Origin of the sequence: Nitrosomonas oligotropha, assembly GCF_009833085.1 — a bacterium.
GTDB classification, from domain to species: domain Bacteria; phylum Pseudomonadota; class Gammaproteobacteria; order Burkholderiales; family Nitrosomonadaceae; genus Nitrosomonas; species Nitrosomonas oligotropha.
This window is the reverse complement of the sequence record NZ_QRBZ01000001.1, coordinates 1-50,373: the sequence shown is the minus strand read 5'-3', so window position 1 is coordinate 50,373 and position 50,373 is coordinate 1. Positions and strand designations below refer to the sequence as shown.

The following is a 50,373-nucleotide window of genomic DNA, read 5'->3' as shown; positions in this document are numbered from 1 at the left end:
GATACGGAATATATCATGGGACTGGGGACAGTCGATGAACGCATGCTGATATTGATTGATATCGAAAAATTGATGAGCAGCAGCGACATGGGGCTGATAGAGCAAACAATCAATTAGAGAATGATTGCTTCCGAGCGGAAATATTAAGCAGAAGCGAAGCAGGTAATTGGTAATTGTTAAGTTACCGGTTCACGCATAGTACTGAAGAAAGCTGTAAAAAATTGGGTGCAAAATTCGCTACTGGCTAAAGATTATGCCTTTGAATTATCTGCTCCATGAAAACGATAGATATAACTAATTTTATATCGTTTTTTATTCAATGTATTAATACATTCTGTCTGATAAAAAGTGATGAGGCTCCAGGGTCTGATACTGCAAGGAATGACAGCAAAGCAGTATTTATTGGAATTCAAATGGATATATTATGGAAATGATTTTGGGTGGTGATGAAAGCTCTGATAGCAGGATACGCGAGTATGTTTTTACTCAGGCAGATTTTGAGCGTATCAGAAAACTGATATATAACCATGCAGGCATCTCACTTTCCAAAGGCAAACAAAATATGGTTTATAGCAGACTTGCCCGGCGTCTGCGTGCCAACGGTTTGACGAATTTTAACGAATACCTTAATTTTCTGGAACGTGGCAATCCTGAAGAGTGGGAAGCATTTACAAATGCATTAACAACTAATTTAACAGCTTTTTTTCGCGAACAGCATCATTTTCCGATTCTTGAGAAGCATGTAGAGAAGCGTAAGAATGAGGGCAAGATTCAACTCTGGTGCAGTGCATCGTCAACCGGTGAAGAACCTTACTCAATGGCGATGGCGATGGTGCAGGCATTTAAAACATTTTCACCCCCAGTGCATATTCTGGCAACAGATCTGGATACCAATGTTCTGGCAAAGGCACAGTTGGGTATTTATTCACTGGATAAGCTAGAAAAAATACCCAAAGAAAAACTTAAACAGTTTTTTCTTAAAGGCAAAGGGCATCACGCCGGATCGGCGAGAGTGCGCCCCGAATTGCGGAATATGATTACATTCCGGCAGCTGAATTTGCTGGATGAAAGCTGGCCGATTCGCGGTCCATTCGATGCGATATTTTGTCGTAATGTAATGATTTATTTTGATAAACAGACTCAATATAAAATTTTGAAGAAATTTGTACCGCTACTGGCACCGGATGGATTGTTGTTTGCTGGTCATTCAGAGAGCTTTCAGCATGCAGTTGATTTGTTTAAATTGCGTGAGAAAACCGTTTATGAGTTAGCTAATAAACAGAGGTAATCGTATGGCTGAGATCATCGATGATCAAGTTGCTACCAATTTGTATTTTGATAAGAGTTTTAATAATCAAGCTGTTAAATTGCTGCCGGGCGAGTATTATGTTACGGATAAGGATTTGCTGCTTGTAACTGTGCTTGGCTCGTGTGTTGCGGCTTGTATTCGAGATAGTTATAGCGGTATCGGTGGTATGAATCATTTCATGCTTCCGGATGGCGGAGGGGATGCGGGTAGTCCGTTGAATGCTTCAGCCCGTTACGGTACTTATGCCATGGAAATATTGATCAATCAGTTATTGAAGCTGGGTGCCCGCCGTGGAAACCTCGAGGCAAAAGTATTCGGCGGCGGTAACGTTCTGGATGGATTGACAGTCGCCAATGTCGGACAACGGAACGCGGATTTTGTCTTGAAGTTTTTGCAAACAGAGAAAATAAAAGTCGTAGCACAGGATTTGGTTGATATCTTTCCACGCAAAGTCTATTTCTTTCCAAAAAGCAGCAAAGTAATGGTAAAAAAATTACGCAATATACATAACACGACTATTTCCCAGCGTGAAAAGGATTATAGACAACGCCTGTATAAGGTTGATAGTGGTGGAGATGTGGAATTATTTTCCTAGCTTGAACCTGTTTCATGAAATACGTTGAGTTTTTATTATGAAGAAAATAACAGTTATCGTTGTTGATGATTCAGCGCTGATTCGTAAGCTATTAACCGAGATAATTAATAGCCAGCCTGATATGGAAGTCATTGGGGCGGCGGCTGATCCGCTAGCGGCACGGGAAATGATCCGGGAATTGAATCCGGATGTGCTGACGCTGGATGTTGAAATGCCCAAAATGGACGGGCTTGATTTCTTGGAAAAATTAATGCGACTGAGGCCCATGCCGGTGGTTATGGTTTCAACATTAACCGAGAAAAGTTCCGATGTGACATTCCGTGCGCTTGAATTGGGCGCGGTTGATTTTGTGGCTAAGCCCAAAATTGATATTGCATCGGGATTAAAAGAATACGGTAGTGAAATTGCCAATAAAATCCGTATTGCGAAGTCTGCCAGACTCAAACGAAATGCATCCCCGTTGGTTACCAAAAGTGCAACTGCGGATGCAGTGTTGCCATCCGTTGCGAATCGAATCGCATCGACAGAAAAGTTAATCATCGTGGGTGCCTCTACCGGTGGTACGGAAGCCATCAAGGAATTTCTAATTCGTATGCCACCTGATTCACCGGGGATTCTGGTTACTCAGCATATGCCCGAAGGATTCACAAAATCATTTGCCAATCGTTTAAATAGCCTGTGTAAGATATCTGTGGTTGAAGCCCAGGGTGGGGAGAGAGTATTGCCAGGACATGCGTTTATCGCACCAGGACACTCGCATTTATTGCTCAAACGGAGCGGTGCGAACTATATGACGGAATTGAATCAGGGGGAGCTGGTCAGTCGACATCGGCCATCGGTTGATGTACTATTTCGCTCGGTTGCAAATTGTGCTGGCAAAAATGCGATCGGTGTCATTTTAACGGGCATGGGTAAGGATGGTGCGGTCGGCATGCTGGAAATGCAGAAGTCAGGCGCTTATAATTTCGCCCAAGATGAAGCCAGTTGCGTTGTTTTTGGGATGCCGAAAGAAGCGATCGCAGCAGGTGGCGTCAATGAAGTTGTATCATTAAAAGATATGGCAAGGTCTGTTTTGTCAAAAATCTCAAGTATGGGATCACACGGTAATCGCGTATAATCGCTGTAAGAACTTACTTTTAATTGGTTATAGAGTAAAGCGCCTTATCAATGAAAAGGATTATTTCTCGGCTTATTATATTTATTGGCATCAGCTTCTTGGTGAGTTGTGGATCCCTTCAGGAAAAACCTTCGGTAAAACAGGGTTCGCGCCCGCCAGTCAATAAATCAACAGATTCCGGCCACATTAAGAAAGCACTCTATTCCCAATTTAATGAGTGGCAAGGGGTGCGGTATCAGCGTGGCGGAATGAGTCAACGCGGAATCGATTGTTCGGGTTTCGTGCATCTTACATTCAAATCAAAACTTGGAATGCATCTGCCTAGAACAACCAGAATGCAAATGATGGTTGGGAAAGAAATCAGGAAAAACGATTTAAGAGCAGGTGATCTGATATTCTTCAAAACGGGTCCGAGTTCAAATCATGTTGGAATTTATTTGGAAAAAAATAAATTTCTACATGCCTCCGAAAAGAAAGGTGTCACAATATCCCGGTTAGACCATGTTTACTGGCAATCCAACTACTGGAAATCGGTTCGCATATAAGCGAAAAAATAGCATTATCTGATTCAACTCAAGCAAATCCAGCAAAGTGGTATCCTTGTTTTTCTATATGCAGATCGCGTAATGTGACTGCATCAAATTACGGAAAAATAAAATGAATGAAGAAATTAAACAAAGAATTCAGAAAAGAGAAAACTGGCAGCGTGGACTTTTTATGCTTTTCTTCATGTTCATTTATGGATTTTCTAATTCATTGGTCATTGGTATCTTATTTTTCCAATTTGCCACGTTAATACTAACCGGAAAAACGAATGAATTTTTACTTGGATTCAGTCAGAGTCTAAGCATCTATATCCATCAGATCATGAACTTCCTGACTTTTAACAGCGAGCAACGCCCGTTTCCGTTCAGTACATGGCCAAATGCCAGCGATACTCCCGATATGATTAAAGATAACAGTGATAGTAGTGGAAGCGATTAACTCATTGCTGTTCTGGTGTTTTTCTGATTTTTCCTTTATCTGATTCAAACAAACTCCAATCCGATTCCAGCGTATTCTTTGGTTGCGATCGCATTTTTGCCGGATACCGCACCCAGCGATAGCTCTAACTTATCGCTATAAGTATATTACTAAATATTATTTCAAATTATGTTCAGGTGCGGCTATAGTGCAGCGCATTTTAAAGGTTATATAAAGCTAAGCTCATGAAAATACGCAATCTTGATCTGACATCCAATCCCGTCAATGAGGAACATCAGCAATTAGGATTGCCGCCTGTCGAAGATACTGTTTCCCATTTGGATGCACATCCTTTTTTGCGTGCTGCCGTATGGTTTGCTGTTGTTGTATTGGTTTTGCTGATCGCATTTTTAGTCATTCGCTTTTTCCTTGCGCAGGACTTGGGAGAAAGCTGGCAGATTATTAGTAGCACGCTCGATAGCAGGATTTTCTGGAGCGCTGTTGCCGTTGGCTTTCTTGCGCAAGTGGTCGATGGTGCTTTGGGTATGGCTTACGGTGTTACCGCAACCACTTTTTTATTAGCCTCCGGTGCAAGTCCGGCTGCCGCCAGCGCCAGTGTGCATATCGCTGAGATATTTACCACGGGTGTTTCAGGCATTGCGCATGCCAAATTCGGTAATGTCAATAAACAATTGTTCACTCGCTTGCTGGTGCCGGGTGTGTTGGGTGGTATCTTGGGCGCGTTTTTAGTCACGCATGTCAATAGCGCGTTATTCAAGCCTTTCATTTCCGCTTACTTGGTTCTGCTGGGTGTTTATATTCTCAGTAAAGCTTTCCGGCAACTGAGTACTCGAAAGGATGAGCCTCAGCATGTTGGTAAATTGGCCTGTTTCGGCGGATTCATGGATGCAGCGGGCGGTGGTGGCTGGGGGCCTATTGTGACTTCAACCTTGGTAGGAACAGGCACAGATCCGCGCACAACCATCGGATCGGTGAATTTTGCGGAATTTTTCCTGACATTGGCCAGCGCAGCGACGTTTGCACTCCTGATGGAAACCGATCACTGGCCGTTGATTATCGGATTGGTTTTCGGCGGTTTGTTTGCGGCGCCTTTCGCTGCTTATTTATGCAAGAAGTTTCATGCGCGTACTTTACTAATACTCGTGGGTATTCTGATCATCACGATCAGTTGTTTCAATCTCTATAAAGCGCTCATTGCGTTGTAGCTAAAACAATTTCCCGGAAATAAAGCGATATTCCGGGAGATTTTTTCTGTTCTTCCAGTTAAACTTACCCAAACTGGATTCTTTCCTGGTTTAAGCATGTCTCTCCATCCGGAGTCCGATGGCTAACGTTCTCATTCTTCCCACAATTATTTATGTTTCTTATTGATTTCATTCTTCATATCGACAGGCATTTGCAACAGCTTGCTTCAGAATACGGGTTGTGGATTTATGGCATTCTTTTCCTGATCGTGTTTTGTGAGACCGGGCTCGTTGTGTTGCCGCTTCTGCCGGGCGATTCCCTGTTATTCGCGGCAGGATCTCTGGCGTCGCTGGAGGGTTCTCAGCTTAATCCGCATGTCTTATTTGCTGGCTTAAGTTTGGCCGGTATTCTGGGTGATTCTGTGAATTACTGGATAGGCAAAACGGTGGGAGCAAAAGTATTTGCTTCGCAGAATTCGCGCTTTTTTAAACGGGAATACCTCGAAAAAACCCAAGCCTTTTATCTGAAACATGGCACCAAAACCATCATCATCGCACGCTTCATTCCCATCATCCGGACCTTTGCGCCCTTTGTCGCGGGTATCGGGACGATGCCTTACCGCACCTTTATTGTGTATAACATAGTGGGCGCCGTGCTATGGGTTGCAACGTTTGTTTATGCCGGGTTTTATTTTGGGCAGTTGCCCATGGTGCAGCAAAATTTCAAACTCATCATTCTTGCGATCATCATTCTATCGATAACACCGCCGGTGATTGAGTATCTCAAACACCGCTACAAAAAGCAGTAGGAATCTCCTGAGGATAGTGGTGTGTTTCATCAGACTGAAGAGTGATAATTATCAGAAGGTTAAATTCGTGCTGTGACTAATTGCCGTAAGATCAAGTTTTTAATGTAAAATCAGCATATTTAACCCAACTGAAAGATCATTCAGTGCAATTTGACCACCTATTGTGCGCGAAAAATCAACCGGCGCATCTCAATACCATGACCGCTAGCACCCGTGATTTCGCGCAGGCAATATTCATTACTGATCGTTTCAACTCCTCTTCAGAACAATGACAACACCAGTGGAAACTTCCCATAGCCGTGTTCATGCCATTTTTGCGCGTTGGACCACATTTTCCTATCAGTATGCGTTGTGGGTCCTGCTAGCCGCGCTATTGATCGCAATCGTCAGCGGCATCTATGTCTCGCGCAATTTGGGTATGAATACCGATACTGCCGAGATGCTGTCCGAAGACTTGCCGTTTCGTGTCAATCTGAAGCGCTATAACGAATCATTCCCGCAAGACATCGATACACTGCTCATTGTCTTGGATGCACCCACGCCGGAACAGGTGCGCGTGGCAACCGAGAATCTGGCCGCGCGGTTAAAGCAAGATTCCAGTAATTTTTACGATGTTTATTCTCCGCGAGTGGACGACTTCACCGCGCGCAACGGATTGCTGTATCAAAGCATTCCCGAGCTTGAACGGATTACCGATAGCTTGGCCGCGGCGCAACCCTTGATCACTCGCATCAGCCAGGATCCTTCGCTGGCTGCTTTTGCCGATGTGCTGACCAGCGCGGTGGATGAGTTGAACAAGGGACGGAGCATTGAATTGCGTCCGGTATTGAAGGGCGTCAACGCAACCCTGGAAGCGCGGCTGAATGGTTCTCCCAGAGCATTGTCATGGCAGACCATGTTCAGCGGCGAAGCGCAAAAAAACACTTACCAGGAACTCATCATCATCAAGCCGCGGCTTGATTTTTCTCAGCTGTTTCCAGCCGAACAATCCATTGCCGCGTTGCATGCCGCGGCGGAAAGTGTCGGCATCACGGAGGGTAGTCCAATCCGCTTACGCATTACCGGCGAGGTGGCCCTGGCCGAAGAGGAGCTCAACAGCTCGCTGCGCGGTATGGAATATGCCGGAATTATCACGTTTGTACTGGTCGGCGTCGTGCTTTTCTTCGCCATGCGTAACGGAGGGCTGATCCTCAATGTGCTGGTGTGTCTGTTGATGGGATTGATTTTGACGGCGACATTTGCCACTGCGGTTGTCGGTCATCTGAATCTGATTTCCATCGCTTTTGCCGTACTGTATATCGGCCTGGGAGCAGATTTTGCAATCCATTTTCTGCTGCGCTATCGCGAAGTGCTGGAAAACAATCATTCCCCGGCTGAAGCCATCCATATCTCCGGCGGCGATGCCGGAGCGGCCTTGACTGCGTGTACCGTCACCAATGCGATCGGGTTCTATGCCTTCATGCCGACCGATTACAGCGGAGTGGCCGAACTCGGTATCATTTCCGGAACCGGTATGATCATCAGTTTGCTGGTCACGCTTATCATCGGCCCGGCATTGTTGCGCTATCTGCCGAAAAAAGCGGTGGCAAAACCGGCTAAAAAAAGTTCGGTTGGCAAGGTGCTGGAGTTTTCGTTGAAGTGGCACAAAGCAACCTACGCGGTTACGCTGGTGGCGACGGTGGCAGCGTTGGCAATCTTGCCGCAAGTGCGATTCGACTACAATTTGCTCAATATGCAAGACCCGAAGGGGGGCGCGGTACAGACTTTCCGGGAATTGCTGGCCGAGCCCGATCTTTCGCCTTGGCATATCGCAGTGCTGGCTAACAATCCGCAGGAAACGGAAACGTTGGCGAAACGGCTGGCTGATTTGCCAGAGGTCAATAAAGTTGTCACGGTATTGGATTTTGTACCCGCGCAGCAGGAAGAAAAGTTTTCTCTGATTCAGGAAATGGCGCTGACGGTAGGGCCGATTGCCGCGACACCGCCGCCGCAAATCCGGATCACCAGCGATGCGATTCTGGCCGAGCAATATAAGGCGTTACGGGAATTGGTTGCGGCATTGGAACGATTTGCTGCCAGCCATCCTGAGCATCCATCGGCCGCTACTGTAAGTGCTTTAAAGTCGACGCTGACTCATTTGTTCGCGCAATTGGACAAAGTCAGCAACGATGAAAAAAGTAAACTGTTATATACCATCGAAGACGATTTGCTGGCGATGTTGCCGCTGGCTTTGCAAAGTTTGCGCACGGCGACTGAAGCAACTATTTTCGATGAGGGCGATTTGCCCGTTGCGTTTAAAGACCGTTGGCATAGCGATGCGGGCGGTTACCGGCTAGCGGTTTATCCGGTTGAGGATCTGAACGATAACGATGCCTTGCGGCGCTTTGTCCGTTCCGTGCAACAAGTGGCGCCACATGCCATCGGCGTCCCGGTGATCAGTCTGGAAGCGGGTGAAGCCGTGGTGCAGGCATTCGTTCAGGCATTCTCTTTGGCGCTGATTGGTGTGGTGGTCATTTTGCTGGTGTTGCTGCGCAGTATTAAATATACCTTGCTGGTGCTATTGCCGCTGCTGCTGTCGAGTTTGTTCACTGCGGCGTTCACCATCCTGCTGGATGTGCCGTTTAATTTTGCCAACATCATTGCTTTGCCGCTCCTGCTCGGACTCGGCATCGATAGCAGTCTGCACATGGTGTACCGGAGTATCAATAATGAGCTGGTGAGTGAAGTTCTGATTCATACCAGCACCGCGCGGGCCATTTTCTATAGTGCGCTGACGGCGCTGGTGGATTTTGCCAGTTTAATCTTCTCGTCGCACTTGGGTACGGCGAGTATGGGAATACTGCTGACTGTGGGACTCGCTTTTACCTTGATCTGCACACTCATTATTCTACCGGCTTTGCTTCGCGCTCCGGCTGCCGAGGTTAAAGCGAATACCTAACACGCAAAGCGAATTACTCAGCTTTTTTGTTCGTGCCGTCCGGATCACAATCGGCCAGAGGCCGGACCTGGCTGATGATATCTTCACCACCGGCGGGTGTATCAATGCCCCGGCCAACGTGGCTTTTGCGATAGCCATAGAGAAAATAAAAAATCAATCCAATTCCTGACCAGATCGGGAACACCAGTTTTGCATCGGCTGGTAAAAAGAAAAACAGCGTGATACAACCCAGTACGGCGAGCGGGCCGATCAGCCAAACTGCGGGTGTCCGGAAAGGACGCACGCGGTTCTTGTCTTTGATGCGCAGTATCATCACGGTAAACGCTACGACCATAAAAGCGAACAGCGTTCCGGAATTAGAAATATCCGCCAGTTTTCCAACCGGCAGGAAAGCGGCGGCGGTCATGACACCTAAGCCTGTTACGTAAGTGACAATATGCGGCGTTTTGAAGCGCGGGTGAATGCGGCTTAAAACTTCCGGCAGCAGACCATCGCGCGACATGACGAAAAAGATGCGCGTCTGGCCGAACAACATCATCAGAACCACCGAAGGCAGCGCCAGGAAAGCGGTCAACCCTAGAAAATTGCCAATTTTTTCCCAGCCAATCTCACGTAACACCAACGCCAATGCTTCACGCGAGCAAACCAGCGGCTGCTGTCCGAGAGCGGCCAGCGATTGGCATTGCTCGGCCAATTGCAAAGAGCCGGGCACCAAATTCTTACCGGTTCCATCCAACAGTGGTTGCGCACCGATAGCGCCGATCGCCCCGGCTGAAATGAGCAGGTAAAAGACAGTGCAGATTGCCAACGAACTGATCAGCCCGATGGGCACATTGCGCTGCGGATCCTTGGTTTCCTCCGCGGCGGTGGAAACCGCATCGAATCCGACATAAGCGAAGAATATGGACGATGCTGCGGCAACTACCCCCGCTTCTCCTAGCGGTAAAAAGGGCTGGAAATTTTCCAGATTGGCAACCGGTAGTGTTAACGCAATGAAAAGCGTTAATGCGGCAATCTTGATGGCGACCAGTGTGGCGTTAAATGTCGCGCTTTCGCGTGTGCCAATAACCAGGAGTGCAATGACCAGTATGCAGATGAAAACCGCCGGTAAGTTAATGATTCCGCCAGCAAAAGGTCCATTCGCCAGTGCAAAGGGTATCTCTATCCCAAGCGAATTTTGCATAAGACCGACGAAATAGCCAGACCAGCCGACGGCAACTGCGCTGGCGGCTACGGAGTATTCCAGCATGAGCGCCCATCCGACCAGCCATGCGACCAATTCACCCAGCACCGCGTAGGAATAAGTATAGGCAGATCCGGAAACGGGCACCATGGAAGATAGCTCGGAATAGCACAGTGCTGCGACGGTGCATACGAAACTGGCGATGACAAAGGAAAGCATCATACCTGGCCCGGCTTTCTGTGCAGCCTCGGCCGTCAAAACAAAAATACCGGTACCGATAATCGCGCCAATACCCAGCAGCGTTAACTGCCATGCGCCCAAGGTACGGTGGAGACTTTTCTTTTCTGCAGTTGCCAGGATGGCATCAAGTGATTTTACGCGCCAGAAAATCATGTATGCTACCTTTTATTTAAACAAATAGTTACGATTCAATGGGATTAACTCTCAATCGGGCTCGAATAATATCATAAAATCTTTTCAGTCCGATTGTCCATTGTCAACACCGGAAGCTGTCCCGGCTTACTATGTAAGGGTTTTGCTGAGCGTCAATTCATTCGGCACACGATCGTTTGCTCATCATTGGTACAAGCTAAGTTTTCTTACACATTAACATTGTGTGGTCGGATGGTTGGATTTGGTCAACATTATGGAAATGGGGAAGCGTTCTTACTGTCGTATGCTTCCGATCCAAGACCAGAGAAACCTATCTGATGTTGTTGGGCGGGTTAGGTTAAATTGGATATTTGGCGTGACGTAGAGAGGAAATTGCCACTTAATCCCTATGAATTCAATTTCCCGCCCTTGCGGCGGAGGTGTGTCTGATTGTTTCCGATTTATGCATAAAAAAAGGCCAATGGTTAATTCACATTGGCCTAATTGGCTTACAGAGATTTAAGCGTAAATTTTCTTCAAGGGTAAACGTGTTTTATTTCCGGCTACACTACCGATTACAAGATAGCTTAAAAAGAACACAGCTCCCAGAATTAAATCAATTTCTAACCAGCTTACTTCAGATTGCATTACTGAGAGCGAACGCAAATCGCCAAATGTGATGAGTCCGATCAGCGGTAAAACGCCAAATAAAACGAAAGTGACTTTTACAGCTGTGCTAAAAAGATTTTGACTTGTTTTCATTTTTATCTCCTGAGTGAGAGTTTATTAAAGTCATCAGAACTGACATAAGTAAGATTCATATATTCACAAAAAGTTCACATAATATTTATGAAAAATTCACGATCTGGAATCTTAATTTATAAAATGAGACATTCTATTGATTAGCATGAGAGCTTTCTGTTATGACTAGGTACTTGAGTATAATGATTTATTGCTGTGATTTATTGATCTGGCTGCAAATCAAAAAGAAATTTTAGGATCGCTGAGAAATTGGAGCAACTGGGCCGGAATCCTGATGATAGTTCGCTTGATATCAAGAAACTGGAAGGTGAGTCCTATTTCCGGTTGAGTGTTGGCAGCTGGCGGGTTATTTATGAACGGCATGATATCGTTAGAATTATTACCATTGAGAAAATCAAACCGCGTGGAGATGCTTACAAATGACACTGCAAAAAATCAAATCCATCCAAGGCAAAGACGAATATGTCCTGTTACCAATGGCAGTTTATCGCGTCCTGAAGGATCAGATTGAAAAAGAACTGGCAGCTTGCGAAGCAAGTCAGGATGAAACCTATGAACCTTTTGTTCTCGAGGATTATGTCGATAATCCCGTAGCGCTAGCGCGAATCAAAGCTGGTATCACGCAAGAGCAATTGGCTCAGCGTTTAGGTGTGAGTCAAGCCTATGTCAGTCAAATTGAGCGCCGTAACAACGTGACTAATAAGATGCTTGAACGAGTGCATTCAGCTATCCAGGTTGCTGACTAACTAATACTCATATTCTGTTCAATTTTCTTTGCCACCGCGAAGCGGCCTGCTGCACGGCTTTCGTGTTGCGGAACGGCAACACGATGGCACGCCGTACTGGCACAACTGTGCATAATCAGCAATCCACCTGAAGCTATCTTAGGGCAAGCCCGGCAATCAGCCGATCAGGGAATCGGTGGCAATTCCCTCAATTGCTGGGTAGGAGCTACTATCAAGCGTCGAGACAATCCCATCAGACTGATGAAAATCTACTCCTATAAACCGGGCAAGAACGGAGACCCTACCAGCACAAAAGATTTGTGGCGTTGAAACCGGACTATTTAATTACCGACACGGTTGTATGAGCGGTACATTGAAAAATGTGTGGTAGAGAGAGCATGCTGGAATGTATTTCGACGGGAGCGGCTGCGAGCGCAAGAACGCGGTTGCAGCGCAGCTGCCTTGGAGTTTTGTTAATAACTTGTGGAAAATTGTTATTTTATTAGTATTGGGAACACAAGAACTTAATCATCTTTTGGTATTGAATCAGTTTTAGTTCCAATAAACGAGTTATTTGTTGAACATCCTGAATAATCACCAGGCTTATTTCCTGATATTACTGAGTAAGAACCAGAAATCGAATTGTCAGGCAGAATAGTTAATTTCATTGTATCTATTTCTGCATAATATTCACCCCCTTCATTATCTTCATAACTGCGTGTCAGTGTTGCTGTATTTCCAACTAAATTGCCGCTTAGCAAATCTGAAGACCGGTCCGCAGTAATGGAATTGCCTGATTGAGTAAAAGTTACGTAGTAATCATATTGCACTCCGACCGGATAAGCGCAATTGTTGGGTCCGAAAGTTTCAGTTATATGCCAATATCCAGAGAGATTTTCTGATGATGAGGCAAGGGAAAAATTATCAATATTGGAGTATTCACTAAATTCATTTCCATCCCCTGCTTGAACTGCAATATAGAAAGCTGCGCCTTCCCATAGATTCGCCGTAAAACTGGTTACCCCTCCAACATTCAAGCTTGCAATAGATTCTGGCCCGGTATATGGAATAGGGGCATAACTCAACTTATATTCCGTCGCACCGGGCACACTTGTCCAGGAAGCTGTAACTGTGAATCCACTGATGGAATGCGTTAGTGTAGGGGGCGAGGGTGCAGCAATTAATTGTACAGAAGAGCCAAGTAAAACGGACAACGTAACTAGTGACATGATAAATCTAAGTTTCATAGTATCTCTTCACTTTTATATGAATTGCTATTTAGGAGTTGCTCATTCAGAAGAAATTTGTTGAGCAGGTTACATACTCACTACTTGCCATATAACTTATTGATTTTATGGAACCTGAACCAAGAATTGAGCTTGAGATCTTCTGATTGCGAATATGACTTGCTTCGGGTGTGGATTTTCTAAAGCAAATTTTTCATTTGCTTTTTATACCTGCTTTACTGTTCGCCTGAACCAGGCATTTTTATAGAATTTTTTATAATTTATTGATTTATTGGTGCTGTTGAGAGGAGTCGAACCTCCGACCTACTGATTACGAAACGTGGCCTAAAATTTTAGTTAGTTATAAATCAATCGCTTACAATGCTTGCCACGCATAAAACCAATGCTATACAGCCTCAATCAATAGAATGTATGGTGTAGTTTGGCACAAATTTGACACAATCAATTTTGTAGCCTTTCGGTATTATGATTGGAGATTTGATCTGAGGTTTGAGAATGGCACACTTTATTTTTGCGGAAATATGTCTATGCGGTGGGCTATACTCTTGAACTACCGTTCATTATATGGAGTGTCTAAATGCCAAGAAAACAACCAGAATTTAAAACTAAGAAACTCTACTATCGTAGAGCCAAATGGGAGGGTCAAAGTAAAAAAACCCTTCAAGAAATTTTGGTTGATGCACACGCAAAATTAGACACCGTAGGAAAACGAACATTTGCAATTGGCTCTGGTGCTGAGATACAAGGTGCTAATGTTAAAGTCGAGTCGGGACTATATCTTCAAATTGCATCTTATGTGCCAGGAGAAGCAACTTCGATTATTGATAAAGATGCTACAGCAAAAAACTCTAGTGTCACTGCACAAATTGCGCCTTCTGGAAAAGATTATCTTAATGGGGATATCTTTGTTTATATAAATGGAAATCACTTAATTCTCTGCCCGTCCGGCGTAAGAGAAAATTTAGTAGAGATTTATATTTATTTAATTTTACAAACTGTTGATGAAAAAAATATCGCTAGTACCTTTGAGCTTGATAAGGTCGCAAAAATAAGTAAATTGAAAATGATAAAAGACGAAGGTGTAAAGGAAATCGAGCTAAAAGCATCTCTATACGAAGCCAGCTTGATTCACCTAAATAAGGACAAACCGAAAGTATCAGGTATTCAAGGTGCTATAGCGCATGAACTAAGCGCACTTTTTTGTAAAGATCCAGAACTGAAAGACATCAGGGAAAAGGAAAATTTAAGCGTGAGTGTAGTACTCAGAGTTGATGGAAACGAGGCTAAACGCCATTCCAGAGAAATCGGTTTTGGAGATGCTGGAAAGAAAAGACTCAGGAGAACTGCAGAGTTCATCATTAACGAGTTTGAAACAGATGGAGATGACGGTTTTGTTATTGTGACAGGTGCGAATAATAAAATTACGTCTGATGAGATTCGTGTTTCAGATTCATTCAGGGTTAGCACACTTGGGAAATCTTTAAGCTTGAATTCTGCCTGGACTCAGTTGAAGGAATATTTTAATAGGCTTAATGATGAAGGTGTTTTGAAACAGTGAAGCAGAAACGTGATCCGGAGAAGATAAAACTCGCGATTTGTATTGCTCTATGGAGTGGTCTCTTTTCCTATATTGGTCAACCAATGATTCATGGTAATCAAGATGCAATAAATGTAATAGTCACAGTTTTTTCTGTTTTAGCGGGTTTTTTAATTGCGGTGATAACTTTGGTAGGTGATCCAAAATCATTACCTTCTGGCGATTGGCAAGTAGCAAGGTTGAGCAGTGATATTACCTATAATCGACTAATACGTTACAAATGGTTATTTATGCTTTATCTATTAACTCTTTTTCTTATTTTTGTTTCCATAGTCGCAAAAAAAGAGTACATAATATTTCAAGTGGCTATTGAATATATTTACATCTTCCTTGCATCTGCTAGCAGTATATTATCTTTTATGTTGCCTGCCGCTCTTATGGAATTACAGAAAGAAAGGATTGAGCATGAAATTGCTGAACGCAGAAAAAAAGAAGGAATCAATGATAATGATGTTTTGTAACGATCCTCGGTTTTTGGATAAGCAGATTAAGATGAATATCTTGATCAATTTGTTTATTCGATGCTGATGCTATCAATCGCTCTCATTAAGTAGTCCGTCTCAGTCAGGGCTTTGATAATTTTTTGGTAATGTAAAATATCTTCATAGCTTAACTTTCGTCCAGCGCGATCTTTAAGCCATTTTTGCGCAGGTTGATAGCCACCAATATAAAATCCCCATGCTATTAATGGTATCTGGTCAAAATATTGATTATCATTGATCCAGACACGGCCAAATTGTTTACCGGTATCGTAAAATTCCCAATCCTTCTGAGTGATCCTTCTGGTGACGATGTTGTTGCCATCCTTTGGATAGCTGGTGATATATTCATCAACCACAGGCGATTCAAGTAAGTGTATCTGGCGCAATTGGCCACCAAGCTGAACCAGATGCCAGAATGTATCCTTATCTTTTGGGTAAGGTATGCGTGGAAAATCAATTTTTAAAAATTCTTTATAGGTCTCGCGGTGTGTGGGTGAATGCAATACGGCATAAATATAATCTAGCAAATCGATAGGTGCAAAGGTATTTGTATTTTTTCCTTTTTCATTAACAAAGCTTAGACCTAGTTTTGCTATGATTTCTTTTATTATTTCTTGATTTAAATTGGGCTTACGTGTGCTCTCATCCAAACTCTGCTGATTGTCTCTGGGTGAATATAGATACAAAGGCATGACTGTGGAACCATCCTTGATTTCTACAAATACAGCAGGCGTTGGTTGATTTGACACTAAGATATGCTTCCATACAGATGCTTTGGTCTGACGGCAAATATTCAGACATAGATTTTCTTTTCCAGCTACATGATCCATTAATTCTCGACGAGGATAGTCCATTGCTTCGCAGCTGAAGTAGCTTTGCCTAATATCAAACGGTCTGTAAGAACAATAATGGAGAATTTCATCTAATTCAGTGTGTCTGGCTTGTTTACGTGCTTTAGTTAATTGCCAATCCCTATTATCTTTAAGGTTGTATTTTTGACGGAGGGATTCATCGTCGATATCTATATTACACATATCCAGAAAGCGCTTTTCAATTTCACTGCGCGTAAATGCAATAGCGAAATGGTCTCGATGAGTCTGAAAACCCATCACACTTACAGGAAACAAATCTTGAAGGCCAAATCCAGCATTGTATTTTTCTTTTGCTTCAAAATTCTTTTTCGCCATAAAATACATAGGTGGAGTATTGGGCAAAATTTCAAATTCAGTGCTTTGTAATGTATTGTTGAACAAGTACTCATATTTATTGACTCGTGCACCATACAAATCAGAGCGATGCACTTTTGCTAATTGATCTGGTTTCTTTTTACCTGTTTTTACAAGGAAGTTAATCGATACTCCTTGCTGAATATCGAAAACATTCATATCCGCAGAACCATCGGGGGCGGTTTCTTTTTTCTTGCTGTTACCATGTAAATCAATCGTATAAATTTTGTCGTAAGTCTTGAGAAGATTCCAACGCATCCCGCGAAATGTGGGATTATCCAGAAAACCATGTGGATTGATGAAAGCTAAAATACCTTCGCCGTTCTTCTCAATGAAGTGCTGGCCATAGCGAATAAATTTCACATAATCATCATTAATCCATTTAGGGTTACGTTCATTTAGCTTCTCAATTCCGCCGGGTTCTTTTTTGTAGTCTTCCATTAACTTCATAATCCAATCGCCTTTATTCGAGCTTTCACCGCTATAAGGCGGATTTCCAATTATTACCATCACCGGAGTATCACGTTTGACAAAATTGGCCTCATTAGCTTCTGTGCTAAGCCATGAAGAAAAAAGTGTGCCGGTGTCTGGGTGATGTTCTTCCAGTGAGTTAGTAAGAAAAATATTGAAGCGTTGATCTTTTTTTGCTTGATAACCCGTTTCTGACAACAGCATATCCAGCTTCAAATGTGCCATTGCATAAGATGCCATTAATATTTCAAAACCATTTAAGCGCGGTATTAAATGTTCTTCAACATATCCACTCCATGCGCCTTGCACCGCTGCAAATTTGGTGTTGTAGATATGCTTTATTACTTCTGCTAAAAAGGTTCCGGTGCCGGTTGCTGGATCAAGCACTTGCACTTTGTGAACCTCTTTTCGTTGTCTGATAGCCTTTCCTTTGTTTATACCCTTACTTACAGCTGCACCTTGCACTTCAACTTCAATAGTGGTTTTAGAAGTATCAGCTAATCCATCTTTCAAGCCAAATTCGGTTCTCAGGATTTCATCGACACTGCGCACGATGAAACTGACTACTGGTTCCGGTGTGTACCAAACGCCGCGTGTTTTGCGTAGCTTTGGGTCATATTCAGCAAGGAATGTTTCATAAAAATGAATAATCGGGTCTTGCGTTTGTGTGGCTTTGCCAAAGTTTTTAAGCAACAATTTAATATCCGTTGCACGAAATACATCAGCCAAATTATCCACCGTAGTTATGATGCGTTCGTCAATGTCATAACCTGCGATATATTGGAATAGTTTGCGCAGAAAAGGATTTGTTTTCGGAATCAACTCAGCGGCTTCTTGCCTGCTGAAAGTGTCTAGGTCTTGATCATGTAAGCGAGCGGCAAACATGCCATAAGCCAATGTTTGCGCGTAGATATCGGCAAAGTCTTTCGGATTTAGATCGTGAATCAGTATGCTTTTGAATGAGTTGTATTGATCTTGTAGACTAGTATTTTCTTGTGATTGCTCATCTGACTCAATCGCTTTCTCAAGAATCATCTGCAATAGTTTTGCCTTGGCTGCCATCATTTCAGCAAGCTTTTTCGGGGATTTGATTGTTTGCCCGATAAATGTGCAGAAATTTTGTATCCGGGCAGTAAATTCGAAAAAGCCTTCTGTCAGCGGTTCAATCTTGTTGTTTTTGATATCACCAATGCGGATTTCCGCAACTATTTCGCCGTTCTGATAGAACTGGAACCAAAGGTAATCGGTAATGATGAGGTTGTCTAGCGCCTTACGATAGCGGTCAAATTGAGGCTTATACTGCTTATCATTTAAATCTTTGCCGATGTCTTTAGCTTCAATGAAACCAATCGGTATTTTCCCTTTTGTGATTACATAATCTGGGTTGCCACAGTCAGTTACATTAGCCGGTTCATTGGTGACTTCAACGCCTGGCACTAATTCACGAATAAGTGATTCAAGATTTCCTCGATAAGCATGTTCTTTAGCTATGCCTGATTGGAAACGTTTGTGAATGGCTTCTATATACTGATTTAAATTCATTTTCCCTTTTTTGCTTTACAGTCCATATTTGCAGCAAACTTCACGCCCATTACTACAGTCTGGCATAGCCAGTCTGTCCTCATACCATGCACAAGAGCAAAGCTGTTGTGCCTATTCTCAATAAAGCATAGAGATAATCCGTTAGAAAGTGAAATGATTTGATAAAGCCAGATCCATTTGTTTATTTATCCTTCAAACCTAAAACTTTAATTTAATCAAATGGATTCTGGAATTTACATGCAATCACGCATTGAAAAGTCAATCGCTCGGCTATTAGCTGTGAAGTTAGCGTCTGAATGCGGGGAGGTGTTGTCATTGTATCGTGCTAAGCGTGATGGATGGATCAAGATGCCTGAAGAATTTGAACAAGCTAGGAAAAACTCGGGGCTTGGCGATTTGTATGTTATAGCTTATGAAGAAGAGCCAAGAATTTTGTCTTGCTTAATAAAGTCATTTTTCCCTGGCGAAGCTATTAAGGAATTTAGGCAGTTTAATGATGATCTTGTCGCATTGCCAGAAAATGAAAAGATTGAGTTTATGGATTTATGTTTCAATGATTTCCTAAGTGATGAATCCTCTCATTTTTTTGAGGAGATTTTTCATGCAACTGAGGAAGAGCGTGAAGCTGCGAGTCTAAGATTTGAAGCATTGCCTGAGGATGAGAAACAATCAGCGTTTATTACTGTTCAATTATTGTTTGCATTCATCTACGCATATTTCTATAACCACATTGCGTTAATGGTGCATGGTCAGAAGTTAACCACGCTTGTACCGCTCGCCATGCAGGGTGATAAAAAAGCTTTCTGCAAAGCCATACAGATAGATCGCAATATCTTGACAGGCCATCCATATTTTCGCGATACCTATGCACGTCTGCAAACTGGGGAAGATCCTAATTTCCTGGATGGCGTTACATCTTATATAAAACGACCTCCCATTCGAGGAAGAATTAGATTTCCTGCGCTGTATATGCTTTTTGCAATACTAGATGGATTCAAACGGCTAGAAGATTTTACCGCATCTGAGATTCTTGATATTTGCGACGATGCCAAACTGGATCGTTACCAGAATCGAATAGAAGATGAGTGTAATTTAAACAAGATGCGTATTGAATACCGAAAGAATCAGAAAATTGGCTTTTAGTCAATGCACTGAAAATTATTTTTTAGTGCATTCAGATTCTTTGTCTTGGTGCATAAAGTTCGTATCCGTTGCGATGTAGCATTTTTTGCATGATCGCCGTGGATACGAGGTTTATCATGAAGAAAGAAATAAACGTTTCACCTGAATCTGTAGCATCTAATAAAATCGAAGCCGCCGAGCCAACGCAGAAGACGACGAGCTTTAGCGAGGAGGATAGATGCGAGGGCGAGGTGGAAAGAGATTTGACGGATGCGCTGCATCAGTCTGAATTATCCTTACAGGGTACGCTGCCTAGTAACACAGTACCCTATAACTGCAATAGTGAATACTTCAAGCTTCTAAGGTTTGGGGTTGATAGTCTGTATTTATCCTATCAAGGTGAATTATTTCCAGAAGTAAAAGAGCGTTTAACCAAGCTTAAACAACTGGCACAGCATCCAGAAGCAGATCAGCAAGCACAAGCACAATATGCCATTGCCGGTCATATCTTTGAAGTCAAGGATAAAGGTTCATCCATATTTCCGTATGTTATGGAAGATGGTGCATTCCGCATTAGCTTATCCAGAACCAGCAAGAAAACACCGATGGCGTATGTGAAACTATCCTCTCGGTATCTATGCAGCATTCTGCCTGTTGAAGCAGAAAAGCATTTACGCGAAATTCTCAGGGAACTGGGTACCTTAGATAGTTCTACCCATGTCAGCCGTATCGATCTCTGTGCTGATTTCGTCTCCCATGAAAACATGGAATCCTGGGGTCGTGAAGCATGGATTACGCGCGGCAAAAAGATAGATGCCCATGCAGTCAATGAGAAATTCACTGGCTGGTCGATTGGTTTGGGTGGCAAGATTTCTTGCCGGCTGTATAACAAACTATTAGAGATTCATACCAGCGGCAGAACCGATCTTGTTCCTTTATGGAAAGAGACCGGTTGGCAAGAGGATGAACCGGTTTGGCGTGTTGAATTTCAGTTGATGCGCGATGTATTGGCAGAACACGGCTTGATAAGCCTTGATAGCGTGTTGGCTAATTTAAACGGCTTATGGAGCTATGCTTCAACGGAATGGTTGCGCTTAACATTGCCCAATCCCGATGATCAAACGCGTTCACGCTGGCCGATTCATCCATTGTGGGGATATATCTCTTCCATAGACTGGGAAACCGACTTCAATACGCTTTCCCGATCATTCAAAGCAACGAGATTGCCTGAAGATAAACGGATACTGTCATTAGGTGTCAGTTCATTGGCTTCTTTCATGGCTAAGTATGGCATCACAGACTTTGATGAAGGCTTGGATCGTTTCTTGTTGGCGCTACATCAATATCTTTGTGACCGTGGAGAATTTGACGGTCTTTCAGGTGAAGCTTGTCTTCTTGAGAAAGTGCGTTTGCGCGGCAAGGAATACAACACGATCTCAAACCTCAATGAGGCTGATCAAAAACGCCTGGAAATTGAAAAGGCGGCTAAAGATTATCGTAAAGCTTCGGAGGGCGAATGAAAACCCTCAACTTAGATGAAGCTGCTCAATTTCTCAGAATGCACCCCGAAGAAGTGCGCCGTCGCGCCAAAGCGGGGATTATTCCCGGTGCCAAGGTGGGCAAGTGTTGGGTGTTTATCGAAGATGATCTTGTTGCCTGCCTGCGCTCGTTATATGCTACTCCCCGGCAAGCGTTGCAAGTGGGACATGGAGAAAAACAATTATGTCACTCTTTAAACGCGGTAAGACGTGGTGGATTAGTTTCACCACACCAAGCGGCGAGCGAGTTAGATGCTCTGCTGCAACTGAAGACAAAACCCAAGCACAGGAATTCCACGACAAACTGAAAGCTGAATCTTGGCGGGTCGTGAAGCTTGGGGATAAGCCAAAACGCACTTGGGATGAATCGGCTTATAAATGGCTGATGGAGACACAGGACAAAAAGACACATCATGATGACGTGGCTAAAATAAACTGGCTCCAACAGTTCTTTAGGGGCAAGTATCTCGATGAATTGACGCGCGATGTAATTGCGGGGATTGGCGAATTAAAGCGAAAAGAAACGAGTCCGGCGACCGCTAACCGTTTATTGGCTCTGATTCGCTCAATCCTTCGCCGTGCGGCTCTTGATTGGGAATGGATAGATAAACCCCCAGTCATCAAGCTGTATCGTGAAGCAAAGCGCCGGGTGCGTTACCTGAATGCGACACAAGCAACTATGCTTATTCAGGAATTGCCACATCATTTAGCGGATATGGTGACGTTTTCACTGGCTACAGGTTTGAGACGGTCGAACGTTACGAATCTGGAATGGTCGCAAGTGGATATGCAAAGAAATGTTGCATGGATACATGGCGATCAGGCCAAAGCAGGAAAACCGATTCATGTCACGCTGAATGCTACGGCAATAGCGGTATTGACTAGGCAGATTGGCAAGCATCCAAGATCGGTATTTAGTTACAAGGGCAAGCCAATCACGCAAGTGAATACAAAAGCTTGGTATAAGGCGTTAAAACGTGCCGGTATTGAAGATTTCCGCTGGCATGATTTGCGCCATACCTGGGCAAGCTGGCTAACTCAGAATGGCGTGCCGTTGAATGTCATTCAGGAAATGGGTGCATGGGAATCTGCTGAGATGGTGAGGCGTTATGCTCACTTGGCACCTGAGCAATTTGCTCAACATGCCCGGGTCTTGGATGGTGTGCTAAATGTCACAATTTTGGCACAATCGAAGTAAAACAGGTTCAGCTACGTTTCTAAGTCTTTGTTTTATGGTGCTGTTGAGAGGAGTCGAACCTCCGACCTACTGATTACGAATCCATTCAGATCAATAGCTTGCAACAAACGACAATAAACTAGAGCAATTATATCAAATGATTAATTCATAGCCTTTGTTGCCACTTATTGTATATTTTGCTGTTTTTTTATCTGTGAGTGTCCCATTTGTGCCCCACTATTTGCTGCGGGGTAACTGCCCCATCCCTTCTTGTGATATTTTCTAAAGCTCTAAAAAACTGACCACAAAAACCACAAAAGAATCAGAAAACACATGGTAAGCAATAAAACCCGCCACATGAGCGGTTAGTGATTAATTGTTTTAAGAATTACTCTGTAGTTAACTCTGCTGTCTTAATCTTCCAAAACCAAGCAAAACTGCCAGTCCCAACACCATCATTGCATACATTTCTGGCTCTGGAATTAATAATGCAACATCACCATCGTGAACAGCCCATGCGTGGAATAAGTTACCAGCAAGTTGCGCTCCATAAGAACCATCGTAAAAGCTAATTTCCCATACGTTAAAGCCACTATGTATATTTTCAGATATGTATAAATAAGGTTGAATATTTATGAACGGGCCAGGTGCCGTTGGTGTGACTCCTTCTACCCAGTATAAATATCCCATCTCGTTATCTGAGCAACCCGCAGTATTACCATTAAAACAGGTATCATTAAATTTCATGTCAAACACACCTGAGTTGACATCAATATTAAAAACCCTATCGCCATTTCTATCAAAATTGGGTAGTCTCCAACCAGTGATACCATCTATACTAATACTATTTACCCAATCATTAGCAGAGTTACCGGTCATAAGCCCATCATTATCATAATCAAAAACCGTACCTTTTCCGGCATTTGCATCTGCTAACCATGTGATATTTAATTCAGTGTCATAATAAGCCTTACCGCCAAGCCTTGACTCTAAAGTTGCATTAGCTGTTGATGCTAAGCCGATTGAGAAAACACCTGCCCATAGTGCAGAAGTTAATAATTTGTTCATTGCCACATCCTTATCTAATTGATTTTTAAATTATATAAAAAGTGTCTGGCATGGAAAAAGACAACATCAGAAGGTATTCAATATATCAATATTATAGAGTCGGCCATTAACTAGTTCTATTCTTTATAGCAGAGAAGGCTGGTGCATGCGTCCGCTCTACTGCATCATCACTTCAAGCAGCATATTCACCAGCCGCTTTAACCCTTTGTACTCCCAAGGGTCGCGCCACCGACCGGCGCGAAGGTATGACCCGTAAGGGGCATGCTGCCCGTTCCCTAACGCGGATTGACTTGATTCTGACTTCATTTATTTGCTGAACAAATATATTACGTTTTTTTTATATTTCTCTGATAACTCTGGTAGAACATAAACCAATGTTTAAATATATCAATCCAGAAGCGACCTTCTTTCCGTTCAGAGCTATGATGCCGATACTTATTTGAACCAACAGTTAAACGAGGATGATTACAAGCCATGTCCCAATCAGAAACACCTAAAAATAAATGCTCATGGTCTAATTTTAGAAGTATTCCGTGCCTCTGTGGAATTTCATCAAATCTTGAGATTTCAAAACGAAAATTACAATCCCGTTTTTCTTCAATGCAAATTTGCTTATATTTTTTTACAATTTCTGTGAGTTTCTCGTCTGCATTCCGCGAATCTTCTGCCCAATCACAATCGGATGTATCAAGCTGAAATTTTTCTAAATGTTTGCTATTTGTAATTGCACATTTGCATAAGAATCTTACTTTTGGGTTTTCTTTTGCAATCTCAAGTATATTCTTTTCAATGTAATCAATTGAGTAACGCATCGCAACCCCCATGAATTTTAAATCAATATGATCTGGTGCCTCTCGCGAAACATAATCTTGGATTAATTTGCTGACTTCCTCAAAAGCATTAGCATGATTTATGAATTGAAGATGTGGATCAACATAAACTTTTCCAGGGCTATTTATATTAGGCTTAATAAATTCATTGCGATATTTCAGATAATCATTCATAACATCTGCATCTGGAGATTTAATCCATCCTCGCAAATTATCTTGATTTTGAAATTGGTTCAAAGCTTGGATAATGCTAAGTTTTAGTTCATATTCATTATTCCAATATTTTATAATGCGACTTGAGGCAACTTTCTCACGAAATTTTTTTAATTTTTCTTCGGTGTCCTTTTCAATATCGATAAAATTTTCACTTTTTGAACCCTCTTGTAGTTGTTCATCCAATACACAAGCAAATGTCGCCTTATTTTTCAATAAGGCATAGTCATACTCTAACTCTATGTAACTTTTCAACGTTCCTGGATCGATGCTTCCATATCTTTTTCCTAATATAAGTAGATAAACATCGGATTCATCAATCCAATGTTTAATCACTTCCATTTGAGATTTATCACCCGCCGCAAATAACTCCATTCCTGCTGGAATATGATTTGCTTCCAAAATTGCCATTACAGCTGCTTGCCTTTCTTTCTTGAGATCCGTAAAGGTGGATGATACAAAAACTTGAAGTTTCTTTGGCGCATCAGATAACATTAATAATTACTCCAATTTGAGATTAAATTAGTAATTTATTAACAGTTTTTTATTCGAATTGAATAATCCCTTTCTTATAATCAATAGTATATTTACCCAATTTTTTAAGCAAGCTTTGACCAAGTAGCATTGGAGCATCATTTTTTTCTGCAATGCTGCATGTCACATTTTTGAATGTCTTATTTCCAATCGTAATTGATCTCATACTGAATCTTTTGCTTTTTGATTTAGTCCCATCAGCAAATTGATAAACTTGTCCTGTCATCCAGTCAGAATTTTTAATTGTCCCAGTCCTAATTAGCGTTAAAGCAACGTCGGGAGAGATAGAGACATCAGCCGCGCCACTATCAAGAATTACATTAATTCTGAGCACTTCATTCAAAACAACAGGAATTTCATAAACCCCCCCCACTGAGATAAGCTTGATTTCATTTCCCATATCGTCAGGTACATTCTTTTGAATGGATTTTAATTCAAAATTAGTAGCCTGACCTTCTTCTATACACTCATACCTGTTGCTACCAAATACTTTACAAGCCTTATTGGTTATACAATTAGAATTAATTATGCATTCGTTTTTTGACTTATTATTGACATCTGAAACTGTTGTAACTAATGGTTTAGGATTATCAGAAATTTGTGAAGAATGTATTGAAGATGAGGAAATAACTTCTGGTGCAGAAGAATATTTTTTGATATTCGCCAATCTATCATTGATCACATCGGGGAAAGATAATCCGTTGCAACCGTTTAGTATGCATCGTGGTGCAGATTGACTCAATAGATAGTAAACTTCCGCTGATTTCGTTTTCCCAAGCCCTTCAGCTGCCCTGCCTAGATAATAGTAAGCAATATCCTGATTAAAGCCGATCTCAATAATTTTTCGAGATAACTCATGCCATCGCTGCTGAAGATATAGTTGGTGCATATCTGACAAGCTTGCTCCAAACTGCATGCCACATAATAGCTGACAGTCAAGCCTTATTTCTCCATTAAGAAAAGCTTGATCAAAACTTGATACTGATACCTTCGGATGAGAAGACATACACCCAACTAAGCTTAAACATAATAGTGAGTATAAAACTATATTCACAGTGATATTATAAAGCTTCACTGTAATTTCCTTTTGCCTAGTCCATACTTCATTTATTGCTCTCTCAAGTCGAATGGAAAAAATTGGATTCATCAAATTAATAACGTTATTTTATTTAATTAACTGATAGAGTGCGCTCCATGTTCTTGATGCCTGAATACGCCGCCATTCAACCTCACAATCAATTCCTTTCTTCCGATCATGCATAACTTTCAAAATATCTTCAATCGTCACTTTCATGCCTAGCTTGGATTCCAGTCTGGAGAGCCGGTTTTTCAATATAGTCATATTAGTTCTGGGTCATTAATTTATCAAACAAAATTAACCATTAAAATTTTCCGTTTATTTGCTTTGGCTTCATTAATTTGCAGCTGCTGTTCATAAGTCCATTTATCATTAAATCTAATCATTACCAATAAGGAAGGTTGGGGTTTAATGATCTGTTCCAGCTTCATTATTCTATTTTTTAGATTCATTGGCTTCTTCCAACGCAATTAACCGCTTTTCCAGTTCATCAAATTCTTTAATTCTTGCTAACGTACTTAAACTGGTCAATAAATCACTTCCTTGACTGGGTACAAGCACACCATTAGCAACCGCCTGAATAATAATTTGCCCTTGCGTTGATAAATCGGCATCCTCCGGCAATTTAATCTCTACAGGTGAGTCAATTGATTTTATCGGTGGAATAACACGTTCCAGCAGGATTCTAGCTGCTTGAGAATCCCCTTCCTTAGCTTTAGTAACCAATTGTTGAATGATTGCTGGTAAATGCTGAGCAATGCTCTCTCTCAATTGCGCGACTTTTCCTGTGCCAGGTTTCCGCCCATTGGGATTACCCGATTCACCGGCTTTCCAGCGACCACGTTTTTTATTTTCTGCTGTCATCGTTGCTTTTCTCCTGCTTTAACAAGAAATTTGATTGCTTGTATCAGTAATAAACGCCTGCTGTGAATCTGGTTGATGTGCCAGCATTGTCAATACCTTTCTCCGTCGCTCTTCAAGTTTGGCATCTTCAGGTAATGCAGCTTTGTTACTTTTCTGTTTTGCTACGGCTACACTTGCTACTATTGCTACACTCGGAACTAATGCCGATTTATCTGTAGCAGGTGTAGCATCAGTAGCTGTAGCAAATTTCTTTTTTCGTATAATCTCAATTAAAGTCATGCGGCTTCTTGAGTCAGTAGTTTGGGATTTAACCAGATTGATATTTTCTTCTCGTCTTTCCTGATCCGAATACGATCCAGTGCTTCAAGCTCGGCAATAGCAGCATTGAACCGTGCTGTGTCTCTGATAGTTCCGTACTGTTGCGCATGACGTTTTGTGACATAGTGCGTATGCTCACGCTTGCAGTGCTGTATCAGCCAATCGTTAAGCCGTACAGCGTCCGTCAATTCAGCGGGTAACGCAAGCTCACCAAAGAAGCGCCGCGATTCATGCAGGTGCCATGCCACAATCGCGCTTGCTCTCTCGAATGCATCCACACTGATTGCACCACTAACGCCCTCAAATACATGAAATAGTGCTGCCAGCCTTGTGGCATTGTCTGCAATCTTGCTTGCTACATCGCGCACATCAAACAAAACGCCACCGCTGAATAATTGCACCTCAATGCCATCATGAAAATTAATCCATGCAGACTTGGCCTCGGGTGTTAGAGTCAACATCATAGGTGTAAGTCCGCCGCTGTCTTTCCTAATTGGTGCAGGAATATTTAATATTTCTTCGATTCGCCGATTGAATTTAGCAAGCTGCGGCCAGCTCTCGGGTGCCTCGGTGAATAGCCTATGGCCTTGCATTGACTCAGGCCAGCTAATAAGAAACCGCGCCAAGAAACCCGTTCCGCGTGCCAGTGCACCAGACTTTTCAAAGAAACTTTTCAAAGTTTCGGGCTGTACCTGTAAAGCCACTGTGAGTCTTGCGCCGCTGACTATGAAAGACTCACTTGTTCTGCGATCCACTTTTAAATTGGCACCATCCCAAAGTTGATTCAGCATCGCAAGATTTCGCATTACTGAATCTTTTCCCATGCCATGAGACCCGAATACAATACCGCCTTCCGCCGATACCACGCCACCGCTAGGCCATTGTTTCGCTAGGCTATAGGCCAATGCTTCGGGTGTTGCGTCTACGTAAATCAAGCGCGGGATTCGTGGCGGTTCTGGCTTATTCTGCTCAAGCAATCTAAGCTCAGATTCCTGACTGGTTGTTGGTTTTCCATCTTTTGCGTTATTTCTAATTTTATCTTTAAATCCCCAGCGTTTAGCTTCCCATGATTCTGTATCCGCTTTGTAATTCTTGATCTCAGGTTTTGCGGCTTCTGCTTGTGCATCCTCATACTCGATAATTGCCTTAGTAAAGAATCTGTCACAAGTTGATTTTCGCTCGCCACTATCGGCGATAGTTAACAAGAATAAGCCTGTCGGTGAGTGAAGTTCTTTTGCTCTTTCTACATCATGAAGTGTCTGAATCGCCAATGACAAAGCGGATATTGCTGAAGCCGCCACCAGCGGTATGGGTGCTTTAACAAATCCATATACTTCATCAACTGCTGCTTTGACGATGGCGGGCAGTGATTCGATTGGATAAGGTTTCGGTTCTATTTTCGCCGTTAGTGGTTGCGGTTCTGGCCAGTCGTCAGAATCGTTCGCTGACACGTTTTCTTGCCGAATTAATGGCAAGTCCGTGATATCTGTCGCGGTAGCCTCTGGATGAATCGAAAGCCAATCGATCACATCCTGAGATTCTGAAAGCCCAAGCTTGCTCACATCAATGACCAAAACCGTGCAGTTTAGATCATTCAAGATAATTGCAACATCGTTCGCGTAAGCTCTGCCAGCATCGTCGAAATCAGGCCAGATAACTACGTTACGCCCGCGTAACGGTGTCCAATCAGCTTTACCGGCGCTCATCGCCCCGCCAGAAGTAGTTGCTACAAGGCCAATCTGGTTGATTGCATCAGCTTTTTGTTCGCCCTCGACAATCCACACAACCGAACCGGGATTACCTGCGATAAGGTGCAGAGCGTATAACGGCTTTCCGCCTTCAAATGCAGGGTCACCCAATTCATACCCATTGCCGTTTAACCTCATCGGCCTGATCCATTTTTCGCCGGTGGTCGTATTTTTGGCTCGGATGCGCCAATAAATCGCGTTGCCTTCAGAGTCGGTATAAGTATGCAGAGCAGCCGGTTGAAAACCATTTTTAAGAGCGGTAGAGGATAAGCGGCGGGCAGCTTCTTTCACGGTTTCAACCATAGAAGCACCCAATGATGCATTTAAAATAGGGCACGATTTCTTTTTTCTCACCAGCATCGAAGCGGGCAACATAGCCAATCGGCTCACCTTGATTGCTGCGATATTCCCATACATGGCGGCGTGGCTTGCTGCTATATGTTTGAGGTATGCCCTGCATCACACCCCCCAATCATTGGATAGTTTTTGCACTGCTTCCGGGAAACTCAAGCCGTCTCTTTGCTGAACAAAGGCGATAATATCCCCGCCTTTGGTTCCGCATGAGAAACAAGTAAATGCCCCGGTTTCAAGATTCACCCGAAAGCTTCCTGCGTGCTTATCAGGATGAAACGGACACAGCCCGCCATCACGCCATCCGCTGCCACGCGGGGGCGGCATATCAGGTAGTTCGCTGCGGTAAAAATCAAGGGGGCGGATATATGCTTTTACGTTTTGAAGTGATTGAGCAGCGATTTTCATTTTGCACCGCCCGCACTATAGTTTTTGTTTTTCTGCTGCGCATCAATCCACTGAAAAAATTTTGTTTCATCAATAAGCAACTTCCGGCCAATTCTTACCAAGGCAATATTCAAACCATTGCCTGCGATAATGCCTTTGGATGTTCTTCTACTTTCAGCTAAGAAAATTAGATTGCGGATTGCGCCTTGTGTGAATGCGGGATGTTTGTCGCTGAATTGGCGAACGGTCAACAGTGTGCGGGATTGTGAGGGTAAATCTGGATAAGCTGATTTAATCGCTTGTGTAACAGAAATATTTTCCATTGCGGTTGCCTTTAATAATCTGCTCGTTTCTGTGCGATATTGCACAGTTAACTTACGATTATTAGAGCAAGGCAAAAATTTGCCGCATAGCAAAATGAAAAAACTCTGAAAGCACCGCCGTTATTGGGGTTGATGAATTTATTGATTCGGAAAATTTAAGAATAAAAGGAATTTCCGGATTTGCCGATTTTGCTCGCTTACTTTTCTGGTCTTTTCCATGCATTTAGTGCATGTCGCACTATATATCCATCATTTAGTCTTTTTCCTTTTGTGGTTTTTATGCCTTCCTGTTCAAATTCATTGGCTATCATGCTTGCAATTGCTTTATTAGAAGGATCACACCCGATTGCCTTTTGCTTTTGATAAATTAAATCAGCTTTTTCTCTTGCCATTTCCTTCCAAGAATCATCTTTCTGCTTTTCCGTAGTTCGTGAATTAATAGACTTTCCAGATACCGCAGTTTCAAACAATTTGAACATGCAAACATCAGGCACATTCAGCCAGTCCTTAGATTTTAAAATCGGTTTATCCAAATCATGCTTGCGCCCCCAATCTAGCCATTTAGCAGGAGTGTCTATAACGATTTTTTCATTTTCTGCCATTACTAAGCTTCGCTTAATGGATTGAATCATTTCATAAGGTAAACGTTTCTCCTTTTTCTCATATTCTTCCCACGATCTAGGATCAAGTCCGTTCATTAGTGGAATTGCTTCCTTAGCAATTAATTTATTTTTACTGGCCCATAAACCCCATTCATCTCTGATTGAATAATATCCAAGAAAAAAACCTCTTCTTATTTCATGTTCATATTCTTCTTGGTCTTTTTCATTATTTACTTGTACCATTTCAGACATCACCAAAAATCTTAGTATTCATAGATTCAACTACACGAGCGGTATGGCCTTCGGATAAATGCGCGTAGCGCTTTACCATTTGCAGGGTTTTGTGTCCCAACACTTCGGCAATTTCAGCCAAGCTTGCGCCATTCATGGCTAAGTATGATGCAGCGCTATGACGCAAGTCATGAAATTTGAAGTCATGAAGCTCTGCTTTTTTAACGGCTGTTTCCCATGGCGTGCGTAAATCCATGGACTTTTGTGGTTTTTGTGGTGCTTTTTCCTTAGCTGGGAAAAGTAAATTGCAATCAATTCGGCGTACCTTGGAAAGTGCTTTTAATAGTTCCAAAGCATGACCAGTAATCGCCACGGCGCGGCGTTCACCGTTTTTTGTTTCATGCAGAATTGCGCGGCCTTGGTTTAAATCCACTACATCCCAAGTCAATCCCATGATTTCACCTTGGCGCATTCCGGTAGATAGTGCCAATACTACAACGCAATATAAATAAGGATTACTGGATTCTTTACAGGCTTTCAGTAAGCGCATGCGCTCATCATCGGATAGGAAGCGAACCCGTCCGCGTGATTCTTTGGGTTTGGTTACTTTTCGCATTGGGTTATCCTCTATCCAGCCCCATTCTTTTACAGCGATAGTAAGCGCATGAGAAAGCGCAGCCATATACCGCACAACACTGGCAGGTGAACGTAACTTATTTCTTATTGTGATTTCACGGCCTAGCTTATCCCTGCATTCGCCAATAAGCGAAGGCGTTATATCTGCGAGCGAGTAGCTTCCGATTTCAGATTTCCACCATGCCAGTTGCTGTGTTTGGTCTTTTGCACTTTTCTTGCTTGGTAATACATCACGGCAATAACGATCTATCATTTCCGCCAATGTATGCCGTTTGGCTTCGGTGGTTTTGAAATGGCGGCCTTCTCGAATTGCTGACTCGGTTTGTTGCGCCCATTTTTTGGCATCGGTCAGGCGTTCAAATGTGGCAGATTGAGAAGGGAATCCCTTCAAGCGTATTTTTACCCGGTAACTGGTTTTGCCATCATTAGAAATACGTTTTTCGATGTTTGCCATGATTGCCTCTGCAAGTCATTAATCACTGTGAGCAGATTACAACAATGAGCAATAAATTACAACATATGATACATAATCATAATAATATATTATGAATAATTAACAAAAACATAATAATACATATTTAATTAATTATTATGGGGCATTAATGGGGCACTTAAAATAAAATAAGGCGTTTTTGTTGTGACCATGGCGGGATTTAAAAAAAGACTCTTTATGCTACAGTGCAAATATATATGTTCCCTTAATCATTATCTGTAAGAATATCAAAAATTATGGCAATTCCTGATTATCAAGCACTTATGCTTCCCGTTTTGAAGACAGCATCTGATGGTAGGGAGCATAAGTTCAGTCAGTTAGTTGAAGAATTGGCTAGTCAATTTAATCTCACGACAGAAGAGAGAAATGAACTTCTCCCCAGCGGGAGTCAGGCTATTTTTACTAACCGTGTTGGTTGGGCGCGTTCATATCTTAAACAGGCTGATTTGCTTGCAACACCAAAGCGTGGATTTCTCACAATTACACAAAAAGGTATTGAGCTACTCGCAAGAAATCCAATTAAGATTGATATATCAGTGCTTGAGCAATATCCGGGATTTATCGAATTTAGAAATCGTAAAAAAGATAGAAATGATTCTCTAATTGAAGCATCTGGACTAGAGTCAAATTTAACTCCAGAAGATGCGCTTGCATCTGCTTACAATAAGCTTCGTTCCTCCCTTGAAGCCGAAATTCTGGGTGCAATTAAAGAGGCTTCCCCAGCATTCTTTGAGCGTTTAGTTATCGATCTTCTTGTAAAAATGGGGTATGGCGGTAGTCGTCAAGATGCTGGAAAAGCACTTGGGAAAAGTGGTGATGGCGGCATTGATGGGATAATAAATGAAGATCGTCTTGGCTTGGATGTTATATACATTCAAGCTAAACGATGGGATGGTGTGGTCGGTCGTCCTGAAATCCAAAAATTTGCAGGTGCGTTGCAAGGGCAGCGTGCTAGGAAAGGTGTTTTTATCACCACGTCGTCATTTAGCAAAGAAGCGAAAGAATTCGCTTCATTTATTAATACGAAAATAATATTAATTGATGGTGAACAATTGTCGGGGCTTATGGCCGAGCATAATGTTGGAGTCTCGATTGTGGGGCAGTATGAAGTCAAGAAATTAGATTCTGATTATTTTGATAATGAGTAGTTAAGCAAAATAATCGTCCAAATCGACAAAAGGTCGGTATTCGTAAAAAGTTTTTGTGGCAGTTTGTTGCCTTTTAGTGCCCCTATAGTGTCCCATAGCACGGCTATAATTCAGGAATAATTTACAACCTATTGATTTATTGGTGCTGTTGAGAGGAGTCGAACCTCCGACCTACTGATTACGAATCAGTTGCTCTACCAACTGAGCTACAACAGCCCTGCTTAAACCAAGCGGCGTATTATAGATGGTTGGGGAATTGCGGGCAAATGATAAAGAGTTGAATTCAATTGCTTGTGTTTTTTCTTCGCGCTGAATACTGTTTATTGCACAATCCTATCCGATATTTTTTGACTGACTTTCGTCTAAGTTCGGCGAATTTCGCCAAAAATCTGTACATTTCTGCGATAAGAGTCCATAATTATTGGATGGATTCCAAGAATGTAAAAGTGCAAAATATTTTGATCGTGCATGGCCCGAATTTGAATTTGCTGGGGCTGCGCGAGCCGGAGATTTATGGCGCTGCTACATTGCAGGATATTAACAGAAACTTGAGCAAGTTAGCCGAAAATCAAGGCATTCATCTGGATTTTTTTCAAAGTAATGCTGAGTTCGCGTTGATTGACCGGATTCAGCAAACCCTGCATGACGGGACGGATTTTATAATTATCAATCCAGCTGCGTATACGCATACCAGTGTGGCATTGCGCGACGCGCTTGCTGCTGTGAAACGGCCTTTTATCGAAGTGCATTTATCGAATGTTTATGCCCGCGAATCTTTCCGGCAACGATCCTATTTCTCCGATTTGGCGGTTGGCGTCATCAGCGGCCTGGGCGCCAAGGGCTATGAACTTGCGCTGGAATATGCAATAACATCTTATTAACCGGTCACATTCGATGCGTCAGGTGAAATTCTTTTTACAATGCCGCAATTTTGCTCATTTTTACATACAGCATTTTGTTTTCTAGTTATAACACTACCTTTAAACGAGGCGTGGTCTCGGGAGATTGAAAATGGATTTAAGAAAGCTTAAGAAGCTCATCGAGCTGGTTGAAGAATCAAGTATTGCGGAACTGGAAATTACCGAGGGCGAAGAAAAGGTTCGTATCAGTAAATCCGGCTCCGGCGTGCAAAATTACGCGTTCATGCCGTCTGCCATGCAGCCGGTGATGGCGCCAGCCCAACAGCAATTACCCGCATCTGCATCGGATGGAGATAAAAGCGGCGATGCGAAAGCCGGTGACAGCAATGGTTCCGACAAGAGCGCGATTCCCGATGGCCACATTGTCAAATCTCCAATGGTCGGCACCTTCTACCGTGCGCCATCGCCAGGCGCGAATGCATTTGTGGAAGTCGGGCAAAGAGTCAAGGAAGGCGATACGCTGTGCATCATTGAAGCCATGAAACTGCTGAATGAAATTGAAGCCGATAAAGGCGGGGTTGTTAAAGCAATCCTGCTGGAAAATGGTCAACCGGTCGAATACGGCGAGCCTTTATTCGTTATCCAATGATCGTCTGAATAAAGGCCAGATCACTATGTTTGAGAAAATTCTTATTGCCAATCGCGGCGAAATCGCTTTGCGGATACAGCGTGCCTGCCGTGCGATGGGTATCAAGACGGTGGCGGTGCATTCCGAAGCGGACGCCGAAGCGAAATACGTCAAGCTGGCCGACGAATCGGTGTGTATCGGTCCGGCTGCGGCAACGCACAGTTATTTAAATGTGCCGGCGATCATCAGCGCGGCTGAGGTAACTGACGCCGAAGCGATTCATCCCGGTTATGGATTTTTGTCCGAAAATGCGGATTTTGCCGAGCGTGTGGAAAAAAGCGGGTTTGTGTTTATTGGCCCGCGCCCGGAAACCATCCGCTTGATGGGTGACAAAGTCAGCGCGAAAAATGCCATGAAAAAAGCCGGTGTGCCTTGTGTTCCCGGATCGGATGGCGCGTTGCCGGAAGATATCGATGAAATCAAAAAGATCGTGCGTGAAATCGGCTACCCGGTCATCATTAAAGCCGCAGGTGGCGGTGGCGGGCGTGGCATGCGGGTGGTGCATACCGAGGCTGCGTTATCCAATGCGATCATCGTGACACGCAACGAAGCGCAGACAGCCTTCGGTAATCCGGTGGTTTACGCGGAGAAATTTCTGGAAAATCCACGCCATATCGAATTCCAACTGCTGGTTGACGAATATGGTAATGCCGTGCATCTGGGAGAGCGGGATTGCTCCATGCAGCGCCGCCATCAAAAAATTCTCGAGGAAGCCCCAGCGCCTGGCATACCGGAAAAATTACGCGACAAAATCGGCGAGCGTTGCGCGGAAGCTTGCCGCCGCATTAAATACCGCGGTGTCGGCACATTTGAATTTCTCTACGAGAACAATGAATTTTATTTCATCGAAATGAACACGCGGCTGCAAGTGGAGCATCCGGTGACCGAAGCGGTGACCGGTATCGATCTGGTGCAAGCGCAAATCAATGTTGCAGCCGGTATTGTGCTGCCGGTGAAGCAGAAAGATGTCGTCATGAAAGGGCACGCGATCGAATGCCGTATCAATGCCGAAGATGCCTACAAGTTAACGCCATCGGCCGGGCGCATTACGCAGTATCACGCACCGGGCGGACCGGGCGTGCGCGTCGATTCGCATGTGTACCAAAATTACATGGTGCCGCCGTACTACGATTCCATGATCGGCAAGATCATCACGTACGGTGATACGCGCGAACAGGCCATTGCCCGCATGCGGATCGCCTTATCCGAAATGGTGATCACCGGCATCAAAACCAATATCCCGCTGCACCGGGATTTGCTTAATGACGCCTCCTTCTTGCGCGGCGGCGCTTCGATTCACTATTTAGAGCAAAAGCTCGCACTGCATAACAAATCGAATTGACAGACCGGCGTATCGAATCCGATCCATCCATTAACAATCCTCATCGCGCAGCATGTCCTGGGTGACACTGATTATTGAAACGGATGCGGCGCACGCCGAGGTGCTGAGCGATGCGCTGCTGGAACAGGGCGCATTGTCGGTGGATATTCACGATGCCGCCGCCGATACGCAAGACGAGCAAATGCTGTTCGGCGAGCCGGGTGAACCCAGCGGGGAAATCTGGCAAAACGCGGAAGTTTCCGCGCTGTTCGATCAGGATGCGGATATTGTGGCAATCCTGCGCAATGTCACGCAGATGATACAACCAGATCAGCCGCTCGATTACCGTATCGAGCGCATCGAAGAACAGGATTGGGTGCGCTTGACGCAATCGCAATTCGATCCGATTCAAATCTCAGCGCGCTTATGGATCGTACCGACCTGGCACCAATCGCCCGATCCGGCGGCCATCAATCTGATACTCGACCCCGGACTGGCTTTCGGCACCGGCAGCCATCCCACCACACAACTATGCTTGGGCTGGCTGGATCAGAATCTGCAACCGGGCGACAAAATGATGGATTATGGCTGCGGCTCCGGAATACTCGCTATTGCCGCTTTAAAACTGGGTGCGCGGTATGTCACCGGCATCGATATCGATCCTCAGGCGATCAAATCCAGTCAGGAAAATGCGCTGCGCAACCAGTGCGATCCGGCGAAATTTCATTTCGCGACAGCGCATCAAGCCACGGAGCAGAGTGTGCAACAGGAACAACAAACGGATGTGGTCGTCGCTAACATTCTGGCCAATCCGTTGATCATACTAGCGCCGCTGCTGATGCAGATTGCCCGGAAACATGGTCATATCGTGCTGTCCGGGATTCTCAAGGAGCAGGCTGAAGAAGTCAAAGCTGTCTATCAGCAGTGGTTCGATATGCGCATTGCTCGCGAGCAGGAAGGCTGGGTGTTGTTAACCGGAATCAAAAGGTGAAATAATTTGCCGCTGGTTGAAAGCGGGTAAAGCAATCGTAACCTTGCCGATACCTGATCTGTTACCTATTAACCGGTGATATCCATGCGACTAAATACAGCGAGTAACCCATGGCGTTGGTGACGCTCTGTCCCGGCTGCGGCACGACGTTTCGCGTGAATGCCGCGCAATTGCAGGCGCACGGCGGCGATGTGCGCTGCGGGCAGTGTCAGCGGGTATTCAATGGATTTGCCACCTTGATCACCGTGCATGAATCGGCGATCGAATATCCGCAGCCGTCGCAGCCGCAGTACGATACACCAGCCGAGCCACTGAGATCGCCGCTGCAAAGCCGCGCACTGACGGCGCAGGTGGATAACGGCATGGATCAACCGGTTCTCTCGGATGGGGAGCAAGAAACGACAGAATCCCCGGCGGATCTCTTCGATGAAGAACCCGTCAAAAAAACATCCGGCTGGTGGGGATTGGCGAATGTGTTGCTGTTATTGCTGCTGCTCGGACAGATCGCGTATGCCTACCGCACTGAATTGACCATTGTCGCCCCGGAAACCAGACCGTACTGGGAACGCTATTGCGCATTTATCGGTTGCCAGGTGCCTTACGCGCAAGATATCCAACAGCTCGGTATCGAATCGTCCGATTTGCAGAAAAATCCCGCGCGCCAGCCGGAAGTGACCACCATGCGCGCGATCATCAGCAATCACGCGCCTTTCCCGCAAGCTTTTCCGGCATTGCAATTGTTGTTGCTGGACGCGCAGGAACAAGTCATTGCCAGCCGCATTTTTAGCGCGCAGGATTACTTGCTGGAAGACGATAAAACCCTGCCGTTCATTGCACCGCGGCATGAAATGGATATCCGCCTGGATTTCGACAGCAGCCAGCTGAATGCCTTGGGCTATCGCCTATTGCTGTTGTATCCTTGAAATATCAAGAGTCGTTCAATAAAGCGGATAAATTATGAAAATCAAAGATCTGTTTGAAAACTGGGGTCTTGTCGGCCTAAAAATCAAAACACCAATTCTGGATATGGACTGGAGACCATCCGATCCCGACAAAGCCGCCGCGTGGGATCTCTATGTGGAACTGCTCACGCGCATCACGACGCAACCGCTGCCGGATGAAGACGGTGTGGAACAAACCGCGCTGGACAGCATACACGCCTTGTTCGGTATCACGCGCAAAACACTCAAGGATCATGGCCGAGGTTGTGATCAGTTCGCACGAATTGCGATCATCGTTCTTAATCAGGTGGTGCGCCCTTTCACTGCCAAGTGGCACCGCAAAAGCCAGCAAGGCGCTTTCACTTCACCAGAGGAATGCCAGCAATTCCGCCGGGAGTTGCAAACTTTGCAAATACAATTGAGAAATTACACCCGGTTGCTGGCTAAACTGGCCGACGTGGAGGATTTGACCGGGATTGAGGCGGAGGTTGCAGGAGAATAACGCAGCGGCATCCGCTAGCCAACACAGGATCAGCAAGCCTTAGTCTGCAACCATTGCTCTGCAATTGCACCGTCATTTTCCGGATAACCCATGAAAATATCGCTCATTCTCTGCTAAACGAGCCGCTGCGCATTGTGTATTATTAGCGCACTGCGAGCGGATACTGTGTGTTTAACCGCTTTTACAACCGATAGCCTGCGCGATAGAGCGCAACAGCTCAGGTATAATGACTTTTCATCTTTTCACAACATACACAATCCATGACTAGAGAATCCCGCACTGCCTTATTGGAAAGCCTGTTTGCGCAACGCATCCTGATTCTGGATGGCGCGATGGGTACGATGATTCAGACGTTTAAGCTTACCGAAGCGGATTTTCGCGGACAGCGTTTTGCTGATTTTCCGCATGATCTGAGGGGCAATAACGATCTGTTGACGCTGACCCGGCCCGATATCATTCATTCGATCCACTCGGGTTACCTTGAGGCGGGCGCGGATATCATCGAGACCAATACGTTCAATTCCAATGCGGCTTCGATGGCCGATTACCACATGCAGGATTTGGTGTATGAATTGAATTGCTCCGCAGCCAAATTGGCGCGCGACGCGGCGCAGGCTTTTGAGGCGAAAACACCGGACAAGCCGCGATTCGTCGCCGGTGTCATCGGCCCGACCACCAAAACCGCGTCGATTTCTCCCGATGTCAACGATCCGGGCTTTCGCGGCATTACCTATGACCAATTGGTCGTGGATTACACGGAGTCGATTCGCGGCTTGGTCGATGGTGGCGTGGATATTCTCCTGGTCGAGACCATTTTCGATTCGCTCAACGCCAAGGCGGCGCTATTTGCCATCGATCAATTCTTTGAAGATCACGGCATACGGCTGCCGATCATGATTTCGGTGACGATCACCGACGCATCTGGCCGCACGCTGTCGGGACAAACACCGGAAGCATTCTGGAACTCGGTCAGCCATACCCGGCCGTTGTCGGTGGGGATCAATTGCGCGCTGGGCGCCGAACTGATGCGCCCGTATATCGAGGAACTGGCGGGCGTGGCGAATGTGTATACCAGTGTGCACCCCAACGCCGGATTGCCGAATCCGCTCTCCGAAACCGGTTACGACGAGTCGCCGGAATATACCGCGAACCAGATCAAAGGTTTTGCGCAATCGGGCTTTGTCAATGTCGTCGGTGGCTGCTGCGGCACCACACCGGCGCATATCAAGGCGATTGCACAAGCGGTGAGTGACATCGCGCCGCGCAAAGTGCCTGATATTCCTAAAAAGTTGCGTCTGTCCGGCTTGGAGCCCTTGAACATCGGCGACGATTCCCTGTTTGTCAATGTCGGCGAGCGTACCAATGTGACCGGCTCGCGCGCGTTTGCCCGGCTGATTCTGAACGACGATTACGCGGAAGCGCTGAATGTGGCGCGCAACCAAGTGGAAAACGGCGCGCAGATTATCGATATCAACATGGACGAGGCGATGCTGGATTCGCAAAAAGCCATGGTGACTTTCCTCAATCTGATCGCAGCCGAACCGGATATCTGCAAAGTGCCGATCATGCTGGATTCGAGCAAATGGACGGTGATCGAGGCCGGTTTGAAATGCGTGCAAGGCAAATCGGTGATCAACTCGATCAGCATGAAAGAAGGCGAAGAGGAATTCATCAAGCACGCCAAACTGGCGCGCCGTTATGGTGCGGCGGTGATTGTCATGGCGTTCGACGAACAAGGTCAGGCAGATACACTGCAGCGCAAAGTCGATATCTGCACGCGTAGTTACCGCTTGCTGGTCGATAAAGTCGGTTTTCCACCCGAAGACATCATTTTCGATCCGAATATCTTCGCCATTGCGACCGGAATCGAAGAACACAATAATTATGGCGTCGATTTTATCAATGCAACCCGCGCCATCAAGCAAACGCTGCCGTACGCGAAGGTCAGCGGCGGGGTATCGAATATCTCCTTCTCGTTCCGTGGCAACGAACCGATCCGCGAAGCGATTCACACGGCCTTTTTGTACCATGCGATCAGAGCCGGGATGACGATGGGTATCGTCAACGCCGGACAACTGGGGGTTTACTCGGATATTCCCGCGGAATTGCTGGAAAGAGTCGAGGATGTGCTGCTCAACCGGCGTCAAGACGCAACCGAACGTCTGGTTGAGTTCGCGGAAAACTTCAAGGGGCAGAAAAAGGAACAAATCGAAGATCTGGCATGGCGCGATGAACCGCTGCAACAACGCCTGACGCATGCGTTGGTCAGGGGTATTTCCACCTATATCGTCGAAGATACCGAAGCGGCGCGAGTGGAAATCCAAAAACAGGGCGGGCGTCCGATTCAGGTGATTGAAGGCCCGTTGATGGAAGGTATGAGCGTTGTCGGCGATTTGTTCGGCGCCGGTAAAATGTTCTTGCCGCAGGTGGTGAAATCGGCGCGTGTGATGAAACAAGCGGTGGCGCATTTGCTGCCGTTTATCGAAGCCGAAAAGAAATTATCGGGCGACAACAAACCGAAAGGCAAGATTGTCATCGCCACCGTCAAGGGCGATGTGCACGACATTGGCAAGAACATTGTCACCGTGGTGCTGCAATGCAATAACTACGAAGTGATCAATATGGGCGTGATGGTGCCGAGCGCGCAAATTCTCGACATGGCCAAACGCGAGAAGGCCGACATCATCGGCTTATCCGGATTGATTACACCGTCGCTGGAGGAAATGGCGCATGTGGCCAAGGAAATGCAGCGCGAGGGATTCACCATTCCGCTGCTGATCGGCGGTGCGACCACGTCGCGGGTGCACACGGCGGTCAAGATTGCGCCGCACTACGATGGTCCGACCGTGTGGGTGCCCGACGCCAGCCGTGCGGTAGGCGTGTGCAGCAATTTGCTGTCGCAGGATTTGCAAGCGGGATATATTCAGGAAATCAAGGATGAATACGAGAAAGTGCGCGCGCAGCACAAGAACAAAAAAGGCCCGTCTAAATTGCTGGCGCTGGCCGAAGCGCGCGCCAATGCGTACAAGACCGATTGGAGCAATTACCGGCCGTATCAACCCGAATTGATCGGCGTGCGCACATTGAACAATTACCCGCTGGAAAAAATCGTGCCGTATATCGACTGGACACCTTTCTTCCAGGCCTGGGAACTCGCCGGACGCTATCCCGATATTCTGACCGATGAAGTGGTCGGAGAAACAGCCAGCCAGTTATTCCGCGACGCGCAGAAGATGCTGAAGAAAATCGTCGAGCAGAAATGGCTCAGCGCCAATGCGGTGATCGGCTTGTTCCCGGCCAATTCGGTCGGCGACGATATCGAGATTTATACCGATCAGTCGCGCAGCAAAATCGCCATGACGTACCATTGCCTGCGCCAGCAGGATCAAAAACCGACCGGGAAACCGAATCGTTGCCTGTCCGATTTTATTGCACCGAAGGAAACCGGCGTCAAGGATACCATCGGCCTGTTTGCCGTCGGCGCAGGATTCGGCATTGACGAACGCATCAAGGCATTTGAGGAAGTACACGACGATTACAGCGCGATTGTGCTCAAAGCGCTGGCCGACCGTTTGGCGGAAGCGTTTGCCGAGCACATGCACGCGCGCGTGCGCCGCGAATTCTGGGGTTATGCCAAGGATGAAACCCTGTCTAACGAGCAACTCATCAACGAAGAATATCGTGGCATCCGCCCCGCGCCGGGTTATCCCGCCTGCCCGGATCACACTGAAAAAGGCCCGCTGTTTGCCACCCTGAACGCCACCGAAAACACCGGCATCATCATTACGGAATCCTTCGCGATGGTGCCGACTGCGGCGGTGTCCGGGTTCTATTTCGCCCATCCGGAATCGACTTTCTTCGCCGTCGGAAAAATCGGCAAAGACCAAGTGGAAGATTACGCCAAACGCAAAGGCTGGGCGCTGGAGGAAGCCGAACGTTGGCTGGCGCCGGTACTGGCGTACGAACGGTAAATTTTTTCAGAAACTCATGCGGGCAAATTTGCTCGCATGTGCCGCCTGTAGAAAGCATTGGTGCTATTTTTGCCAGTTATTGTGTGCAATGTGACTCAGAATACGAGTAAATTTTGCTTCAATTAATTACCTGAAAGTATTAGTATCGCAACTGGTGAAACTGATAACAGTTAATTTTACACCAAAAATGTGCAAGGTAAATTATTGATAATAATAAAATACTATTGATCAGGGAGTGCCTTGTTATAATAAAAACTTTTTAGAGGAACCTATCATGATGAAAAAAAATTTACGTTACCTGGCAACAGCCGGATTATTCTTGTTAACTCCGCTTGCTACGCAGGCTGCACCGATCGATTTGTCGAGCTGGACACCATTAACGCTGAATTATCCAGGCGGGCAAGGAGCTGGCAGCTGGGTACTGGAACCAGGTAATACGGCAGTTAAACAAGTCATTAATGCTGATCCTTCTTTCTTTTTGAATAACCTGAATCTTAGCAGCTACTCAGTTGATGGTTCATGGCAAGTTACGACGGCAAGCGATGATGATTACATGGGTTTTGTCTTTGGTTATCAGAATTCGAGTAATTTTTATTTGTTTGACTGGAAACAAGCGGCGCAAGGCTATGTCGGCCGTACCGCAGCGGAAGGCATGACCATTAAGGAATTTCATGGCGCTACAGGTAACGGCCTCGTAGACTTATCACTGGAAGAGTTCTGGGAAAACACGACTAATTTTGGCGATATGGAAATTCTTGCTACCAATCATTCCAGCTCTAAGGGATGGGCGGACAATGTGCTATATAATTTCCACCTTGATTTTAATGTGAATCCAGGCGAAATTCATATCGTTGTAAAACAAGGTGCTACCGAATTGTGGAACGTTACGGTCGTTGATACATCATTCACTTCCGGACAGTTTGGTTTCTACAATAATTCGCAGGAAAATGTGAGATATGCGGGATTTGAGGTAACTCCGGTTCCCGAGCCTGAAACTTATGCCATGTTACTGGCCGGTTTAGTGTTAACGGGTTTCGCCGCACGTCGTAGAAAAGCAGCACAAGTGTAATAATCTGATTGATCGCGTATTAAAAATGGGAGCTTCGGCTCCCTTTTTTTCGGTGTTATAACCGTTATGCTGCATAATGCACTTGCTGACTCTTTTTATTATTCAAATACTTTATCAAGAACAGAATTAAAAATAAGCATAATGCTTATTCCACTGTCACAAGAGCCGGTATTAGAATGAGAAAGCGAATGTGAAGATTTCGATGAATTTACTGGGGACTGCGATGAGAACGAGGCTATTACATTACATGGTTATTCTGCTGATGATCCCGATGCTATCGGGTTGTTGGCTTCTGGCCGTGGGAGGAGCCGGTGCGTATGGCGGCTACAAAGCCAAGGAAGCCGGGTATGGTGTGCAAAATCCTGTCACAAAGGAAAAGAAGGACGAGGATCAGAAAAAGTAGCCGGAAATATAATTGATTTTTTGCGGCTATCGAATGCAATCGATCAGTCGCAGTTAATTGCTTAGTTTGTGGCGGGTAAAACGCAACCCCAACTGCAACAATCCTTCCCAAACATCCCCTTGCGCCACTCCCTTAATCATCCGGTCAATTTCTGCGGCAGCGGTTAGTGCCTGCAACAATGCTTGAATACTGATGCGCTGGGCGGCGGTCATGACCGGTTTTTGCCGATCGCCCCAGATTCTCGCGGTTTGCAGTAATTGTGCAGGCGGCTGGCCGTTATCCAGACCTTTGCGGATAGCGACCAACTGGCGGATTTGTTCGGTCAGCGTGGCGAGAATCAGCAACGGAGCGGCGCCTTCGCCTTGCAATCCGGTCAGAACGCGCATAAAACGCGCGATGTCGCCCGTAATCATGGCGTCGGATAGCTGGAAGACATCGTAGCGCGCGACGTTCAGCACCACGTCTTTTACTTGCTCGAATGTCAGGTTACCGGCAGGATAAAGCAGCGCAAGTTTCTGGATTTCCTGATGCGCGGCGAGCAGGTTGCCTTCGACTTGGCTGGCGAGAAATTGCAAAGTGGCGGCATCGGCTTTTTGCTGTTGTTTGGCGAGACGCTGGCCTATCCAGCCGGGTAATTGATCGCGCTCGACGGGATAAACCGCGATTAGCGTGCCCGCCGTTTCGAGCGCCTTGAACCATTTGCTGGCTTGCCCTTGTTTGTCGATGCGCGGCAGTATGATCAGCGTCACGGTATCGGGCGGTAACGCGGCGCAATAAGTTTCGAGCGCTTTGCCGCCTTCCCTGCCCGGTTTGCCGGAAGGGATGCGAAGATCCATGATTTTGCGGTCGCCAAACAGCGACAGGTTATTGCCGGCATTGAGCAGTTCCGCCCAGTCGAAATGCTGATCGGCCGTGAACAACTCACGTTCAGTGTAGCCTTGCTGGCGGGCGTGCGTGCGGATTTGATCGGCGGCTTCCAGAATCAGCAAGGGTTCGCTGCCGAATAACGTGTACAGCGGGACGGTTTGTTTCTGCAACTGCTGCTGAATCTGTTCGAGTTTTATCCGCATGACGCCGCCGTGTGGATTAGAAGCTGAGAAATCCCCGATCCCCGGGTCCGGCTATCGCTGGATGGTCGACAAACGCCACAGCATTTGCTGAATCGCGTCGGCTTCCATGTCTTTTTGCAGCAGCCGCTCTTCCGCTTCTTTCGCCAGGATTTGCGCATCCAGGAATGGGAGGACGCGCGTTAAGGTGATTTCCGTGATGGGAGTGAGTTCTACGTTCTGTTTGTCGAAAAGACGGTACCTGACGCGATACAGCAGATTAAAGTCACGCACCCGGCCGCCTCCGGACAGCGACAGGATGATCCTTTCACTGGTGGCGCTGATGACTTCCAAAGTGGCCTCGGCATCTTCCGCATTGGCAACCACCTTGGTTGTTGACGACGTGCCGATGGCGCGCTCCAGATTCATACCGATGGTGTTTCCGTCCGGCGCGGAAATATACAGGGTTTTGAATGGCAGCGAGGAAATTTGCCCGCGCAGTTTAAAACCGCAAGCCGTCAGCAGGAGCAGGATCACCAGGATAAGAATGTGCTGTTTACTCAGTTTCATAGGGGTATGCGTCAGTATTTTTATACGACAATGTTGATCAGTCTGCCGGGTACGACAATGATTTTTTTCACCGTTTGCCCTTCGATAAATTTCTGCACATGCTCGTTGGCCAAGGCAGTACGCTCGATGGCTTCTTTTCCGGCGTCCTTGGCGACATTGATTTGTCCGCGCAGCTTACCGTTGACTTGCACGATCAACTTGATTTCATCCTGCGTCATCGCGGCGCTGTCCGCTTGCGGCCAAGGTTGACCGGAAAGCTCGGTGCCGGGCCGGAGTTCGCGCCAGATCTCATGACAGATATGCGGCACGATCGGGGACAGCAGCAGCACGATGCTTTCCAGCGCTTCCTGCATCAGATTACGGCTGGCGGCATCGGTATCCTGGCATTTTGCCAAGCCATTCATCAATTCCATCACTGCGGCAATCGCAGTATTGAAAGTATGACGGCGTTCCAAATCATCCGTCACCTTGGCGATGGTTTGGTGCAGCTGGCAGCGCAAGGCCTTGAGTTCCGCTGGCAGGGTGGCATGCAAAGCGGGATCAATCTTAACTGCACCGGATTGCAGGTGAACGTAAGCCTGCCGCCACAAGCGCTTCAAGAAACGGTACGCGCCGTCGACGCCGGCGTCCGCCCATTCCAATGTTTGCGTCGGCGGGCTGGCGAACATCATGAACAGACGCGCGGTATCGGCGCCGTATTCTTCCACCAGTTTTTGCGGATCGACGCCATTGTTCTTGGATTTCGACATCGTGCCGATGCCGCCCGATTCGACCGGCTGATTATCCGTCAATAGAATCGCGCCGCAGCGTTTGCCTTGTTCGTCATGCTGGAGACTGACTTCGGTTGGGTTGAAATAGGTGATGCGGCCATTGCCGGATTTACGGTAAAAAATCTCGTTCAGCACCATGCCTTGCGTCAGCAGATTGGTGAACGGCTCGTCCAGCGTCAGCAAGCCCATATCGCGCATGACTTTGCTCCAGAAGCGCGAATACAGCAAATGCAGAATGGCGTGTTCGATACCGCCGATGTATTGATCGGCCGGCAGCCAATAGTTGACGCGTTCGTCGGTCATGGCCTGATGCTGATCCGGACAGGCGTAGCGGGCGTAATACCAGGAGGAATCGACGAATGTGTCCATGGTATCGGTTTCGCGGCGCGCGGGTTTGCCGCATTTAGGACAGGCGCATTCATAAAAGGACGGTGTTTTACCGAGCGGATTACCGGAACCATCCGGCACCAGGTCCTGCGGCAGCACCACCGGCAATTGATCGTCCGGCACCGGCACCACGCCGCAACCGGCGCAATGAATCAATGGAATCGGACAGCCCCAGTAACGCTGGCGGGAAATGCCCCAATCGCGCAAACGGAATTGCACGCGTTTGCTGCCCAGTTTTTTCCGTTCCAATGCTGCGGCAATCGCATCGACTGCTTGCTGAAATTCCAATCCTGAGAATTCACTTGAATCGAACGTGATGCCATGTTCAACGTACGCTTCGGTGAGCGGCAGCGCCAAATCGCCTTCCAATGGCTTGATGACCGCTTTGATTGGTAACCGGTATTGTGTGGCGAAGGCAAAATCGCGCTCGTCATGCGCAGGGACTGCCATAACCGCACCTTCGCCGTACCCCATCAATACGTAATTGGCGACCCAGACCGGCAATTTCTCACCATTGAGCGGATGGATCACAAACAAACCGGTGTCCATGCCTTTCTTTTCTTGTGTAGCGAGATCGGCTTCCTTGGCGGAACCGAGTTTGCATTCCTGAATGAAAGCTTGCAGTGCTGGATTATTTTGTGCAGCGTGCAATGCGATCGGGTGTTCGGCGGCGACCGCCACGTAGGTGGCGCCCATCAGCGTGTCCGCACGCGTGGTGAATACTTTCAGATCTTGCGGTGTGCCGGATGCGCGGTCGGCTGGGAAGGTGATGTCGACACCGTAGCTTTTGCCGATCCAATTAGCTTGCATGGTCCGGACGCGTTCCGGCCAGCCGGTCAGTGTATCCAGCGCCGCTAGCAGTTCATCGGCGTACTGGGTAATTTTTAGGTAGTACATCGGGATTTCGCGTTTTTCCACCGGCGCGCCGGTGCGCCAGCCGCAACCGTCGATGACCTGCTCATTCGCCAGCACGGTTTGATCGATCGGGTCCCAATTGACTGTGCCGGTGGTTTGATACGCCAGTCCTTTTTCCAGCATGCGCAGAAATAGCCATTGATTCCAATGATAATAACTCGGATCGCAGGTAGCGATTTCGCGTTCCCAGTCGATACTCAACCCCAGGCTTTTCAGTTGCTTGCGCATGTAAGCGATGTTGTCGTAGGTCCATTTGGCCGGTGATACATTGTTTTGCATCGCGGCATTCTCCGCAGGCAACCCGAATGCATCCCAACCCATGGGCTGCAATACGTTGTAGCCCTGCATGCGGCGGTAACGCGACAGCACATCGCCGATGGTGTAATTGCGCACATGCCCCATATGCAGTTTGCCGGAAGGGTAGGGAAACATCGACAGGCAGTAATATTTCGGTTTTCCGGGGGTTTCAACCGCTTTGAATGCTGCGGTTTGCTCCCAGTGGTGCCGGGCTTTTTTCTCAATTTCCTGGGGATGATATTTTTCTTGCATGGGAACGATGTTTTTATTGGGTAAATTGTTTGATTATACCGCGAACCGGTTGGCTTGATGCTGGCATGTGGAAGAGGGAACGCTGCGATGAGGGCGGGAGGGGAGCAACTTGTGCTGTTCGCGGCGTGATGCTGGGTGAATAACCGCTAGCGGGAGGATGCGGGGTTTGGCTGGGATTAAGCCTCAAGTGCTGAGGCTTCGTTGCAGTATTATCGATGCGTTGGCCGATCAATCCAGGCGGAAACCGATCTTTAATTTAACCTGGTAATGCGCAATTTTGCCATTGGTAATATGCCCGCGTGTTTCCACCACTTCGAACCAATCCAGGTTATGCAAGGACGCACCCGCTTTGGCGACGGCTTGCTGAATCGCATCATCGCTGCTTTTAGTCGACGAACCAACGATTTCGATAACTTTATAAACATGATCGCCCATTTTGGTGCTCCCTTTTGTGTGTTAAAAAATGCGTTATATCATACTTTAAGTGATCCGCTACAGCTGAATCTTAATATAATGAGGGTAAAGAAAATTGCTTTTTTACTGGTTAAAAGGAATATCATGACGGCGATGAGAAAAATCCCTTACACCCACGCTATGGAGAGAATTTGATATGAAGTTCAGAATACTATGCGCTTTATTGATTATATTTTCTTTGACGGCCTGCGCCACTTCACCGATGGGAAGAAGTCAGCTCGTTTTTATGCCGGACAGTGAAGTGGATGCCATGGGGTTGCAGGCTTTCTCGGATTTGAAACAGGGCAAGAAAATCAATCAAGACACGAAAGAAAACCAGTTTGTGAACTGCGTCACCGATGCGATTACACGTGAAGTGGGCGGTACTTGGGAAGTGGTCGTATTTGAAGATGCCACGCTGAATGCCTTCGCCTTGCCGGGCAACAAGATTGGTGTGCACACCGGCTTGGTTGAACTGGTGGATAATCAAGATCAACTGGCTTCGGTGATCGGCCATGAGATTGGTCATGTGCAAGCGCGGCATAGCAATGAACGGATGTCGCAAAAACTGGGCGCGCAAATGGGCATCTCATTGATTGCCGCAGTCGCTGCGCCAACGACGCCGATGGGACAAACGGCGCTAAGCCTACTTGGAGTTGGCGCGCAATACGGAGTGATCATGCCGTTTAGCCGTTTGCACGAAAGTGAAGCGGATATGATAGGCGTTGAGTTAATGGCGAAAGCCGGGTTCAACCCCGCCGAAAGCGTCACACTGTGGCAGAAAATGGCGCAAGCCAGTCAGGGAGCGCAACCGGCTGAATTCCTATCGACTCATCCCTCGCACGAAACACGTATCGACGATTTACGCGCGCATTTACCCAAAGCTACGGCACTGATGCAGCAAGCGCGCGCTGCGGGTAAGAATCCGAAGTGTACTAAATGACGATCTAAGATTTAGGTTCCGGCTCACTGGCCGGAAAATCCAATTCCACCTTGGCGCCGTCCGGATCGTGACAAAACAACTGCCAAATTTCCAGTCCTTTCAAACGGTGCAAATCGTACTGAATACCGTGCCGCTTTAGGCAATCAACCGTAGCCTGCAGATTGGTTGCCGTAAAAGCCATGTGATCGATTACACCGGTTGCGTTGGCCGGCATGGGCTTGCCCGCCATGATATGCAGAATTGCTTGATTACCGGCGTAAAGCCATGCGCCCGGAAATGCAAATGGCGGGCGGTAGCCTTCTTTCAATCCAAGGATATTCATATAAAAAGCCTTGCTTCTTTCCAAATCATTGCTCACCACGGTGAAATGATTCATTCCTTCAATGGTCATCGTGCTGTATCCATAAATAAATTGTGAATAGTCTTTTATTCCTACAAATTAATTTCTTCTTTTGTGGCGATTGCTTGTAAGCATTTTTTTCTTTTATTCAACGATGATAAATCAATCATTCAGTCGAAATTTTAAAAACGATTAAAGATAATTTTTCGTTTCTCCGTAAGAAAAGCCTTATCAGTTTAATTAAGAAGCCATAAATACGGTGCATTGACGATCGTTGATTCGGTTTTAGATAGAAAAGAAAGGAGCTTAAATTATGTTTCAGGAGCAGGCAATGAATAAAGTCACTGAGCCATCCGGTTCAGCAATGGAGCAAATGGCGAATGAATTTCTAACGTTCCGGCTAGGAAGTGAGGAATATGGGATAGAGATACTTAAAGTACAAGAGATCCG

46 protein-coding genes, 1 tRNA gene and 2 pseudogenes are annotated in these 50,373 nt (G+C 45.7%); 29 read left to right on the top strand and 20 right to left on the bottom strand.

Annotated elements, in window-relative coordinates; all coding sequences use genetic code 11:
• The 9 genes and pseudogenes from ABD07_RS14850 to ABD07_RS00205 all read left to right on the top strand — a co-directional run.
• A pseudogene (locus tag ABD07_RS14850) lies at window positions 1–117 on the top strand (chemotaxis protein CheW); the annotation flags it as partial.
• Between the two features lie 307 nt (window positions 118–424).
• Window positions 425–1,288: a CheR family methyltransferase gene (locus ABD07_RS00240; RefSeq protein ID WP_160816612.1), complete on the top strand. Its 864-nt coding sequence runs from the start codon at window positions 425–427 to the stop codon at window positions 1,286–1,288.
• A 4-nt stretch (window positions 1,289–1,292) separates the two neighbouring features.
• Window positions 1,293–1,904 (top strand): chemoreceptor glutamine deamidase CheD, encoded by a 612-nt coding sequence (gene cheD / locus ABD07_RS00235; protein WP_160816611.1) that lies wholly within the window; start codon window positions 1,293–1,295, stop codon window positions 1,902–1,904.
• 37 nt (window positions 1,905–1,941) lie between these two features.
• On the top strand, window positions 1,942–3,021 hold the full coding sequence (locus ABD07_RS00230) for a protein-glutamate methylesterase/protein-glutamine glutaminase (protein WP_108698688.1): 1,080 nt from the start codon (window positions 1,942–1,944) through the stop codon (window positions 3,019–3,021).
• A 50-nt stretch (window positions 3,022–3,071) separates the two neighbouring features.
• The gene (locus ABD07_RS00225; RefSeq protein WP_132428174.1) at window positions 3,072–3,566 is read left to right on the top strand and encodes an NlpC/P60 family protein; all 495 of its coding nucleotides are present in this window, start codon (window positions 3,072–3,074) and stop codon (window positions 3,564–3,566) included.
• A 112-nt stretch (window positions 3,567–3,678) separates the two neighbouring features.
• The gene (locus ABD07_RS00220) at window positions 3,679–4,005 is read left to right on the top strand and encodes a DUF4389 domain-containing protein (protein WP_160816610.1); all 327 of its coding nucleotides are present in this window, start codon (window positions 3,679–3,681) and stop codon (window positions 4,003–4,005) included.
• A gap of 224 nt (window positions 4,006–4,229) precedes the next feature.
• A complete protein-coding gene (locus ABD07_RS00215; RefSeq protein ID WP_108698685.1) occupies window positions 4,230–5,210 on the top strand; it encodes a sulfite exporter TauE/SafE family protein in 981 nt (326 codons plus the stop codon).
• Window positions 5,211–5,362: 152 nt separating this feature from the next.
• Window positions 5,363–5,998: a DedA family protein gene (locus ABD07_RS00210; RefSeq protein ID WP_108698684.1), complete on the top strand. Its 636-nt coding sequence runs from the start codon at window positions 5,363–5,365 to the stop codon at window positions 5,996–5,998.
• A 268-nt stretch (window positions 5,999–6,266) separates the two neighbouring features.
• On the top strand, window positions 6,267–8,936 hold the full coding sequence (locus ABD07_RS00205) for an MMPL family transporter (RefSeq protein WP_160816609.1): 2,670 nt from the start codon (window positions 6,267–6,269) through the stop codon (window positions 8,934–8,936).
• A gap of 13 nt (window positions 8,937–8,949) precedes the next feature.
• On the opposite strand, the gene ABD07_RS00200 is transcribed toward ABD07_RS00205, so the two are convergent.
• Together ABD07_RS00200 and ABD07_RS00195 are read right to left on the bottom strand one after the other, a co-directional pair.
• Window positions 8,950–10,512, bottom strand: a complete 1,563-nt coding sequence (locus ABD07_RS00200; RefSeq protein ID WP_160816608.1) for an amino acid permease — start codon at window positions 10,510–10,512, stop codon at window positions 8,950–8,952.
• A gap of 498 nt (window positions 10,513–11,010) precedes the next feature.
• Window positions 11,011–11,253 carry a hypothetical protein gene (locus ABD07_RS00195; protein WP_160816607.1) on the bottom strand — a complete coding sequence of 81 codons (243 nt, stop codon included), beginning with the start codon at window positions 11,251–11,253 and terminating at the stop codon, window positions 11,011–11,013.
• Window positions 11,254–11,502: 249 nt separating this feature from the next.
• On the opposite strand from ABD07_RS00195, the gene ABD07_RS00190 reads away from it, so the two are divergent.
• The gene (locus ABD07_RS00190; RefSeq protein ID WP_164502706.1) at window positions 11,503–11,676 is read left to right on the top strand and encodes a type II toxin-antitoxin system RelE family toxin; all 174 of its coding nucleotides are present in this window, start codon (window positions 11,503–11,505) and stop codon (window positions 11,674–11,676) included.
• Window positions 11,673–11,999 carry a helix-turn-helix domain-containing protein gene (locus ABD07_RS00185; RefSeq protein WP_160816606.1) on the top strand — a complete coding sequence of 109 codons (327 nt, stop codon included), beginning with the start codon at window positions 11,673–11,675 and terminating at the stop codon, window positions 11,997–11,999. Before ABD07_RS00190 ends, ABD07_RS00185 begins: the two co-directional genes overlap by 4 nt.
• Window positions 12,000–12,502: 503 nt before the next feature.
• Here the strand turns inward: ABD07_RS00185 and ABD07_RS00180 are convergent.
• A complete protein-coding gene (locus ABD07_RS00180; RefSeq protein ID WP_160816605.1) occupies window positions 12,503–13,225 on the bottom strand; it encodes a hypothetical protein in 723 nt (240 codons plus the stop codon).
• Between the two features lie 577 nt (window positions 13,226–13,802).
• Between ABD07_RS00180 and ABD07_RS00175 the strand changes: the two genes are divergently transcribed.
• Window positions 13,803–14,783, top strand: coding sequence for a hypothetical protein (locus ABD07_RS00175; protein WP_160816604.1), 981 nt, complete (start codon window positions 13,803–13,805; stop codon window positions 14,781–14,783).
• On the top strand, window positions 14,780–15,283 hold the full coding sequence (locus tag ABD07_RS00170; protein WP_160816603.1) for a hypothetical protein: 504 nt from the start codon (window positions 14,780–14,782) through the stop codon (window positions 15,281–15,283). The genes ABD07_RS00175 and ABD07_RS00170 overlap by 4 nt, the downstream gene beginning before the upstream one ends.
• A 53-nt stretch (window positions 15,284–15,336) precedes the next feature.
• On the opposite strand, the gene ABD07_RS00165 is transcribed toward ABD07_RS00170, so the two are convergent.
• Complete coding sequence (locus ABD07_RS00165; protein ID WP_160816602.1) at window positions 15,337–18,543, bottom strand: type ISP restriction/modification enzyme; 3,207 nt, start codon at window positions 18,541–18,543, stop codon at window positions 15,337–15,339.
• Between the two features lie 237 nt (window positions 18,544–18,780).
• On the opposite strand from ABD07_RS00165, the gene ABD07_RS00160 reads away from it, so the two are divergent.
• The 4 genes from ABD07_RS00160 (at window position 18,781) to ABD07_RS00145 (ending at window position 22,401) form a co-directional block, all read left to right on the top strand.
• Window positions 18,781–19,686, top strand: coding sequence for a hypothetical protein (locus ABD07_RS00160; RefSeq protein WP_160816601.1), 906 nt, complete (start codon window positions 18,781–18,783; stop codon window positions 19,684–19,686).
• A 116-nt stretch (window positions 19,687–19,802) separates the two neighbouring features.
• On the top strand, window positions 19,803–21,185 hold the full coding sequence (locus ABD07_RS00155; protein WP_160816600.1) for a replication initiation factor: 1,383 nt from the start codon (window positions 19,803–19,805) through the stop codon (window positions 21,183–21,185).
• Entirely contained in the window at window positions 21,182–21,511 is a 330-nt protein-coding gene (locus tag ABD07_RS15245) for a helix-turn-helix domain-containing protein (RefSeq protein ID WP_160816599.1), read from the top strand. The genes ABD07_RS00155 and ABD07_RS15245 overlap by 4 nt, the downstream gene beginning before the upstream one ends.
• Window positions 21,421–22,401 carry a tyrosine-type recombinase/integrase gene (locus ABD07_RS00145; RefSeq protein WP_338040415.1) on the top strand — a complete coding sequence of 327 codons (981 nt, stop codon included), beginning with the start codon at window positions 21,421–21,423 and terminating at the stop codon, window positions 22,399–22,401. The genes ABD07_RS15245 and ABD07_RS00145 overlap by 91 nt, the downstream gene beginning before the upstream one ends.
• A gap of 378 nt (window positions 22,402–22,779) precedes the next feature.
• On the opposite strand, the gene ABD07_RS00140 is transcribed toward ABD07_RS00145, so the two are convergent.
• The 10 genes from ABD07_RS00140 to ABD07_RS00095 all read right to left on the bottom strand — a co-directional run bounded on the left by ABD07_RS00140 (window position 22,780) and on the right by ABD07_RS00095 (window position 32,017).
• Window positions 22,780–23,448 carry a hypothetical protein gene (locus ABD07_RS00140; protein ID WP_160816597.1) on the bottom strand — a complete coding sequence of 223 codons (669 nt, stop codon included), beginning with the start codon at window positions 23,446–23,448 and terminating at the stop codon, window positions 22,780–22,782.
• 326 nt (window positions 23,449–23,774) lie between these two features.
• Window positions 23,775–24,986 (bottom strand): DUF4062 domain-containing protein, encoded by a 1,212-nt coding sequence (locus tag ABD07_RS00135; protein ID WP_160816596.1) that lies wholly within the window; start codon window positions 24,984–24,986, stop codon window positions 23,775–23,777.
• Between the two features lie 49 nt (window positions 24,987–25,035).
• Window positions 25,036–26,031 (bottom strand): retropepsin-like aspartic protease, encoded by a 996-nt coding sequence (locus tag ABD07_RS00130; RefSeq protein WP_160816595.1) that lies wholly within the window; start codon window positions 26,029–26,031, stop codon window positions 25,036–25,038.
• 507 nt (window positions 26,032–26,538) lie between these two features.
• Window positions 26,539–26,967, bottom strand: a complete 429-nt coding sequence (locus tag ABD07_RS00125) for a DUF5681 domain-containing protein (RefSeq protein WP_160816594.1) — start codon at window positions 26,965–26,967, stop codon at window positions 26,539–26,541.
• A gap of 18 nt (window positions 26,968–26,985) precedes the next feature.
• Entirely contained in the window at window positions 26,986–27,246 is a 261-nt protein-coding gene (locus ABD07_RS00120; RefSeq protein ID WP_160816593.1) for a hypothetical protein, read from the bottom strand.
• Window positions 27,243–29,450: a YfjI family protein gene (locus ABD07_RS00115; protein ID WP_160816592.1), complete on the bottom strand. Its 2,208-nt coding sequence runs from the start codon at window positions 29,448–29,450 to the stop codon at window positions 27,243–27,245. Before ABD07_RS00115 ends, ABD07_RS00120 begins: the two co-directional genes overlap by 4 nt.
• Window positions 29,451–29,492: 42 nt before the next feature.
• A complete protein-coding gene (locus ABD07_RS00110) occupies window positions 29,493–29,792 on the bottom strand; it encodes a CHC2 zinc finger domain-containing protein (RefSeq protein ID WP_160816591.1) in 300 nt (99 codons plus the stop codon).
• Entirely contained in the window at window positions 29,789–30,094 is a 306-nt protein-coding gene (locus tag ABD07_RS00105; RefSeq protein WP_160816590.1) for a hypothetical protein, read from the bottom strand. The genes ABD07_RS00110 and ABD07_RS00105 overlap by 4 nt, the downstream gene beginning before the upstream one ends.
• A 197-nt stretch (window positions 30,095–30,291) precedes the next feature.
• Window positions 30,292–30,948, bottom strand: coding sequence for a hypothetical protein (locus ABD07_RS00100; RefSeq protein ID WP_160816589.1), 657 nt, complete (start codon window positions 30,946–30,948; stop codon window positions 30,292–30,294).
• Window positions 30,941–32,017 (bottom strand): tyrosine-type recombinase/integrase, encoded by a 1,077-nt coding sequence (locus ABD07_RS00095; RefSeq protein ID WP_160816588.1) that lies wholly within the window; start codon window positions 32,015–32,017, stop codon window positions 30,941–30,943. The genes ABD07_RS00100 and ABD07_RS00095 overlap by 8 nt, the downstream gene beginning before the upstream one ends.
• 275 nt (window positions 32,018–32,292) lie before the next feature.
• Here ABD07_RS00095 and ABD07_RS00090 point away from each other — a divergent pair, with 275 nt between their 5' ends.
• Entirely contained in the window at window positions 32,293–33,204 is a 912-nt protein-coding gene (locus ABD07_RS00090; RefSeq protein WP_160816587.1) for a restriction endonuclease, read from the top strand.
• A gap of 140 nt (window positions 33,205–33,344) precedes the next feature.
• On the opposite strand, the gene ABD07_RS00085 is transcribed toward ABD07_RS00090, so the two are convergent.
• Window positions 33,345–33,420: transfer RNA gene (locus tag ABD07_RS00085), tRNA-Thr, on the bottom strand.
• 209 nt (window positions 33,421–33,629) lie between these two features.
• On the opposite strand from ABD07_RS00085, the gene aroQ reads away from it, so the two are divergent.
• The 9 genes from aroQ (at window position 33,630) to ABD07_RS00040 (ending at window position 43,950) form a co-directional block, all read left to right on the top strand.
• Window positions 33,630–34,085 carry a type II 3-dehydroquinate dehydratase gene (aroQ, locus tag ABD07_RS00080; protein WP_160816586.1) on the top strand — a complete coding sequence of 152 codons (456 nt, stop codon included), beginning with the start codon at window positions 33,630–33,632 and terminating at the stop codon, window positions 34,083–34,085.
• A gap of 130 nt (window positions 34,086–34,215) precedes the next feature.
• The gene (accB, locus tag ABD07_RS00075; RefSeq protein WP_160816585.1) at window positions 34,216–34,713 is read left to right on the top strand and encodes an acetyl-CoA carboxylase biotin carboxyl carrier protein; all 498 of its coding nucleotides are present in this window, start codon (window positions 34,216–34,218) and stop codon (window positions 34,711–34,713) included.
• A 25-nt stretch (window positions 34,714–34,738) separates the two neighbouring features.
• On the top strand, window positions 34,739–36,094 hold the full coding sequence (gene accC / locus ABD07_RS00070; protein WP_108697968.1) for an acetyl-CoA carboxylase biotin carboxylase subunit: 1,356 nt from the start codon (window positions 34,739–34,741) through the stop codon (window positions 36,092–36,094).
• Window positions 36,095–36,146: 52 nt separating this feature from the next.
• Window positions 36,147–37,064 carry a 50S ribosomal protein L11 methyltransferase gene (gene prmA / locus ABD07_RS00065; RefSeq protein ID WP_160816584.1) on the top strand — a complete coding sequence of 306 codons (918 nt, stop codon included), beginning with the start codon at window positions 36,147–36,149 and terminating at the stop codon, window positions 37,062–37,064.
• A 110-nt stretch (window positions 37,065–37,174) separates the two neighbouring features.
• Window positions 37,175–37,987, top strand: coding sequence for a zinc-ribbon and DUF3426 domain-containing protein (locus ABD07_RS00060; RefSeq protein WP_160816583.1), 813 nt, complete (start codon window positions 37,175–37,177; stop codon window positions 37,985–37,987).
• Between the two features lie 34 nt (window positions 37,988–38,021).
• Entirely contained in the window at window positions 38,022–38,507 is a 486-nt protein-coding gene (locus ABD07_RS00055) for a hypothetical protein (protein ID WP_164502705.1), read from the top strand.
• A gap of 260 nt (window positions 38,508–38,767) precedes the next feature.
• The gene (gene metH / locus ABD07_RS00050; protein WP_160816582.1) at window positions 38,768–42,478 is read left to right on the top strand and encodes a methionine synthase; all 3,711 of its coding nucleotides are present in this window, start codon (window positions 38,768–38,770) and stop codon (window positions 42,476–42,478) included.
• Between the two features lie 274 nt (window positions 42,479–42,752).
• Window positions 42,753–43,547, top strand: a complete 795-nt coding sequence (locus ABD07_RS00045) for an FxDxF family PEP-CTERM protein (protein ID WP_275689476.1) — start codon at window positions 42,753–42,755, stop codon at window positions 43,545–43,547.
• 223 nt (window positions 43,548–43,770) lie between these two features.
• Window positions 43,771–43,950: a hypothetical protein gene (locus ABD07_RS00040; RefSeq protein WP_160816581.1), complete on the top strand. Its 180-nt coding sequence runs from the start codon at window positions 43,771–43,773 to the stop codon at window positions 43,948–43,950.
• Between the two features lie 53 nt (window positions 43,951–44,003).
• Here ABD07_RS00040 and holA read toward each other — a convergent pair whose 3' ends face one another.
• The 4 genes from holA to ABD07_RS00020 all read right to left on the bottom strand — a co-directional run bounded on the left by holA (window position 44,004) and on the right by ABD07_RS00020 (window position 48,622).
• Complete coding sequence (gene holA, locus ABD07_RS00035) at window positions 44,004–45,020, bottom strand: DNA polymerase III subunit delta (protein ID WP_160816580.1); 1,017 nt, start codon at window positions 45,018–45,020, stop codon at window positions 44,004–44,006.
• A gap of 51 nt (window positions 45,021–45,071) precedes the next feature.
• Window positions 45,072–45,566, bottom strand: coding sequence for an LPS-assembly lipoprotein LptE (locus ABD07_RS00030; RefSeq protein WP_160816579.1), 495 nt, complete (start codon window positions 45,564–45,566; stop codon window positions 45,072–45,074).
• A 20-nt stretch (window positions 45,567–45,586) separates the two neighbouring features.
• A complete protein-coding gene (leuS, locus tag ABD07_RS00025; protein WP_160816578.1) occupies window positions 45,587–48,187 on the bottom strand; it encodes a leucine--tRNA ligase in 2,601 nt (866 codons plus the stop codon).
• A 228-nt stretch (window positions 48,188–48,415) separates the two neighbouring features.
• Complete coding sequence (locus ABD07_RS00020; RefSeq protein WP_108697976.1) at window positions 48,416–48,622, bottom strand: dodecin; 207 nt, start codon at window positions 48,620–48,622, stop codon at window positions 48,416–48,418.
• Window positions 48,623–48,797: 175 nt separating this feature from the next.
• Between ABD07_RS00020 and ABD07_RS00015 the strand changes: the two genes are divergently transcribed.
• Window positions 48,798–49,583: a M48 family metallopeptidase gene (locus tag ABD07_RS00015; RefSeq protein ID WP_108697978.1), complete on the top strand. Its 786-nt coding sequence runs from the start codon at window positions 48,798–48,800 to the stop codon at window positions 49,581–49,583.
• A 4-nt stretch (window positions 49,584–49,587) separates the two neighbouring features.
• On the opposite strand, the gene ABD07_RS00010 is transcribed toward ABD07_RS00015, so the two are convergent.
• Complete coding sequence (locus tag ABD07_RS00010) at window positions 49,588–49,974, bottom strand: VOC family protein (RefSeq protein WP_108697979.1); 387 nt, start codon at window positions 49,972–49,974, stop codon at window positions 49,588–49,590.
• Between the two features lie 280 nt (window positions 49,975–50,254).
• Here ABD07_RS00010 and ABD07_RS14840 point away from each other — a divergent pair.
• Window positions 50,255–50,373: pseudogene (locus ABD07_RS14840) on the top strand (chemotaxis protein CheW); the annotation flags it as partial.

Coding starts and splice junctions, on each gene's coding strand:
- ABD07_RS00240 (WP_160816612.1), top strand. CDS start 425: ATGGAAATGATTTTGGGTGGTGATGAAAGCTCTGATAGCAGGATACGC.
- cheD (WP_160816611.1), top strand. CDS start 1,293: ATGGCTGAGATCATCGATGATCAAGTTGCTACCAATTTGTATTTTGAT.
- ABD07_RS00230 (WP_108698688.1), top strand. CDS start 1,942: ATGAAGAAAATAACAGTTATCGTTGTTGATGATTCAGCGCTGATTCGT.
- ABD07_RS00225 (WP_132428174.1), top strand. CDS start 3,072: ATGAAAAGGATTATTTCTCGGCTTATTATATTTATTGGCATCAGCTTC.
- ABD07_RS00220 (WP_160816610.1), top strand. CDS start 3,679: ATGAATGAAGAAATTAAACAAAGAATTCAGAAAAGAGAAAACTGGCAG.
- ABD07_RS00215 (WP_108698685.1), top strand. CDS start 4,230: ATGAAAATACGCAATCTTGATCTGACATCCAATCCCGTCAATGAGGAA.
- ABD07_RS00210 (WP_108698684.1), top strand. CDS start 5,363: ATGTTTCTTATTGATTTCATTCTTCATATCGACAGGCATTTGCAACAG.
- ABD07_RS00205 (WP_160816609.1), top strand. CDS start 6,267: ATGACAACACCAGTGGAAACTTCCCATAGCCGTGTTCATGCCATTTTT.
- ABD07_RS00200 (WP_160816608.1), bottom strand. CDS start 10,512: ATGATTTTCTGGCGCGTAAAATCACTTGATGCCATCCTGGCAACTGCA.
- ABD07_RS00195 (WP_160816607.1), bottom strand. CDS start 11,253: ATGAAAACAAGTCAAAATCTTTTTAGCACAGCTGTAAAAGTCACTTTC.
- ABD07_RS00185 (WP_160816606.1), top strand. CDS start 11,673: ATGACACTGCAAAAAATCAAATCCATCCAAGGCAAAGACGAATATGTC.
- ABD07_RS00180 (WP_160816605.1), bottom strand. CDS start 13,225: ATGAAACTTAGATTTATCATGTCACTAGTTACGTTGTCCGTTTTACTT.
- ABD07_RS00175 (WP_160816604.1), top strand. CDS start 13,803: ATGCCAAGAAAACAACCAGAATTTAAAACTAAGAAACTCTACTATCGT.
- ABD07_RS00165 (WP_160816602.1), bottom strand. CDS start 18,543: ATGAATTTAAATCAGTATATAGAAGCCATTCACAAACGTTTCCAATCA.
- ABD07_RS00160 (WP_160816601.1), top strand. CDS start 18,781: ATGCAATCACGCATTGAAAAGTCAATCGCTCGGCTATTAGCTGTGAAG.
- ABD07_RS00155 (WP_160816600.1), top strand. CDS start 19,803: ATGAAGAAAGAAATAAACGTTTCACCTGAATCTGTAGCATCTAATAAA.
- ABD07_RS15245 (WP_160816599.1), top strand. CDS start 21,182: ATGAAAACCCTCAACTTAGATGAAGCTGCTCAATTTCTCAGAATGCAC.
- ABD07_RS00140 (WP_160816597.1), bottom strand. CDS start 23,448: ATGAACAAATTATTAACTTCTGCACTATGGGCAGGTGTTTTCTCAATC.
- ABD07_RS00135 (WP_160816596.1), bottom strand. CDS start 24,986: ATGTTATCTGATGCGCCAAAGAAACTTCAAGTTTTTGTATCATCCACC.
- ABD07_RS00130 (WP_160816595.1), bottom strand. CDS start 26,031: ATGTCTTCTCATCCGAAGGTATCAGTATCAAGTTTTGATCAAGCTTTT.
- ABD07_RS00125 (WP_160816594.1), bottom strand. CDS start 26,967: ATGACAGCAGAAAATAAAAAACGTGGTCGCTGGAAAGCCGGTGAATCG.
- ABD07_RS00120 (WP_160816593.1), bottom strand. CDS start 27,246: ATGACTTTAATTGAGATTATACGAAAAAAGAAATTTGCTACAGCTACT.
- ABD07_RS00115 (WP_160816592.1), bottom strand. CDS start 29,450: ATGTATGGGAATATCGCAGCAATCAAGGTGAGCCGATTGGCTATGTTG.
- ABD07_RS00110 (WP_160816591.1), bottom strand. CDS start 29,792: ATGAAAATCGCTGCTCAATCACTTCAAAACGTAAAAGCATATATCCGC.
- ABD07_RS00105 (WP_160816590.1), bottom strand. CDS start 30,094: ATGGAAAATATTTCTGTTACACAAGCGATTAAATCAGCTTATCCAGAT.
- ABD07_RS00100 (WP_160816589.1), bottom strand. CDS start 30,948: ATGTCTGAAATGGTACAAGTAAATAATGAAAAAGACCAAGAAGAATAT.
- ABD07_RS00095 (WP_160816588.1), bottom strand. CDS start 32,017: ATGGCAAACATCGAAAAACGTATTTCTAATGATGGCAAAACCAGTTAC.
- ABD07_RS00090 (WP_160816587.1), top strand. CDS start 32,293: ATGGCAATTCCTGATTATCAAGCACTTATGCTTCCCGTTTTGAAGACA.
- aroQ (WP_160816586.1), top strand. CDS start 33,630: ATGGATTCCAAGAATGTAAAAGTGCAAAATATTTTGATCGTGCATGGC.
- accB (WP_160816585.1), top strand. CDS start 34,216: ATGGATTTAAGAAAGCTTAAGAAGCTCATCGAGCTGGTTGAAGAATCA.
- accC (WP_108697968.1), top strand. CDS start 34,739: ATGTTTGAGAAAATTCTTATTGCCAATCGCGGCGAAATCGCTTTGCGG.
- prmA (WP_160816584.1), top strand. CDS start 36,147: ATGTCCTGGGTGACACTGATTATTGAAACGGATGCGGCGCACGCCGAG.
- ABD07_RS00060 (WP_160816583.1), top strand. CDS start 37,175: ATGGCGTTGGTGACGCTCTGTCCCGGCTGCGGCACGACGTTTCGCGTG.
- ABD07_RS00055 (WP_164502705.1), top strand. CDS start 38,022: ATGAAAATCAAAGATCTGTTTGAAAACTGGGGTCTTGTCGGCCTAAAA.
- metH (WP_160816582.1), top strand. CDS start 38,768: ATGACTAGAGAATCCCGCACTGCCTTATTGGAAAGCCTGTTTGCGCAA.
- ABD07_RS00045 (WP_275689476.1), top strand. CDS start 42,753: ATGATGAAAAAAAATTTACGTTACCTGGCAACAGCCGGATTATTCTTG.
- ABD07_RS00040 (WP_160816581.1), top strand. CDS start 43,771: ATGAGAACGAGGCTATTACATTACATGGTTATTCTGCTGATGATCCCG.
- holA (WP_160816580.1), bottom strand. CDS start 45,020: ATGCGGATAAAACTCGAACAGATTCAGCAGCAGTTGCAGAAACAAACC.
- ABD07_RS00030 (WP_160816579.1), bottom strand. CDS start 45,566: ATGAAACTGAGTAAACAGCACATTCTTATCCTGGTGATCCTGCTCCTG.
- leuS (WP_160816578.1), bottom strand. CDS start 48,187: ATGCAAGAAAAATATCATCCCCAGGAAATTGAGAAAAAAGCCCGGCAC.
- ABD07_RS00020 (WP_108697976.1), bottom strand. CDS start 48,622: ATGGGCGATCATGTTTATAAAGTTATCGAAATCGTTGGTTCGTCGACT.
- ABD07_RS00015 (WP_108697978.1), top strand. CDS start 48,798: ATGAAGTTCAGAATACTATGCGCTTTATTGATTATATTTTCTTTGACG.
- ABD07_RS00010 (WP_108697979.1), bottom strand. CDS start 49,974: ATGACCATTGAAGGAATGAATCATTTCACCGTGGTGAGCAATGATTTG.